The 56938-nt window shown below is 71.2% G+C and carries 53 protein-coding genes and 1 pseudogene; 21 read left to right on the top strand and 33 right to left on the bottom strand.

What is annotated here, in order from left to right; translation table 11 throughout:
* Window positions 1–168 precede the first annotated feature (168 nt).
* Complete coding sequence (locus ACFY2A_RS14575) at window positions 169–1101, bottom strand: serine protein kinase RIO (RefSeq protein ID WP_387171723.1); 933 nt, start codon at window positions 1099–1101, stop codon at window positions 169–171.
* A gap of 161 nt (window positions 1102–1262) precedes the next feature.
* The gene (locus ACFY2A_RS14570) at window positions 1263–1907 is read right to left on the bottom strand and encodes an HAD family hydrolase (protein ID WP_387171721.1); all 645 of its coding nucleotides are present in this window, start codon (window positions 1905–1907) and stop codon (window positions 1263–1265) included.
* A 148-nt stretch (window positions 1908–2055) separates the two neighbouring features.
* Here ACFY2A_RS14570 and ACFY2A_RS14565 point away from each other — a divergent pair, with 148 nt between their 5' ends.
* The 6 genes from ACFY2A_RS14565 to mug all read left to right on the top strand — a co-directional run bounded on the left by ACFY2A_RS14565 (window position 2056) and on the right by mug (window position 6434).
* Window positions 2056–2628 (top strand): TetR/AcrR family transcriptional regulator, encoded by a 573-nt coding sequence (locus tag ACFY2A_RS14565; protein ID WP_281563778.1) that lies wholly within the window; start codon window positions 2056–2058, stop codon window positions 2626–2628.
* A 103-nt stretch (window positions 2629–2731) separates the two neighbouring features.
* Window positions 2732–3643 (top strand): TIGR04222 domain-containing membrane protein, encoded by a 912-nt coding sequence (locus tag ACFY2A_RS14560; protein WP_387171718.1) that lies wholly within the window; start codon window positions 2732–2734, stop codon window positions 3641–3643.
* The gene (locus ACFY2A_RS14555) at window positions 3640–4458 is read left to right on the top strand and encodes a DUF692 domain-containing protein (RefSeq protein ID WP_387171716.1); all 819 of its coding nucleotides are present in this window, start codon (window positions 3640–3642) and stop codon (window positions 4456–4458) included. Before ACFY2A_RS14560 ends, ACFY2A_RS14555 begins: the two co-directional genes overlap by 4 nt.
* Entirely contained in the window at window positions 4455–4967 is a 513-nt protein-coding gene (locus ACFY2A_RS14550; RefSeq protein ID WP_387171714.1) for a hypothetical protein, read from the top strand. The genes ACFY2A_RS14555 and ACFY2A_RS14550 overlap by 4 nt, the downstream gene beginning before the upstream one ends.
* Window positions 4968–5031: 64 nt before the next feature.
* Window positions 5032–5793 (top strand): SDR family oxidoreductase, encoded by a 762-nt coding sequence (locus tag ACFY2A_RS14545; protein WP_363924912.1) that lies wholly within the window; start codon window positions 5032–5034, stop codon window positions 5791–5793.
* A complete protein-coding gene (gene mug / locus ACFY2A_RS14540; protein WP_387171711.1) occupies window positions 5790–6434 on the top strand; it encodes a G/U mismatch-specific DNA glycosylase in 645 nt (214 codons plus the stop codon). The genes ACFY2A_RS14545 and mug overlap by 4 nt, the downstream gene beginning before the upstream one ends.
* 37 nt (window positions 6435–6471) lie before the next feature.
* On the opposite strand, the gene ACFY2A_RS14535 is transcribed toward mug, so the two are convergent.
* From ACFY2A_RS14535 to ACFY2A_RS14520, 4 genes are all read right to left on the bottom strand, one after another.
* Window positions 6472–8448 (bottom strand): ABC transporter ATP-binding protein, encoded by a 1977-nt coding sequence (locus tag ACFY2A_RS14535; protein WP_387171775.1) that lies wholly within the window; start codon window positions 8446–8448, stop codon window positions 6472–6474.
* A 110-nt stretch (window positions 8449–8558) separates the two neighbouring features.
* On the bottom strand, window positions 8559–9326 hold the full coding sequence (locus ACFY2A_RS14530; RefSeq protein WP_387171709.1) for an enoyl-CoA hydratase/isomerase family protein: 768 nt from the start codon (window positions 9324–9326) through the stop codon (window positions 8559–8561).
* A gap of 58 nt (window positions 9327–9384) precedes the next feature.
* Complete coding sequence (locus ACFY2A_RS14525; protein WP_007072022.1) at window positions 9385–9612, bottom strand: helix-turn-helix domain-containing protein; 228 nt, start codon at window positions 9610–9612, stop codon at window positions 9385–9387.
* A 146-nt stretch (window positions 9613–9758) separates the two neighbouring features.
* A complete protein-coding gene (locus ACFY2A_RS14520; RefSeq protein WP_387171707.1) occupies window positions 9759–11363 on the bottom strand; it encodes an ABC-F family ATP-binding cassette domain-containing protein in 1605 nt (534 codons plus the stop codon).
* A gap of 231 nt (window positions 11364–11594) precedes the next feature.
* On the opposite strand from ACFY2A_RS14520, the gene ACFY2A_RS14515 reads away from it, so the two are divergent.
* A complete protein-coding gene (locus tag ACFY2A_RS14515) occupies window positions 11595–12503 on the top strand; it encodes a neutral zinc metallopeptidase (RefSeq protein WP_387171705.1) in 909 nt (302 codons plus the stop codon).
* A gap of 80 nt (window positions 12504–12583) precedes the next feature.
* Here ACFY2A_RS14515 and ACFY2A_RS14510 read toward each other — a convergent pair whose 3' ends face one another.
* The 10 genes from ACFY2A_RS14510 to ACFY2A_RS14465 form a co-directional block, all read right to left on the bottom strand.
* Entirely contained in the window at window positions 12584–13246 is a 663-nt protein-coding gene (locus tag ACFY2A_RS14510) for an acVLRF1 family peptidyl-tRNA hydrolase (protein ID WP_387171703.1), read from the bottom strand.
* A gap of 30 nt (window positions 13247–13276) precedes the next feature.
* The gene (locus ACFY2A_RS14505) at window positions 13277–13993 is read right to left on the bottom strand and encodes a LysE/ArgO family amino acid transporter (RefSeq protein WP_387171701.1); all 717 of its coding nucleotides are present in this window, start codon (window positions 13991–13993) and stop codon (window positions 13277–13279) included.
* A gap of 316 nt (window positions 13994–14309) precedes the next feature.
* Window positions 14310–14747, bottom strand: coding sequence for a metal-sulfur cluster assembly factor (locus tag ACFY2A_RS14500; RefSeq protein ID WP_387171699.1), 438 nt, complete (start codon window positions 14745–14747; stop codon window positions 14310–14312).
* The gene (gene sufU / locus ACFY2A_RS14495) at window positions 14744–15220 is read right to left on the bottom strand and encodes a Fe-S cluster assembly sulfur transfer protein SufU (protein ID WP_387171697.1); all 477 of its coding nucleotides are present in this window, start codon (window positions 15218–15220) and stop codon (window positions 14744–14746) included. The genes ACFY2A_RS14500 and sufU overlap by 4 nt, the downstream gene beginning before the upstream one ends.
* Window positions 15221–15265: 45 nt before the next feature.
* The gene (locus ACFY2A_RS14490; protein WP_387171695.1) at window positions 15266–16570 is read right to left on the bottom strand and encodes a cysteine desulfurase; all 1305 of its coding nucleotides are present in this window, start codon (window positions 16568–16570) and stop codon (window positions 15266–15268) included.
* A 27-nt stretch (window positions 16571–16597) separates the two neighbouring features.
* Window positions 16598–17371 (bottom strand): Fe-S cluster assembly ATPase SufC, encoded by a 774-nt coding sequence (gene sufC / locus ACFY2A_RS14485; protein ID WP_093401436.1) that lies wholly within the window; start codon window positions 17369–17371, stop codon window positions 16598–16600.
* Entirely contained in the window at window positions 17371–17697 is a 327-nt protein-coding gene (locus ACFY2A_RS14480) for a non-heme iron oxygenase ferredoxin subunit (protein WP_204023265.1), read from the bottom strand. The genes sufC and ACFY2A_RS14480 overlap by 1 nt, the downstream gene beginning before the upstream one ends.
* Window positions 17697–18839, bottom strand: a complete 1143-nt coding sequence (gene sufD, locus ACFY2A_RS14475; protein WP_363924921.1) for a Fe-S cluster assembly protein SufD — start codon at window positions 18837–18839, stop codon at window positions 17697–17699. The genes ACFY2A_RS14480 and sufD overlap by 1 nt, the downstream gene beginning before the upstream one ends.
* 55 nt (window positions 18840–18894) lie before the next feature.
* The gene (gene sufB, locus ACFY2A_RS14470) at window positions 18895–20325 is read right to left on the bottom strand and encodes a Fe-S cluster assembly protein SufB (RefSeq protein WP_387171692.1); all 1431 of its coding nucleotides are present in this window, start codon (window positions 20323–20325) and stop codon (window positions 18895–18897) included.
* Window positions 20322–21059, bottom strand: a complete 738-nt coding sequence (locus ACFY2A_RS14465; protein ID WP_387171773.1) for a helix-turn-helix transcriptional regulator — start codon at window positions 21057–21059, stop codon at window positions 20322–20324. Before ACFY2A_RS14465 ends, sufB begins: the two co-directional genes overlap by 4 nt.
* A 178-nt stretch (window positions 21060–21237) precedes the next feature.
* Here ACFY2A_RS14465 and ACFY2A_RS14460 point away from each other — a divergent pair, with 178 nt between their 5' ends.
* Window positions 21238–22182 carry a heme A synthase gene (locus ACFY2A_RS14460; RefSeq protein ID WP_387171690.1) on the top strand — a complete coding sequence of 315 codons (945 nt, stop codon included), beginning with the start codon at window positions 21238–21240 and terminating at the stop codon, window positions 22180–22182.
* Window positions 22183–22233: 51 nt separating this feature from the next.
* Here the strand turns inward: ACFY2A_RS14460 and ACFY2A_RS14455 are convergent, their stop codons facing one another.
* The 3 genes from ACFY2A_RS14455 to ACFY2A_RS14445 all read right to left on the bottom strand — a co-directional run bounded on the left by ACFY2A_RS14455 (window position 22234) and on the right by ACFY2A_RS14445 (window position 24656).
* The gene (locus ACFY2A_RS14455; protein WP_387171688.1) at window positions 22234–23163 is read right to left on the bottom strand and encodes a RimK family alpha-L-glutamate ligase; all 930 of its coding nucleotides are present in this window, start codon (window positions 23161–23163) and stop codon (window positions 22234–22236) included.
* Window positions 23164–23168: 5 nt separating this feature from the next.
* Complete coding sequence (locus ACFY2A_RS14450; RefSeq protein ID WP_363924925.1) at window positions 23169–23504, bottom strand: hypothetical protein; 336 nt, start codon at window positions 23502–23504, stop codon at window positions 23169–23171.
* 195 nt (window positions 23505–23699) lie between these two features.
* Window positions 23700–24656 (bottom strand): heme o synthase, encoded by a 957-nt coding sequence (locus ACFY2A_RS14445; RefSeq protein WP_387171686.1) that lies wholly within the window; start codon window positions 24654–24656, stop codon window positions 23700–23702.
* Between the two features lie 301 nt (window positions 24657–24957).
* On the opposite strand from ACFY2A_RS14445, the gene tkt reads away from it, so the two are divergent.
* From tkt to pgl, 5 genes are all read left to right on the top strand, one after another.
* Window positions 24958–27096, top strand: coding sequence for a transketolase (gene tkt / locus ACFY2A_RS14440; protein ID WP_387171684.1), 2139 nt, complete (start codon window positions 24958–24960; stop codon window positions 27094–27096).
* A gap of 17 nt (window positions 27097–27113) precedes the next feature.
* A complete protein-coding gene (gene tal / locus ACFY2A_RS14435; RefSeq protein WP_387171682.1) occupies window positions 27114–28295 on the top strand; it encodes a transaldolase in 1182 nt (393 codons plus the stop codon).
* A gap of 317 nt (window positions 28296–28612) precedes the next feature.
* A complete protein-coding gene (gene zwf / locus ACFY2A_RS14430) occupies window positions 28613–30127 on the top strand; it encodes a glucose-6-phosphate dehydrogenase (RefSeq protein ID WP_387171680.1) in 1515 nt (504 codons plus the stop codon).
* A gap of 102 nt (window positions 30128–30229) precedes the next feature.
* The gene (locus ACFY2A_RS14425) at window positions 30230–31246 is read left to right on the top strand and encodes a glucose-6-phosphate dehydrogenase assembly protein OpcA (RefSeq protein WP_387171678.1); all 1017 of its coding nucleotides are present in this window, start codon (window positions 30230–30232) and stop codon (window positions 31244–31246) included.
* A 58-nt stretch (window positions 31247–31304) separates the two neighbouring features.
* The gene (gene pgl, locus ACFY2A_RS14420; protein WP_363924931.1) at window positions 31305–32069 is read left to right on the top strand and encodes a 6-phosphogluconolactonase; all 765 of its coding nucleotides are present in this window, start codon (window positions 31305–31307) and stop codon (window positions 32067–32069) included.
* A gap of 110 nt (window positions 32070–32179) precedes the next feature.
* On the opposite strand, the gene ACFY2A_RS14415 is transcribed toward pgl, so the two are convergent.
* The 8 genes from ACFY2A_RS14415 to rapZ form a co-directional block, all read right to left on the bottom strand.
* On the bottom strand, window positions 32180–32527 hold the full coding sequence (locus ACFY2A_RS14415) for an RNA polymerase-binding protein RbpA (RefSeq protein ID WP_363924932.1): 348 nt from the start codon (window positions 32525–32527) through the stop codon (window positions 32180–32182).
* 136 nt (window positions 32528–32663) lie between these two features.
* Window positions 32664–32924 carry a preprotein translocase subunit SecG gene (secG, locus tag ACFY2A_RS14410; protein ID WP_357584801.1) on the bottom strand — a complete coding sequence of 87 codons (261 nt, stop codon included), beginning with the start codon at window positions 32922–32924 and terminating at the stop codon, window positions 32664–32666.
* A 95-nt stretch (window positions 32925–33019) separates the two neighbouring features.
* Window positions 33020–33811: a triose-phosphate isomerase gene (tpiA, locus tag ACFY2A_RS14405; RefSeq protein ID WP_363924933.1), complete on the bottom strand. Its 792-nt coding sequence runs from the start codon at window positions 33809–33811 to the stop codon at window positions 33020–33022.
* Entirely contained in the window at window positions 33811–35010 is a 1200-nt protein-coding gene (locus ACFY2A_RS14400) for a phosphoglycerate kinase (RefSeq protein ID WP_387171675.1), read from the bottom strand. Before ACFY2A_RS14400 ends, tpiA begins: the two co-directional genes overlap by 1 nt.
* Entirely contained in the window at window positions 35007–36011 is a 1005-nt protein-coding gene (gene gap / locus ACFY2A_RS14395) for a type I glyceraldehyde-3-phosphate dehydrogenase (RefSeq protein WP_281563824.1), read from the bottom strand. The genes ACFY2A_RS14400 and gap overlap by 4 nt, the downstream gene beginning before the upstream one ends.
* 249 nt (window positions 36012–36260) lie before the next feature.
* On the bottom strand, window positions 36261–37241 hold the full coding sequence (gene whiA, locus ACFY2A_RS14390; RefSeq protein WP_093401454.1) for a DNA-binding protein WhiA: 981 nt from the start codon (window positions 37239–37241) through the stop codon (window positions 36261–36263).
* A gap of 54 nt (window positions 37242–37295) precedes the next feature.
* Entirely contained in the window at window positions 37296–38267 is a 972-nt protein-coding gene (gene yvcK, locus ACFY2A_RS14385) for a uridine diphosphate-N-acetylglucosamine-binding protein YvcK (RefSeq protein ID WP_387171673.1), read from the bottom strand.
* Window positions 38264–39181: an RNase adapter RapZ gene (gene rapZ, locus ACFY2A_RS14380; RefSeq protein ID WP_387171671.1), complete on the bottom strand. Its 918-nt coding sequence runs from the start codon at window positions 39179–39181 to the stop codon at window positions 38264–38266. The genes yvcK and rapZ overlap by 4 nt, the downstream gene beginning before the upstream one ends.
* 260 nt (window positions 39182–39441) lie before the next feature.
* On the opposite strand from rapZ, the gene ACFY2A_RS14375 reads away from it, so the two are divergent.
* On the top strand, window positions 39442–40095 hold the full coding sequence (locus tag ACFY2A_RS14375) for a hypothetical protein (RefSeq protein WP_387171669.1): 654 nt from the start codon (window positions 39442–39444) through the stop codon (window positions 40093–40095).
* A 42-nt stretch (window positions 40096–40137) separates the two neighbouring features.
* On the opposite strand, the gene ACFY2A_RS14370 is transcribed toward ACFY2A_RS14375, so the two are convergent.
* Window positions 40138–41034 (bottom strand): SWIM zinc finger family protein, encoded by an 897-nt coding sequence (locus ACFY2A_RS14370; RefSeq protein WP_387171667.1) that lies wholly within the window; start codon window positions 41032–41034, stop codon window positions 40138–40140.
* Window positions 41035–41163: 129 nt separating this feature from the next.
* Entirely contained in the window at window positions 41164–41544 is a 381-nt protein-coding gene (locus ACFY2A_RS14365; RefSeq protein ID WP_387171665.1) for a winged helix-turn-helix transcriptional regulator, read from the bottom strand.
* 78 nt (window positions 41545–41622) lie between these two features.
* Here ACFY2A_RS14365 and ACFY2A_RS14360 point away from each other — a divergent pair, with 78 nt between their 5' ends.
* From ACFY2A_RS14360 to recQ, 6 genes are all read left to right on the top strand, one after another.
* Window positions 41623–42045 (top strand): RidA family protein, encoded by a 423-nt coding sequence (locus tag ACFY2A_RS14360; RefSeq protein ID WP_387171663.1) that lies wholly within the window; start codon window positions 41623–41625, stop codon window positions 42043–42045.
* A 218-nt stretch (window positions 42046–42263) separates the two neighbouring features.
* The gene (locus tag ACFY2A_RS14355) at window positions 42264–42590 is read left to right on the top strand and encodes a CU044_2847 family protein (RefSeq protein WP_387171661.1); all 327 of its coding nucleotides are present in this window, start codon (window positions 42264–42266) and stop codon (window positions 42588–42590) included.
* 17 nt (window positions 42591–42607) lie between these two features.
* On the top strand, window positions 42608–43591 hold the full coding sequence (locus ACFY2A_RS14350) for a trypsin-like peptidase domain-containing protein (RefSeq protein WP_387171659.1): 984 nt from the start codon (window positions 42608–42610) through the stop codon (window positions 43589–43591).
* Window positions 43591–43818: a DUF433 domain-containing protein gene (locus ACFY2A_RS14345; protein WP_387171657.1), complete on the top strand. Its 228-nt coding sequence runs from the start codon at window positions 43591–43593 to the stop codon at window positions 43816–43818. The genes ACFY2A_RS14350 and ACFY2A_RS14345 overlap by 1 nt, the downstream gene beginning before the upstream one ends.
* Window positions 43815–44180: a DUF5615 family PIN-like protein gene (locus ACFY2A_RS14340; RefSeq protein WP_387171655.1), complete on the top strand. Its 366-nt coding sequence runs from the start codon at window positions 43815–43817 to the stop codon at window positions 44178–44180. Before ACFY2A_RS14345 ends, ACFY2A_RS14340 begins: the two co-directional genes overlap by 4 nt.
* Window positions 44181–44277: 97 nt before the next feature.
* Entirely contained in the window at window positions 44278–46158 is a 1881-nt protein-coding gene (gene recQ / locus ACFY2A_RS14335; protein ID WP_387171653.1) for a DNA helicase RecQ, read from the top strand.
* 86 nt (window positions 46159–46244) lie between these two features.
* Here the strand turns inward: recQ and uvrC are convergent, their stop codons facing one another.
* Window positions 46245–48350, bottom strand: a complete 2106-nt coding sequence (uvrC, locus tag ACFY2A_RS14330; protein WP_387171651.1) for an excinuclease ABC subunit UvrC — start codon at window positions 48348–48350, stop codon at window positions 46245–46247.
* Between the two features lie 191 nt (window positions 48351–48541).
* Between uvrC and ACFY2A_RS14325 the strand changes: the two genes are divergently transcribed.
* Window positions 48542–51799 (top strand): penicillin acylase family protein, encoded by a 3258-nt coding sequence (locus ACFY2A_RS14325; RefSeq protein WP_387171649.1) that lies wholly within the window; start codon window positions 48542–48544, stop codon window positions 51797–51799.
* A gap of 104 nt (window positions 51800–51903) precedes the next feature.
* Here the strand turns inward: ACFY2A_RS14325 and ACFY2A_RS14320 are convergent, their stop codons facing one another.
* The 3 genes and pseudogenes from ACFY2A_RS14320 to rsgA all read right to left on the bottom strand — a co-directional run bounded on the left by ACFY2A_RS14320 (window position 51904) and on the right by rsgA (window position 56888).
* Entirely contained in the window at window positions 51904–52380 is a 477-nt protein-coding gene (locus tag ACFY2A_RS14320; RefSeq protein ID WP_387171771.1) for a Rieske (2Fe-2S) protein, read from the bottom strand.
* A 220-nt stretch (window positions 52381–52600) separates the two neighbouring features.
* On the bottom strand, window positions 52601–55543 hold the full coding sequence (gene uvrA / locus ACFY2A_RS14315; RefSeq protein ID WP_387171647.1) for an excinuclease ABC subunit UvrA: 2943 nt from the start codon (window positions 55541–55543) through the stop codon (window positions 52601–52603).
* A 302-nt stretch (window positions 55544–55845) separates the two neighbouring features.
* A pseudogene (gene rsgA, locus ACFY2A_RS14310) lies at window positions 55846–56888 on the bottom strand (ribosome small subunit-dependent GTPase A).
* Window positions 56889–56938 lie beyond the last annotated feature (50 nt).

The raw sequence follows: 56938 nt of genomic DNA, 5'->3' as shown, positions 1-56938 counted from the left end.
GGTCCGGCCGAGGAAGGCCGACACCGCGTCGAGCACCACGAGCAGGCCGTCCACCAGCCCTGCGGTCGCCGGGTCGGCGGTGGTGTGCGCCAGGCGGTCCGGGATGTGCAGGATCCCGTAGCCGCAGAGGGCTCCGGGTGGCGCTCAGCACCACCCGGAGCCCACCGGTCAGGCCAGACCGGCCTCGCGGCACAGCAGTTCGGTCAGCACCATCGGGTCCACCAGGTCCGCCGGCAGGCCCCGGGCGGCGAACCAGGTGGCGACGATCCGAACATCGCGGGCCAGGAACTCCCGCCCCTGCGGGTTCACCACCACGTCGACCACCTGTGGCAGGTCGATCAGCGCCAGTCGCCCCGCGTGCACCAGCAGGTTGTACGGCGACAGGTCGCCGTGCGCGTACCCGGCCCGGGCGAGGACGACAAGTGCGTCGACCAGTTGCCCCCACAGCCCCCGTAGCTCGGCCGGGGATGGGCGCAACTCGGCCAGCCGGGGTGCGGCGCGTCCCTCGTCGGCGTCGCCGAGGAACTCCAGCATCAGCTCGGTGCCCCGCAACTGCACCGGGTACGGCACGGTGATGGTGCCGTAGCGCTGGCCGACCTCCCAGAGCCGGCTCAGGGCGGCGAACTCCGCCGCCGCCCACTGTCCGGCGATCATCTGCCGTCCGAACGCGGTCCGGCCGGTCATCGCCCGCATCTCACGTGAGCGGCGTACCCGCCGCCCTTCGAGATACCCCGCGTCCCGGTGGAACAGCCGGTGCCGGGGATCCCGGTAGCGTTTCGCCGCCAGCAGGCAGGAGCGGTCGGTGCCGGGAAGGCCCCGGCGCACCAGGTGCACGTCGGCCTCCTTGCCGGTCTTGAGCACACCGAGTTCGGTGTCCTTCGCGGCCAGCTCGGTGATCAGCCAGTCCGGGTGAGGCTGCGGACCGTGCAACGCGTCGTCCCAGGAGGACCACGTTTCGTCGGTCTCCGGGTCGGGCCCGTCGGGATCGGTGGGAGCGGGGCCGGTCGGTCGGCCGCGCTTCAGAAACTGTGGTTCGTCGTCGTCGAAGCGGCGTCGGCCGCGGATACGGCGCTCGGGCGCCGGAAAGTCTTGGTCGCGCATGGCGCTGGTAATCCCTTGGTCGAGTTGTGGGGAGGCAGGAAGTGACCTGCGAAGACGGCCATGACCGACCCCCTCTCCTCGACCGGGCGCACGCCCGGAGTGCACGATGCGCGGACCATGCTCGTCGGCGGCACCGATCGGGTCAACCGAATTAGCGCGACTCAGGCACCCATGATCTCGGCGATGGCGGCGATCACGGTGTCCACCGTCGTCGTGGGTGCGAACCGGGCGTCGGTCCAGGGACGCCCCCGGTGCAGCCAGATGCTGGGCAGGCCGACAGCGGTGGCTCCGCCGATGTCCGCCTCCGGGCTGTCCCCGACCACCCAGGCGCCGCGCAGCGGCATTCTGGCCCGCTGCGCGGCGAGCGCGAAGATGCGGGGGTTGGGCTTGCTGACCCCGGCCTCCTCGGAAATCACCCAGTCGGCGATGTACCGGTCCAACCCGGTACGTCGGATCTTGGCGTCCTGCTGCCGAACCGCGCCGTTGCTCACCACGACGGGCATCCAGCCGGCGTCGTCGGCGATCCGCAGGGCGCACGCCACCAGCGGGTCCAGCCGGGTGAACTCGACCACCCCGTCGTGCAGTTCCTCCACCAGGTCGATGGAGGGGATCCGCAACCGGTAACGGTCCCGGATCGCGTCCGCCACGTCCCAGCGATCCGTCAATCCGTCCGCGTCGATGGACAACAGCCACTCGATGTCGTGCGGTGGCGCTCCGACGCCGTCGAGGAAGCGCTCTGCCCAGGTGCGGAACGGCCCGGCCCGGTCGAGCAGGGTGTTGTCCAGGTCCAGCAGGAGCAGCGGCACTCGGGCACCTTACGGGAATCGGGCACCTCGCCGACAGGGCGGAAGGTTACGCGGTGGTGTCGGTCCGGGACAGCGGTCGCACGCGGCTACCGGAACCAAGCCGTACGTACGGTTTGCGGCAGCCCGGGGGAGCTGACACGATCGACACGTGCCCAGAGTAAGCCAGGATCAGCTCGACGCCCGCCGACAGGAAATCCTCGCCGCCGCGCGAGCCTGCTTCGCCCGGCACGGCTACGAGGGCGCGACCGTGCGGCGCCTGGAGGAGGCCACCGGCCTCTCCCGTGGAGCCATCTTCCACCACTTCCGGGACAAGGACTCGCTCTTCCTCGCCGTCGCCGAGGACGACGCGGCCACGATGGTGGAGACGGTCGCCCGCAACGGACTGGTCCAGGTGATGCGTGACCTGCTCGCCCGGGCGGTCTCCCCGGACACCACCGGCTGGCTGGGCAGCCAACTGGAGGTGTCACGACGACTGCGTACCGACCCGGCCTTCGCCACCCGCTGGGCACAGCGGTCGGCCGCCATCGCCGAGGCGACCCGGGACCGGCTGGCCCGTCAACGGGAGGCCGGCGTACTCCGCGAGGACATCCCCATCGACGTGCTGGCCCGGTTCCTCGAACTCGCCTACGACGGACTGGTGCTGCACCTGGCCATGGGCCGACCGGCCGGTGACCTGGGCGCAGTGCTCGACCTGGTCGAGGAAGCGGTGCGCCGACGCTGACCTCGTCAGGTAACGAGAAGATAACTCGACCGTCCGGGCAGCCGGATGCTGGCATCGCCGCTCCACAATGAAGCCGCGTTCCCTCGCGTGACAGGAGCAGGCCATGACGGGTTTCGCGGTCGATTACGACACCTGGGGTGTTCCCGGTCCCACCTTCATCACGCTCTACCTGGTGGCTACGGTGATCGCCGTCGCCGTCGTGCTGATCCGCCGCCGGGCGCTGCTGGGCGGCCGGGTCGCTCCTCCCGCCGACCAGCTGAACCCCCAACAGGTCGCCTACCTCAACGGCGGCGACGACTTCGCCGTCTGGACCTCGCTCGGCGCGCTGCGCAGCCAGGGCGCGATCGGCGTCGACCCGGACCGCCGGCTGACCGCCGACGGTCCGCTGCCGCCCGCCGCCACCCAACTCGACCGGGCCATCCACTACGCCGCGACGCAGCGCACCCTGGCCCGGGAGGTGCGGCGCACCGAGTGGGTCGAGCGCGCCGTCACCGAACTGCGCGACGGCCTCGACCAGCGCGGTCTCGCGATCGGTCCGGACCGGCGGGCCGCCCTACGGCACGGTCCGCTGCTGCTGGTCGCCCTACTGATGCTCGGTGTCGCCCGGATCGTCGCCGGGCTCGCCAACGACCGCCCGGTCTGGTACCTGGTGCTCACCGTCCTCGCGCTCGCCGTACTGACCACCGTGCTGCTCGTCCGGGTGCCCCGCCGTACCCGGGCAGCCGAGGCCGCCCTGCGGACACTGCGCCAGCGCAACCGGCACCTCGCACCCACCGCGAACCCGGCGTACGCCACCTACGGGGCGACGGGAGCCGCCATGGCGGTGGCTCTCTACGGCACCGCGTCACTCTGGGCACTTGATCCGACCTTCGCCCAGCAGGCCGAGATTCAACGCCAAGCTGTGGCCGGCGGCGCGACGTCCACCGGCGGGTGTGGCGGCGGCGGCACCGCGGGCGCCAGTTGCAGCGGCGGCAGCTGCGGTGGTGGTGGCTGCGGCGGTGGGTGCGGCGGATGAACCCCCCGCACGGGGTGGGCATCGGCTGGCGCCCGGAGATCGCCGGATTCGTCGCCGAGTTGCCCGGCCTGCGCTTCGTCGAGGTGATCGCCGAATCGGTACCGACCGCCGGACCACCCCCGGACGACCTGGTCGAGCTGCGGGAACGCGGCGTCACCGTGGTACCGCACGGCGTGCGGCTCTCCCTCGGCGGCGCGGAACCGGTCGACCCGGCCCGGGTCGCTCACCTGGCAGCGGTCGCAAAGCTGTTGGCCGCTCCGCTGGTCAGTGAGCACATCGCCTTCGTCCGGGCCGGCGGCCTGGAGGCGGGCCACCTGCTGCCACTGCCCCGCAGCTACGAAGCGGTCGACGCGATCTGCGCCAACATCATCCGTGCCCAGGCGGACCTGCCGGTGCCGATCGCCCTGGAACCGATCGCCGCCCTGTTCGACTGGCCGGACGACGAACTCGACGAGGCAGCGTTCCTCAACGAGATCCTCGACCGCACCGGAGCGCTGCTGCTGCTCGACGTCGCCAACGTGTACGCCAACGCCCGCAACCGCGGCACCGACCCACTCGCCCTGCTGGACCGGCTGCCGCTGGAACGGGTGGCGTACCTGCACGTCGCGGGCGGCGCGGAGCGTGGCGGCTTCTACCACGACACGCACACCGACCCGATCGGGCCGGACGTGTTGGGGCTGCTCGCCGAGCTGTGCGCCCGGCACCGCCCACCGGCGGCGCTGCTGGAACGCGACGGGCACTACCCGGCGGCGGCCGAGCTACGCACCGAGTTGGACGCCGTCGCCGCCGCCTGCGGCTTCCCGGTGGTGACGTGACAACGGCCGGGGCGGGACCGGACGGCCCGACCGGGACGCCAGCCGCGACGCCGGTCGAGAAGGCGACCGCGACGCTCGCCTCGCGACAGGCGGAACTGGTCGCGACCCTGGTGGCCGGCGGTCCGCCGCCGCCCGGCTTCGCACCCGGCCCGTTGGCCGCTGCCCGTGCCGCGTTGCTGCGCAAGCGGGCCGGCGAGGTCGCCCGGCACTGGCCGCTGCTCGCCGCCGGGCTCGGCCCCACCTGGTCGACGATGTTCATCGAATGGGCGGCCGACCGACCCACCGGCGGCGGGCTACGCGACGGCTGGGACCTGGCCCGTGCGCTGCACGCCCGCGCCGCCCTGCCGGCACTGGGCGCCGAGGAGTTGGCCGTCCGGGAGGCGGAGTTCCGCTACGACGGGTACCAGGCACCGCGCCGCCGCCGGTCCCCCGCCCTCGGACGGGTCGGCGGCGCGATCGCCGTCCAGGTCGCCGGCCGGGTACGGCTGCTACGTCCGGCCCGTCCCTGAAGCCGACTCCCGGCACGGGACCGGGGCTGTTTCCCGCCGGGCGGGCTGGGGCAGGATCATCGGCATGGATCTCGGACTGACCGATCGGGTGTACGTGCTCACCGGGGCCTCCCGTGGGCTTGGTTACGCCACCGCGCAGTGCCTGGTGGCCGACGGTGCCCGGGTGGTGCTCTCCGCCCGGCACGCCGACGCGGTGGAGGCCGCCGTGGCCGGCCTCGGCGGGCCCGACCGGGCCGTCGGCGTCACCGCCGACCTGGCGGACCCGGCGACACCCGAGCGGCTACTGACCACCGCGCAGCGTCACTTCGGCCGCGTCGACGGTGCCCTGGTCTCCGTCGGCGGACCGCCCGCCGGCAGCGCCGCGTCGGTCGACGACGAGCAGTGGCGGCAGTCCTTCGAGACCGTCTTCCTCGGTAGCGTCCGCACGGTACGGACGGTCGCCGCCGCCCTGCCCGACGGCGGTGCCATCGCGCTGGTGCTCTCCACCTCGGCCCGCGGCCCGGTACCCGGGCTGGGCATCTCCAACGGCCTGCGGCCGGGTCTGGCCGGCGTTGCCAAGGACGTCGCCGACGAGTACGGCCCACGGGGCGTACGGGTGGTCGGGCTGCTGCCGGGGCGGATCCTGACCGACCGCAACCGGGAACTCTTCGCCGCCTCCGGCGACCCGGAGCGGGCCCGGGCCGAGGCGGAGGCCGCCATCCCGCTGCGCCGCATCGGTGACCCCGCGGAATTCGGTCGGGTCGCCGCCTTCGTGCTCTCCCCCGCGGCCAGCTACCTCACCGGCGTCACCGTTCCGGTCGACGGCGGCGCGCTGCGCGGCCTGTGACCACCGGTCAGCCACCCCGCCGCGACCGGCGGGCCACCCAGGGCAGGTCGACCGACCCGTCCCGGCCGGGGCGCGAGCAGCCGCAGCCACGACCGTACCCGCGCCCGAGCCGCGAGGAGCTGTCCGCCGCGGCCGATAAGACCATCCCGGACATCATCGCCGTCGGGCTGGACGTGCTCTTCGTCGGGATCAACCCGGGGCTCTGGTCCGCCGCGACCGGGTGGCACTTCGCCCGCCCCGGCAACCGGTTCTGGCCCGCGCTGCACCGGGGTGGGTTCACCCCCCGCCTGCTGCACCCCAGCGAGCAGGACAAACTGCCGGCCCTCGGGCTCGGGATCACAAACATGGTGGCCCGAGCCAGCGCCCGCGCCGACGAACTGACCGCCGCCGAACTGGTCGACGGCGCGCAGCAGCTCACCGACAAGGTGGCCCGGCACCGGCCGCGCTGGGTCGCGGTGGTCGGGGTGACCGCGTACCGGATCGGCTTCGCTCGACCGAAGGCGGTGTTCGGGCCGCAACCGGAACAACTGGCCGATGCCCGGCTGTGGGTGCTGCCCAACCCCAGCGGCCTGAACGCCCACTACACCCCGCAGACCCTCGGCGCCGCCTTCGCCGAACTCCACTCGGCGACCCTCGGGTGAACCGGGCGGCCCGGCTGTCGGTCTGGACCAGCAGCCCTCAGTTGGCGGCGGCGGGCGGCATGGCCTCGTCGGCGACGTACTCCCGGGTGGGGATGACCACCGGCTCCGGGCCGGTGGCGTCGGCGTACGGGGTGGGCGAGTCCGCCACCGCGAACTGGGTGCGGTACAGCTCAGCGTAGAGACCGCCGACCGCGACCAACTCGTCGTGGCGGCCCCGCTCCACGATGCGGCCGTCGTCGAGGACCAGGATCTGGTCGGCGTCCCGGACGGTGGAGAGCCGGTGGGCGATCACCAGGGCGGTGCGCCCGGTCAATGCCACCGACAGCGCCCGTTGCACCGCCGCCTCGCTCTCCGAATCCAGGTGCGCGGTCGCCTCGTCGAGGATCACGATCGACGGTGCCTTGAGCAGCAGCCGGGCGATGGCGATGCGCTGCTTCTCGCCACCGGAGAAGCGGTATCCACGCTCACCGACGGTGGTTTCGAGCCCGTCCGGCAGCGACCTGACCAGGTCGACGACCTGCGCCCCGGCGAGGGCCGCCCACAGCTCGTCGTCGGTGGCATCCGGCTTGGCGTAGCGCAGGTTCTCCGCGATGGTCTCGTGGAACAGGTGCGAATCCTGGGTCACCACCCCGATCTCGTCGCGCAGCGAGTCGAGCCGGGCGTCCCGGACGTCGACGCCGCCGACCAGCACCTGCCCGTCGGTCACGTCGTAGATGCGGGAGATCAGCATGGACAGCGTGGACTTGCCGGCGCCGGAGGGCCCGACCAGCGCCACCATCTGCCCCGGCTCGACGCTGAACGAGACGCCCTTGAGCACCGGTTCGTTTACCGTACGATCCAGCGCGGCGACCTCCTCCAGCGACGCGAGGGAGATCTCGGCAGCGCTCGGGTAGCGGAACCGGACGTCGCGGAACTCGACCGTCCCCGCGCCCTGGGGGATCCGCACCGCGTCGGGTCGTTCCTTGATGCCCGGTTGCAGGTCGAGCACCTCGAAGACCCGGTCGAACGAGACGAGCGCGCTCATCACGTCCACCCGGACGTTGCTCAGCGCGGTGAGCGGGCCGTAGAGGCGGGTCAGCAGCAGCGCGAGGGTCACCACGGTGCCGGCGCTGACCTCGCCGCTGACCGCGAGCCAGCCGCCCAGGCCGTAGGTCAGGGCCTGGGCCAGCGAGGCCACCAGCAGCATGGCCACGAAGAAGGTCCGCGAATACATCGCGGAGGTGATGCCGATGTCGCGGACCCGTTCGGCGCGGGCGGCGAAGCGGGCCGCCTCGGCGTCGGGTCGGCCGAAGAGCTTCACCAGCAACGCGCCGGCGACCCCGAACCGCTCGGTCATCGTCGCGTTCATCTTGGCGTCGAGGTCGTACGACTCGCGGGTGATCTCGGCCAGCCGCCGGCCCACCCGACGCGCCGGGATGATGAACACCGGCAGCAGCACCAGTGACAGCGCCGTGATCTGCCAGGAGAGGGTGAGCATCACGGCGGCGGTGAGGACCAGCTGGATCACGTTGCTGACCACGCCCGACAGCGTCGAGGTGAAGGCCCGCTGGGCGCCCATCACGTCGTTGTTGAGCCGGCTGACCAGGGCACCGGTCTGGGTCCGGGTGAAGAACTGCAACGGCATCCGCTGCACGTGGTCGTAGACGCGGGTACGCAGGTCGAGGATGATGCCTTCGCCGATGCGGGCCGAATACCACCGTTGGGCCAGCGACAGGAGAGCGTCGGCGACCGCGAGCGCGGCGATGAACATGGCCAGCCGGATCACCAGCGCCCCGGCCTCGGAACCACCCCGGGTGATCGCGTCGATCACGTCGCCGGCCAGCAGCGGGGTCGCCACCCCGATCACCGCGGCGACGATCACGGTCAGCAGGAAGACGACGATGTCGCGTCGGTAAGGCTGGGCGAAGGCCACGATCCGGCGGGCGACACCGCGCTTCAGCCGGTGCTCGGAGATGTCGTCCTGGCTACGCATCGAGCGGAGCATGCTCCAACCGCCCATGCCGCCAGCGGCCATGTGGTTGGACACGCTCACCTCCGGGTCAGGACGTCGTACACCGTCGGGTCAATTCTCCCGATGACTACGACAACCACGCGAGTAACCCGGATCTTCCCGAACGGTCCTTACTATTCGCCCCGTCCGGCGAGGTCCCGCAGCCGTCGCGTCTGCGCCTCCCGCTCGGCGCGCTGCTGCTCGGCGTGGGTACGCCCAGCGGCTCCGGCGAGCAGCGCCTTGATCTCGACAACGGCGTCCCGGTTGTGGGCGAGCAGCCCAGCGGCCAGGTCACGTACCGCGTCGTCCAGCTCGGTGGTGGGAACCACCAGGGTGGCCAGCCCGATCCGGTCGGCCTCGGCGGCGTCCATCCGCCGCCCGGTGGTGCAGATCTCCAGCGCGCGGGCGTAGCCGACCAGCTCGACCAGGCGCTTGGTGCCGGCCAGGTCGGGGACCAGGCCCAACGTCACCTCGGCCATGGAGAACGTCGCGTCCTCGGCCAGCACCCGCAGGTCGCAGGCGAGGGCGAGTTGGAAACCGGCGCCGATGGCATGCCCCCGGACGGCGGCGATCGAGATGACGTCCGGACGGTGCAGCCAGGTGAACCCGCCCTGGTACTCAGCGATCTTGTCGGCGCACTCCTGCTCCGGCAGGGTGGTCAGCTCGGCGAAGGAACCGGGGCCGGAGGCACCGGCCACCGCCAGGTCGAGACCGGCGGAGAAGGCCCGCCCTTCGCCGCGTACCACGACCACCCGCACGTCACCGGGAAGCTCCCGGGAGAAATCGCTCATCGCGCGCCACATCGCCGGGGTCTGGGCGTTGAGCACGTCGGGCCGGCACAGGGTGACCGTGGCGACCGGCCCGTCGCATTCCAGCCGGACCCCGGTCGCCTCGGCGGTCACCAGGCGGCCCGGGTCGCGGTGGTGATGGCAGTGCTGCTGGACGACGCTGACGGGCGGGTCACGCCTTCTTGCGGCGCCGGGCGCCGCCGCGCTGCCGCAGCTGCACCCCGGACTCGGTGAGTACGCGGTGGATGAACCCGTACGATCGCCCGGTCGAGGCCGCGAGCGCCCGGATGCTCTCGCCCCCGGTGTACCGCTTGACGAGGTCCTTCGCGAGCGTCTGACGCTCGGCTCCGACGATCCGGCGACCCTTCTCAGTGCTGGTGGCTGTGCCAGTGGCTGCCATGCTGTGTCCTCACGTCCCAGACTGTGCGGTTCGGATACGGTCCCACCTATTAGACCGTCTCGAACGATCATGCGCCAGATATCAACTATTCGCCAACCGACACGCTATGCAATGTCAGCTTCCCGATAGGTGACGCCGCCGGCGGCTCATGCCAGCTCGACCAGTTCCAGCAGGTCGTCGCTCCAGGCGTCCTCATCGCCGTCGGGCAGCAGGATCGCCCGGTCCGGCTTGAGCGCGAGAACCGCGCCCGGGTCGTGCGTGACCAGCACGATCGCGCCCGGGTAGCGGGCGATGGCGTCGAGCACCTGCTCCCGGCTGACCGGGTCCAGGTTGTTGGTCGGCTCGTCGAGCAGCAGCACGTTGGCGCCCGAGCAGACCAGGGTGGACAGGGCCAGCCGGGTCTTCTCCCCGCCGGAGAGCACCCCGGCGGGCTTGTCGACGTCCTCGCCAGAGAAAAGGAAGGCGCCCAGGATCTTCCGCAGTTCGGTGTCGGTCTGCTCGACCGCCGCGGCCCGCATGTTCTCCAGCACGGTCCGCTCCACATCCAGCGTCTCGTGCTCCTGAGCGTAGTAACCCAGTCGCAGGCCGTGACCGGGGCACACCTCGCCGGTGTCCGGCTCCAGCAGGCCACCGAGCATCCGCAACAGGGTGGTCTTGCCGGCGCCGTTGAGCCCGAGGATGGCCACCCGGGAACCCCGGTCCACCGCCACGTTCACGTCAGTGAAGATCTCCAACGAGCCGTACGACTTGGACAGGCCGGTCGCGGTCAGCGGCGTCTTGCCGCACGGCGCGGGCGCGGGGAAACGCACCTTGGCCACCTTGTCGGCGACGCGTACCTCCTCCAGACCGGACATCAGCCGTTCGGCGCGGCGGGCCATGTTCTGCGCGGCGACCGTCTTGGTGGCCTTGGCCCGCATCTTGTCGGCCTGGGCCATCAGCGCGCCGGCCTTCTTCTCGGCGTTTGCCCGCTCCCGGCGGCGGCGACGCTCGTCGGTCTCCCGCGCCTCCAGGTACGCCTTCCAACCCAGGTTGTAGACGTCGACCACGCTGCGGGTGGCGTCCAGAAACCACACCTTGTTCACCACCGACTCCAGCAGATCCCCATCGTGGGAGATCACGATCAACCCGCCCTTGTGGTTGGCGAGGAAACCCCGCAACCAGGTGATCGAGTCGGCGTCCAGGTGGTTTGTGGGCTCGTCCAGCAGCAGGATCCCGCCGCCGTTCTCGCCCGCGTCCCGGAACAGGATCCGGGCCAGCTCGATGCGGCGACGCTGACCGCCGGAGAGGGTGCCGATGGTCTGTGCCAGGGCCCGGTCGGGCAACCCCAGGTTGGCGCAGATGCGGGCCGCCTCGGCCTCCGCCGCGTACCCGCCGAGCGCGGCGAACTGGTCCTCCAGCGCGCCGTAGCGGCGCACCAGGCGTTCGTCGCCATCCTCGGCGAGCCGCGCCTCCAGGTCCTTCATCCCGGCCATCAGCGCATCCAGGCCCCGGGCGGAGAGCACCCGATCGCGGCCGGTCACGTCCAGGTCACCGGTACGCGGGTCCTGCGGGAGGTAGCCGACGGCGCTGCGCCGGTCGACCTGCCCGGCGTACGGCTGGCCCTCCCCGGCGAGCACCTTCAAAGTGGTGGTCTTACCCGCACCGTTGCGCCCGACCAGGCCGATCCGGTCACCGGGCTGCACCCGCAGCGTGGTGTCGGACAGCAGAATCCGGGCTCCGGCGCGCAGTTCCAGGCCGGTAGCAGAGATCATTTTTAGGTACTCGCTTTCGGGATCCGAAGGGCTGACTCAGGGCACACGAAAGCGCCGGCGGATCGTGGTGACCCGTCGGCGCGGGGCGTTCAGCCTTCGCAGCGCAGCACGGCACCAAGTGTACTCGGCGTCGGCCGGCACCCCACGCGGATTACCGACCAAGATCGTCGGGTACCGGATCGCCGACCGGACCGGTTCCGGCCCACGAGCCACCGACTGATCGGGGTCACCATGGAGCTGAACGAGAACGCATGGATCGACACCAGCCAGGTGGAGGACCGGCGAGGCAGCGGCGGAGGCGGCGGGATGGGCATCCCCATCCCGATCGGCGGCGGGCGCGGCGGCATCGTCGGCATCGTCATCGCCGTGCTGGTGGCCCTCGTCGGTGGCGGCTTCGGCCTGAACGCCATGACCGGCGGTGAGGAGCAGGGCGACAACGCCGCGCTGGAGCAGCGCTGCGCCGCCGAGAACGCCCTTGAGCAACTCGACTGCCGCAACACCCTCTACGTCAACTCGATCCAGGCGTACTGGCGCACCGCCCTGCCGCAGGCACTCGGCGAGCAGTACCGCCCGACCCGCACCGTCTTCTTCAGCCAGGCCGTCAACACCGCCTGCGGCCAGGCCGACTCCGGCGTCGGCCCGTTCTACTGCCCGGCCGACTCGCTTGTCTACATCGACCTCTCCTTCTACGAGGTGCTCGCCACGCAGCTCGGCGCCGAGGGCGAGTTCGCCCAGCCGTACGTGCTGGCCCACGAGTACGGCCACCACGTGCAGAACCTGCTCGGCACCAACGAACAGGTGCGCCGCCAGCAGCAACGCGACCCGGGAAACGCCAACGACCTGTCGGTACGCCTGGAGTTGCAGGCCGACTGTTACGCGGGAGCCTGGGCGAAGAACGCCACCGGCACGGCCGACGACAGCGGCCAGAAGATCTTCACCAGCATCACCGAGCGGGACATCGCCGAGGCGATCGACACCGCGGAGGCGATCGGTGACGACGCCATCTCCAAGCGCGCCGACCGGCCGGTGAACCCGGAGGAGTTCACGCACGGCTCGTCGGACCAGCGTAAGCAGTGGTTCAACCGGGGCTACGAAAGCGGCGATCCGGCCTCCTGCGACACGTTCAGCGGCGCGGTCTGACGAACCGACGCCCAGCGGGCCCGGTCACTCGTGACCGGGCCCGTGTCCGCGCGACGAACCAGCCATCACCGTGCGGTGTCCTAGCGGCCGGCCTCCGTCTGCGGTTCGCGGACCAGAATGCGAACCGACCGGGCGGCGGCGACAGCGGCGACAAGTACCGCGTACCGGGGTTCCGGGACATCGAGCAGGCGATCGGCGCGCAGCGCGGACAGCGGGGCGAGCCGACGGTCGGCCAGCACGGTGTCCACCGCCCGCCGGTCGCCACCGGCGACCAGCGCGTCGAGCCGGTCGGCCGCCGGCAGCAGCAGGCGTACGGCAAGATCCGCCGCCTCGGCCAGCGCCGCCTTCGTCTGGTTGTCCCGGCGGCGGGCGAAACGCTGCTGCGACCAACCACCGGCGGCGGTACGTCCCTGCACGTAGCGGGTATCCACCTTGTGCACGCTCAGCCGGGTCCCCTCGGCGACCCCCATCGCCACCGCACCTTTGCGGGCCAGCAACAGTCCGATCCGGCGCGGCGCGACGACCTCCCGCACGAAGGCGTCCAAATCCGGAACGACCGGCGCACCCGGAGGGGTGTGCAGTTCGGCGGTGGCACCGTCCGGAGCGGACAGCAGCAGGCCGTACGCCTGCGCGCAGGCGGTGGGCGGGCCGTGCCGGTCGGCGAAGCCGGTGCACCAGCGAGCGGCGCGGTCCGGATCGACCTCCACCCACCGGCCGCCCCCGGCGGCGGGTCGGCTGCTCATCACCCGACCGTACGGCACGGCCGGCTCGGGTCAGCCACCGAGGAGCATGCCGACGGCGAGCACGGTGATGATCGCGCTGGACAGCAGGGCGGTGACCAGCCGGCCACGGTCGCTGGTGAGCACCCGCCCGATCAGCGAGCCGCCGCCGGCGATGAGCAGCTGCCAACTGGCCGAGGCGAGGAACACTCCGAGAGTGAAGACCGCCGCGACGGCGGTTCCGGAGCCACCCAGTTCCGCCCGGCCGAGCACCAGGGCCGTGAAGTAGACGATGGTGGCCGGATTGAGCAGGGTCAGCGCGAGGATTCCGACGAACGTCCGCGCCGGTGTGTCCAGTCCACGCCGCGCCAATTGTGGCCCGGACCCCGTGGTGGCCTCGGCCGCCCCTGACCGGCCCGGGCCGCCCGCCGACGAGTGCGCCACAGGGGTCGGTACGTGGTCCGGGGAACGGCGTGGGCCGCGCACCCGCAGGGCGCGCCACGCGCCGTGGGCGGCGAGAGCGAGCAGCACCGTCGCGCCGACCAGTCGCAGCGGCCCGGCGACCGGCGCGAGCCAGCCCGCGACCACCGCGCCACCGAGCGCCGCGACACCGGCGTACAGCCCGTCGGCGGTGGCCACCCCGAGCGCGGCGGCCGAACCGACCCGGAACGAGGTCCGCGCGGTGAGCCCGAGGATGAGCACGGCGATCGCGCCGACCGGGACGGCCACGCCGTAACCGGCGACCAGACCGGCGAGGAACGCGCCGGTCACGACAGAAGCCGTGCCGAGACGCGGCCCGGTGCCAGCCGCTGTCGGCGCGCGGTGGTGGCCACGGCGACAGGACTCAGCTTCATCGGGTACGCCTCACTCACCGCGCCATCCTCGGTGACCCGCCGCACCGGCACCACGGATTTTCCGGCCCGGCCGGCACACCTCTCGATCCCGCCGGACAGGCTCGGTACCGCGGCGTCGGCCGGATGCCGGTCGTCCGGCGCCGCTTGTCGGACGGCGGAGGCGAAACGTCGGGCGCGGCATCCGGTGGATGCCGCGCCCGAGGTAGCACTCCGGAGCCTGCCCGGAGGAGCTGTCAGACGTTGAACCCGAGCGAGCGGAGCTGGTCGCGGCCCTCGTCGGTGATCTTGTCCGGTCCCCACGGGGGAAGCCAGACCCAGTTGATCCGCATGTCGTTGACCAGACCACCGCCGGGGCCGGTGGTCAGCGCCTGGCGGGCCTGGTCCTCGATCACGTCGGTGAGCGGGCAGGCCGCCGAGGTCAAGGTCATGTCCAGGGTGGCGACGTTCTGGTCGTCGACGTGTACGCCGTACACCAGGCCCAGGTCGACCACGTTGATGCCCAGCTCCGGGTCGACGACGTCCTTCATCGCTTCCTCGATGTCGGCGACGGCGGCCTTGCCGCCGGCCGGCGCAGCGCTGCCAGCCGGCGCGGCGCTGCCGTCAGCCACCGGTCCGGCCGCCGTGCCTTCGCCGGCCGCCGCGGTCGCCTCGGTCGCGGTGTTCTCACTCATGCCTTCACCTCCGTCGGGCTCGCGCCCACACCGGCGCGTGCCGCGGCGTCCTTGAACGCCATCCACGGCAACAGCGCGCACTTGACCCGGGCGGGGTAGCGGGCGACGCCCTCGAACGCCACCCCGTCCCCGAGCACGTCCTCGTCCGGCGTGACCTGGCCACGACCGGACATCAGCGCCAGAAACGCCTCGTGCACCTCGAACGCCTCCGCCGCGCCCTGCCCGGTCAACAGATCGTGCAGCACGCTGGCGGACGCCTGGCTGATCGAGCAGCCCATGCCGTCGTACGACACGTCGTGCAGCGTCGCACCGTCGGTGGCCACCCGGACGGTGACCTCGTCCCCGCAGGTCGGGTTGACGTGGTGCGCCTCGCCGACCCGGTCGGCCGGATCGGCGGCGTCGCGCAGCCCACGACCGTGCGGGTGCTTGTAGTGATCCAGGATGATCTCCTGGTAAAGAGTCTCAAGCTGCATCAGGCTGAACTCCCGTCGATTCGCCGGGCTCCTGCGTCGCCGGGCTCACCGGAAGACCTTCCGCACCTGCTCCAGCCCCGTCACCAGCGCGTCGATCTCCTCGGTCGTGGTGTAGAGGTAGAACGAGGCCCGCGTGGTGGCCGGCACCCCGAACCGGGTGCAGACCGGGCGGGCGCAGTGATGGCCCACCCGCACCTGCACACCGAGGGAGTCGAGCACCTGACCCACGTCGTGCGGGTGCACGTCGCCGAGCGCGAACGAGATGGTGCCGCCCCGGCCCACCGGCACCTCCGGGCCGAAGATCCGCAGGCCGGGCAGGGTGCCCAGAGCGTCCAACGCGTACGCGGTCAGCTGCTTCTCGTGCCACTGGATCGCCCGCATGCCGATGCCGGTGAGGTAGTCCACGGCCGCACCGAGCGCGACCGCCTCGGCGATCGGCGGGGTGCCGGCCTCGAAACGGGCCGGCGGCGCGGCGTACGTGGAGCCGCCCATCGTCACCGTCTCGATCATCGAACCGCCGCCGAACACCGGCGGCATCGCCGCCAGCAGTTCCTTACGGCCCCAGAGCACCCCGATGCCGGTCGGGCCGCACATCTTGTGCCCGGTGAAGACGATGAAGTCCGCGTCCAGGTCGACCACGTCGATCGGCATGTGCGGCACCGACTGCGAGCAGTCCCACAGCAGCAGCGCCCCCACCTCGCGGACCCGGGCGGTGATCCGTGAGGTGGCGTTGACGGTGCCGAGGATGTTGGACATGTGCACCAGCGAGACGATCTTCGTCCGCTCGTTGACCAGGTCCGTCAGGCCCGACTCGTCCAGCCGGCCGTTGTCGGTGACCGGGAACCAGCGCAACGTCGCACCGGTGCGCTCGGCCAGCAACTGCCACGGGACGATGTTCGAGTGGTGCTCCATCTCGGAGATGACGATCTCGTCACCCGGCCCCAGCCGGAGCCGGGGGTCGGCGTCGGCCCGCAGCGAGGCGTTGGAGAACGCGTACGCCACGATGTTGATCGCCTCGGTGGAGTTCTTGGTGAAGACCACCTCGTCGACGCTCGGCGCGTTGACGAATGCGGCGACCTTCGCCCGGGCCCCCTCGTACGCCTCGGTCGCCTCGGTGCCCAGCGTGTGCACCGAGCGGGACACGTTGGCGTTGTGCCGGGCGTAGTGCTCGGCCAGCACGTCGAGCACCTGACGCGGCTTGTGCGAGGTGTTGGCGCTGTCCAGGTAGACCAGCGGATGCCCGTTGATCTCCCGATCGAGGATCGGGAAGTCGGCGCGTACCGCCGCCACGTCGAAGCGGGGCACGTCGTCGTACTGCGGCATCCCCGGCGGGATCGCGATGGTGGTCATCGTCGTGTCCGGCCCTTCCTTCGCAGATCAGACCCGCGCCGGACCGGCCCCGGCCGCGTACCGCTCGTAGCCGGACTCCTCGAGCTTGTCGGCCAGCTCCGGGCCACCCTGCTCGACGATCCGACCGGCGACGAAGACGTGCACGAAGTCGGGCTTGATGTAGCGCAGGATCCGGGTGTAGTGGGTGATCAGCAGCAGGCCGGTGTCGCCGGTGTCGCGCACCCGGTTCACGCCCTCGCTCACCACGCGCAGCGCGTCCACGTCGAGGCCCGAGTCGGTCTCGTCGAGGATGGCCATCTTGGGCTTGAGCAGCTCCAACTGCACGATCTCGTGGCGCTTCTTCTCACCGCCGGAGAAGCCCTCGTTGACGTTGCGCTGGGCGAAGGCCGGGTCCATGTGCAGCCGCTCCATGGCACCGCGCAGCTCGCCGCCCCAGGTGCGCAGCTTCGGCGCCTCGCCGTCGATGGCGGTCTTGGCGGTGCGCAGGAAGTTCGCCACCGACACGCCGGGCACCTCGACCGGGTACTGCATGGCCAGGAAGAGGCCGGCGCGGGCCCGCTCGTCGACGGACATCTCCAGGACGTCCTCGCCGTCCAGGGTCACCGAGCCGCCGGTGATCTCGTACTTCGGGTGGCCGGCGACCGAGTACGCCAGGGTCGACTTGCCGGAGCCGTTCGGGCCCATGATCGCGTGGGTCTCCCCCGACTTCACAGTCAGGTCGACACCGTGCAGGATCGGCTTGAGCTCACCCTCGGGCAGCTTCACCGACACCTGTAGGTCGCGGATCTCCAGGGTGCTCATTATCGGGTCACTCCATTGCTCGGCGTCAGACTGACGTAGATGTCACCGTCGCGGACTTCGACGGGGTAGACGGGTACGGGTTCGGTGGCGGGCAGCCCGGTGGGCTCGCCGGTACGCAGGTCGAAACGGGAGCCGTGCAGCCAGCACTCCAGCGTGCAGCCTTCGACCTCGCCCTCGGAGAGCGCCACGGCCGCGTGCGAACACTCGTCGAACACGGCGTAGAACTGGTCATCCTCGCCGTGCACGAGGGCGATCTGGGTGCCGTCGACGTCCGCGCTGATCACGGTGCCCTTCGGCACGTCCTCGACGGCGCAGATGCGGATCATCAAGCCCCCGCCTTCGTCAGCCGCGCCTCGATAGCGTCCCCCAGCCGCTCGCGCAGGGACTCCACCGGGATCTTGTTCAGCAGTTCGGCGAAGAAGCCACGCACCACCAGCCGGCGCGCCTCGGCCTCCGGGATGCCCCGGGCCATCAGGTAGAACAACTGCTCGTCGTCGAAGCGGCCGGTGGCGCTGGCGTGGCCGGCACCGGCGATCTCGCCGGTCTCGATCTCCAGGTTCGGCACGGAGTCGGCCCGGGCTCCGTCGCTGAGCAGCAGGTTCCGGTTGATCTCGTACGTGTCGGTGCCGGTCGCCTCGGCCCGGATCAGCACGTCGCCGACCCAGACGGTGCGGGCGCTCTCGCCCTGCAACGCGCCCCGGTAGCCCACGTAGCTGCGGCAGTCCGGCACGGTGTGATCGACCAGTTGACGGTGCTCCTGGTGCTGGCCGGAGTCGGCGAAGTAGACGCCGTACAGCTCGGCCTCGCCGCCGCGGTCGGTGTACTCGACGGTGGTGTACTGACGGACCAGATCGCCACCGAGGGTGACCTGGACGTGCAGCACCCGCGCGTCGCGCCCCAACCGCACCTTCAGGTGCTGCGCCTGCACCGCGTCGTCGGCCCAGTCGGCCACGGTGACCAGGGTGAGCTTCGCCCCGTCGCCCACCGTCACCTCGACGTTGTCCGCGAGGGTGGCCGAGCCGACGTGCTCCAGCACCAGGATCGCCTCGGCGAACCGGCCCACCTCGACGACCGTGTGCCCGAAGGCCAGGCCCTCGACGCCCGCACCGACCGCCCGGAGGATGGTCGGGCCACTGATCACGGCGTCCTGCGCCACCCGCACCAGCAGCGCCTGCCCGGCCCCGCTGTACGCCAGCGCGCTGACCCGGTCGAACGGGGTGAGCACGCTGCCGACCCGTGGGTCGTCGCGACCGACCTGCTCCACGGACACGCCCTCGGGCAGGTCGGCGTACTCGTGCCGCACCGCGCCAGTGGCGGTCGGAACGTCACCGACCAGCCCACGCAGCCGCTTGAGCGGGGTGAAACGCCACTCCTCCTCCAGGCCGGTCAGGGCCGGGAAGTCGGCGACATCGTACGAACGCAGCGCCTGCGACTTGGTGCTGGGCGGCGCGGAAGCCTGGGTAGTCATCTCGTCCTTGCTTGTGTCTACGACGACGGTGTCCGGTGCTCTGGTGCGGCCAGGGTCAGCCGACCGCGCCCTCCATCTGCAGCTCGATCAGGCGGTTGAGCTCCAGCGCGTACTCCATGGGCAGTTCCTTGGCGATCGGCTCGATGAAGCCGCGCACGATCATCGCCATCGCCTCGTCCTCGCTCAGGCCCCGGCTCATCAGGTAGAAGAGCTGGTCCTCGCTGACCTTGGAGACGGTCGCCTCGTGCCCCATCGACACGTCGTCCTCACGGATGTCGACGTAGGGGTAGGTGTCGGAGCGGGAGATGGTGTCGACCAGCAGGGCGTCGCACTTGACCGTGCTGGCGCTGCTGTGCGAACCCTCCAGCACCTGCACCAGGCCCCGGTACGAGGTCCGGCCGCCGCCCCGGGCGATCGACTTCGACACGATGGTGCTGCTGGTGTGCGGTGCCGCGTGCACCATCTTGGCGCCGGCGTCCTGGTGCTGCCCCTCGCCGGCCATCGCCACCGAGAGCACCTCGCCCTTGGCGTGCTCGCCGGTCATGTAGACCGCCGGGTACTTCATGGTGACCTTGGAGCCGATGTTGCCATCGATCCACTCCATGGTCGCGCCCTCGTGGCACACGGCGCGCTTGGTGACCAGGTTGTAGACGTTGTTCGACCAGTTCTGGATGGTCGTGTAACGGCACCGGGCGTTCTTCTTGACGACGATCTCCACCACGGCGCTGTGCAGCGAGTCCGAGGAGTAGATGGGCGCGGTGCAGCCCTCGACGTAGTGCACGTACGCACCCTCGTCGACGATGATCAGCGTCCGCTCGAACTGGCCCATGTTCTCGGTGTTGATCCGGAAGTACGCCTGCAACGGGATCTCCACGTGCACACCCTTCGGCACGTAGATGAACGAGCCGCCGGACCACACGGAGGTGTTCAGCGCGGCGAACTTGTTGTCGCCGACCGGGATCACCGTGCCGAAGTACTCCTTGAAGACGTCCTCGTGCTCCTTGAGGGCGGTGTCGGTGTCGAGGAAGAGGACACCCTGCTCCTCCAGGTCCTCACGGATCTTGTGGTAGACCACCTCGGACTCGTACTGGGCGGCGACACCGGCGACGAGGCGCTGCTTCTCCGCCTCCGGGATGCCCAGCTTGTCGTAGGTGTTCTTGATGTCCTCGGGCAGGTCCTCCCAGCTGGCGGCCTGCTTCTCGGTGGAGCGCACGAAGTACTTGATGTTGTTGAAGTCGATCCCGGTGAGGTCGGCGCCCCAGGCCGGCATCGGCTTGCGCTCGAACAGCCGCAGGCCCTTCAGGCGCAGGTCGAGCATCCAGGCCGGCTCGTTCTTCTTGGCCGAGATGTCCCGCACCACCGCCTCGTTGAGGCCGCGCTGAGCCGAAGCTCCGGCGACGTCCGGGTCGGCCCAGCCGTACTCGTAGTTGCCCAGGGCGGCGAGCTGCTCCTCCTGGGTCAGGGGCTGGACGATCTGCTCGGTCATCTATCTGTCCTCACAGTGGTGACGGTCTTACCGGACTGGGCGTGCGGCGAACCCGGGATGTGCGTGGTGCACACCCCGTCGCCGTGCGCGATGGTGGCCAGGCGCTGTACGTGGGTGCCGACCAGGCGGGAGATCACCGTGGTCTCGGCCTCGCACAGTTGGGGAAACTCGGCGGCCACGTGCGCCACCGGGCAGTGGTGCTGGCAGAGCTGGCCGCCGGAGGCGATCGTGGAGGCACTGGCAGCGTATCCCTCCGCGGTCAACGCCGCGGCGAGTGCCTCGGCACGGGCCATCGGATCGTCGCTGGCGTCGGCGAGGGCGGCCTGACACCGCGTCTCCAGCGCGGCCACCTGCTCGGCGGCGAATCGCTCCACCGCCTGCGAACCACCGGTGCGGGCGATCCAACGCAGCGCCGCGGTGGCCATGTTGTCGTAGTGGTGTGTGCCACACCGACTGCGGGCGGCGTCCGTGAGCAGGAACACCTTGGCCGGCCGGCCCCGCCCGCGGTGACCGCGTACGGTCTGCTCACGGGCCACGACGTCACCGTCGGCGAGCATCGCGTCCAGGTGCCGGCGGATCGCCGCCGGGCTGAGCCCGAGTGCGTCGCCCAACTGCGCGGCGGTGGCGGCGCGCCGTTCCAGGAGCAGCAGGGTGACCCGGTCCCGGGTCGACGGCTCACCGGCGAGCGTGCCGACCGGAGCCGGCTGAGCAGGCGTGACGCTGGCGCTGGGCAGCGACCGGCCGGCGACCGAACCGGCCGTCGGCTGGTGCCCGGTGAGCCCCGCCGCCTTTTTCACAACGCCCACGTTACGTAATTCAATCAGGGCCCGCAAACGTGACCCCGGTGATCCGAACCACCGCACGGGCGGAGTCACCCGATCGGCGACAACTACGTTGCGTAGGATTCGCCTCGTGAAGCGACCCGACCGCTCCCTGGTCTCCATCACCCTGCTGCGTCGGCTGGCGTTCGCCAACATCGTCGCGAACGCCGCGATCGTCGTCACCGGCGGGGCGGTGCGGTTGACCGCCTCCGGGTTGGGCTGCCCTACCTGGCCCCGGTGCACCGACGAGTCGTACACCGCCACCGCCGAGATGGGCATGCACGGGGCGATCGAGTTCGGCAACCGCCTGCTCACCTTCGTGCTGGTGCTGATCGCGGGCGCCACCCTGCTGGCCGTGCTCGCGTACCGGCCCCGGCGGCGCGGTGTGGTGCCGCTGGCGCTGGCCGTCGTGCTCGGCATCGTGGCGCAGGCGGTGATCGGCGGGATCACCGTCCGCACCCAGTTGCATCCCTCGATCGTGGGCATTCACTTCGTGGTGTCGATGCTGCTGCTGCTCGTCGCGTACGCCCTGTGGCGCCGGGTGAGCGAGCCGGACGGCCGCAAGGTTCCCGTGGTGCCGCCGGCACTGCGGTCGCTGACCTGGATCACCGTGGCGGCCAGCGCGGCGGTCATCGTCGTCGGGGTGGCGGTGACCGGCAGCGGCCCGCACGCCGGCGACGCCGACGCCGTCCGCAACGGCCTGGACCCACAGACGGTCTCCCAGATCCACGCCGACCTGGTGTTCCTGCTCGTCGGCCTGACCGTGGGCCTGTGGCTGGCGTTGCGCGCGGTCGGCGCACCGGCGCGCGCCGCGCTGACCCTGCTCCTGGTCGAGCTGGGTCAGGGGCTGATCGGCTTCGTGCAGTACTTCACCAACCTGCCGGCGCTGCTGGTCGGCCTGCACATGCTCGGCTCCTGCCTGGTCTGGCTCGCCACCCTCGCCGTGCTCTGGTCGACCCACGAACGCCACCCCACCCAACTCCCCCAACCCCCCACCCCCGCCCCCACCCGCACCCCCGCCCGATCTTCTCGTTGATCATGACGTTAGCGGCACTTCAGAAGATCGAGATCGCCGTCAACCTCATGATCAACGAGAAGGGGTGGGGTGGGACAGGTGGGTGAGGATGGCGTCGGCGAGGCGGGTGGGGGCGTGGGCGGCGTGGGCGAGGAAGAGTGAGGGTTCGGTCAGTTCGAGCTCCACAAGGACCGGGTTGCCGTCGGGGCCGGGGATCAGGTCGACCCGGGCGTAGAGCAGGCGCTCGGGCCCGCCGGGCACCGCCGCGAGGGCCTGCGCGGCGACGGCGAGCTGCGCCGGCTGGGCGGTGCGGGCGGTGGTCTCCTCGGCCCCGTTCAGCACGTCGTCACCCTGCTCCGGCCCGGTCAGCATCGGCCCCTTGCGAATGGCGTGACTGAAGGTCAGCCCGGCCGGGCCGGCGAGGAAGAGCAGCGCGGTCTCACCGACGGTGTCGACCGCGGTCAGGTACGGCTGGACCATGGTCACCCGACCGGCCAGGACGAGCCGACGTACGTGGGCCACCGCGAGGTCCCGGTGCGCCGGGTCGGCCAGGTCGTAGCGGCCGGTACCCCGGCTGCCGGCGCTCACGGCCGGTTTGATGACGTACTCACCACGATCGGCGGGCGGCTGCCACGGCTCGACGGGCAGCACCCAGCTGGTGGGGACGGTGGGCACGCCGGCCGCGGACAGCTCGTCGAGGTAGCGCTTGTCGGTGTTCCAGCGCACCACGTCAGCCGGATTGAGCAGCCGCGGTACGCGAGCGGCCCAGGCGACGAACTCGTCCCGGCGGAACATGTAGTCCCAGGGCGAGCGGAGTACGGCCAGGTCGTAGCGGGCCCAGTCGATCGCCGGGTCGTCCCAGACGACGGATTCGGCGACGATCCCCCGCGCGGCCAACGGGGCCACCACGAGACGATCGTCTTCGTGCAGGTCAGCCAGTTCGGCGCAGGTAATGAGAGCGACCCGGGGTTTCCCCCGGGTCGACTGGTGGTGATCGGTCAATTATCTCAACGGGCCATCGTGCGCCGGGCCATCGAGCGCCACAGGTCGTTGCTCGGGCGCATCTGGTCCATCAGTTCCCGTTCCCAGGCGTTCTCCACGGCGACCCCGGCCTGCGCACAGGCCTCACGAGCGGTCACCGTGTCCTCGGCGAACTGGTCGCCCCACGCGCCGTCGGAGCCCACCAGGACGATGCGGGCACCGCGCTTGCCGACGTACTCGATGACCGCCTTCGCCCCGCCATGCTCGGCGGCAAACGACCTGATGCCCGCGACCAGCCCGTTGGAGGCCTGCCCGGAGGCGGTCTGATCAGCCGTCAGCGTCGTATCGGAACCATCTGCCATAACGTGAAGACTAAGCAGAGATGCACTCGGACGGGCGAGAACCATCAACCTTTTGTGATGCCCATTACCCACAGGTTTAAGGAAGAGCAAAGACGTTTCGCCCGTATTTATCAGCACTAAACCGGGTCAATCAAAGCGCAAAACGCCACCAAGCGGGCGGGTCCGAGGGATGGGAGATCCCGGCGCGGTCAGCCGTCAGAGCAGGGCGTCGAGAGCCGCGGCGGCGAAGACGATGGTCAGGTACGACGTCGACCAGTGGAACAACCGCATCGGCTTGACCGGCTCCCCCCGACGGGCCCGCCCGGTGAGCCGGTGCGCCTCAGCCAGGAAGATCACGCCGACCACCAGCGTCGGTACGCCGTAGACCGCGCTCAGCCCCAACGCCCACACGGCCAGCGAGGTCAACACGGTCAGCCAGGCGAACAGCACGATCTCGGCGTTGACCCGCCGGACCGAGGCGACCACCGGGAGCATCGGGATGCCGGCCCGCGCGTAGTCGTCCTTGTACTTCATGGCCAGCGGATAGAAGTGCGGCATCTGCCAGAAGAAGACCACCCCGAACAGCGCCCACGCCACCGGCGACAGCGAGCCGGTCACCGCCGCCCAGCCGATCAACACCGGCGCGGCACCGCAGGCGCCGCCCCAGAAGGTGTTCGCCGTCGTCGTGCGCTTGAGCCACAGGGTGTAGACGACGTCGTAGTAGACGATCGCGGCCAGCGTGAGCCCGGCGGCGAGCAGGTTGGTGAAGACCGCCATCAAGGCGACCGAGACCACCGCCAACACCAGGCCGAAGATCAGCGCGTTCCGGGGCGTCACGGTGTGCGCCGGCAGCGGCCGTCGCTTCGTCCGCCGCATCAACTGGTCGATGTCCCGGTCGATGTAGCAGTTGAGCACGCTGGCCGCGCCCGCCGCGAGCGAGCCGCCGACCAGCACCACCGCGACCAGCCACAGCGACGGCAACCCGCCGTGCGCGAGCATCATCGCCGGCACCGTGGTGACCAGCAGCAACTCCACGATCCGCGGCTTGGTCAGCGTCACGTACGCCGCCACCACCGCCCGCAGGTCGCGGGGGCGGGCTGGGGTCTCCCCGGCCGTACGCACCGGCGTCTGCCCGGCAGGGTTACTGACGGGGCGCTCGGTGATCATGCTCACGGATTGCCACCTTCCGGCGTCGGGAGGGGAGGTCACGGCGGCCGGACCGACTCGGGTCCACACACCGACCCACACACTACGCGTCGTCGTTTTGGCTGCCCGGGCGACCCGGTAACGGTGCCAGTCGTCACACCGGAGGCCGGCACGGAGGCTGGCGGGCGGGCCGGCGGCGAGGCTGAACCGCGAAGCGCACCCGAAACGTACAGACCAGCATGCTGAGATCCTCGGGCGCACGTTTAGCCGCGCTCGATAGGGTCACCAGTGAGGGTTCCGCCCATCTCGCCGAGGAGCACAAACCACCGTGGCTGCCAACCGACCCGCGCACCCCGCACTTGACTGGTCCGATCTCGACCGCCGTGCCGTGGACACCGTCCGCGTACTGGCCATGGACGCCGTGGAGAAATCCGGCAACGGCCACCCGGGCACCGCGATGAGTCTCGCCCCCGCGGCGTACCTGCTGTTCAACCGGGTGATGCGGCACAACCCCGCCGATCCGAACTGGCCCGGCCGGGACCGCTTCGTGCTCTCCGCCGGGCACTCCAGCCTGACGCTGTACATCCAGCTCTTCCTCGCCGGCTACCCGCTCAGCCTGGACGACCTCAGGTCGCTGCGGCAGTGGGGTTCGCTGACCCCGGGGCACCCCGAGCACGGGCACACCCCCGGTGTGGAGACCACCACCGGCCCGCTCGGGCAGGGCCTGGGCAACGCCGTCGGCATGGCGATGGCGGCGCGGCGCGAACGCGGCCTGTTCGACCCGGAGGCCGAGGCCGGCGAGTCCGCCTTCGACCACCACATCTGGTGCATCGCCTCCGACGGCGACATCGAGGAGGGCATCAGCCACGAGGCCAGTGCCCTCGCGGGGCACCAGCAACTGGGTAACCTCTGCGTGATCTACGACGACAACGAGATCTCGATCGAGGACGACACCCGCATCGCATTGAGCGAGGACGTCGCGGCCCGCTACGCGGCGTACGGCTGGCACGTACAGACGGTCGACTGGCGGCGCGGCGACGCCGAAAAGGGCGACTACCACGAGAACGTCGAGGAGCTGTACCAGGCGCTGCTGGCCGCCAAGGCCGAGACCGCCCGCCCGTCGTTCATCGCGCTGCGCACCATCATCGGCTGGCCGGCACCGAACAAGCAGAACACCGGCAAGATCCACGGCTCGGCGCTGGGCGCCGACGAGGTGGCCGCCACCAAGGAGGTCCTCGGCTTCGACCCGGCCGGCACGTTCGAGGTCACCGAGGAGGTGCTCGGCCACACGCGGTCGGCGCTGCGGCGTGGCGAGGCCGCGCAGCAGGAGTGGACGACCAGCTTCGACTCGTGGTCGAAGGCCAACCCGGAACGCCGCGCCCTCTACGACCGGCTGGCCGGCCGGACGCTGCCCGAGGGCTGGGCCGACGCCCTGCCGGAGTTCCCCGCCGACGCCAAGGGTGTCGCCACCCGGGCCGCCTCCGGCAAGGTGCTGGCCGCGCTCGCGCCGGTGCTGCCCGAGCTGTGGGGCGGCTCCGCCGACCTGGCCGAGAGCAACAACACCACGATGAAGGGCGAGCCCTCCTTCGTCCCCAGCCAGTACGCCACCAAGGAGTTCCCCGGCCACGAGTACGGCCGGACGCTGCACTTCGGCATCCGCGAGCACGCCATGGGCGCGATCCTCAACGGCATCGCCCTGCACGGCGGCACCCGCCCGTACGGCGGCACCTTCCTGGTGTTCAGCGACTACATGCGGCCCTCCGTCCGGTTGGCCGCGTTGATGAAGCTGCCGGTGGTCTACGTCTGGACGCACGACTCCATCGGTCTCGGTGAGGACGGCCCGACCCACCAGCCGGTGGAACACCTGACCGCGCTGCGGGCCATTCCCGGCCTGGACGTGGTCCGCCCGGCCGACGCCAACGAGACCGCCTGGGCCTGGCGGCAGGCCCTGGAGCACACCGACCGGCCGACCGCGTTGGCGTTGAGCCGGCAGGCGCTGCCGACGCTGGACCGCACGCAGCTGGCCGGCGCGGAGGGAGTCACCAAGGGCGGCTACGTGCTGGCCGAGGCGTCCAACGGCAAGCCCGAGGTGATCATCATCGGGACCGGCTCCGAGGTGCAGCTCTGCCTCACCGCCCGGGAGCGGCTGGAGGCCGACGGCACCCCCACCCGGGTCGTGTCCATGCCCTGCCAGGAGTGGTTCTTCGAGCAGGACGAGGCGTACCGGGAGTCGGTGCTGCCACGCGGGGTAAAGGCCAAGGTGAGCGTGGAGGCGGGCATCGCGATGTCCTGGCGCGGCATCGTCGGCGACTGCGGCGAGACTGTCAGCCTGGAGCACTACGGCGCGAGTGCCCCGCACTCCGTGCTCTTCGAGCAGTTCGGCTTCACCCCGGACCGGATCGTCGCCGCCGCGCACGCGGCGCTGACCCGGGCCGGCGACATCACCGGTTCCAGGACCGGCAACTGAGGGAGGCGTTGGCGTACATGACGACCGACAGGCTGGGCGAGCTGACCGCCGCGGGAGTGGCGGTCTGGCTCGACGATCTATCCCGGGTACGTCTGAACTCCGGCGGGCTGGACCAGCTGCGCCGGGACAAGCACGTGGTCGGGGTCACCACCAACCCGACCATCTTCGCCAAGGCGTTGAGCGACGCCGACGAGTACGACTGGCAGCTTCGGGATCTGGCCTCCCGGGGCGTCGACGTGGAAGAGGCCGTCCGCATGCTCACCACGTACGACGTGCGGTGGGCCTGCGACGTGATGCGCCCGTCGTACGACGCCAGCGCGGGTGTCGACGGCCGGGTCTCCATCGAGGTGGATCCGCGACTGGCCCACGACTCGAAGCGCACCGTGGCCGAGGCCCGGGCGCTGTGGTGGCTGGTCGACCGGCCGAACCTGTTCATCAAGATCCCGGCGACCGAGGCCGGTCTGCCGGCGATCACTGCGGCGCTGGCCGAGGGGATCAGCGTCAACGTCACGCTCATCTTCGGCCTGGACCGCTACTCCGAGGTGATGGAGGCGTTCGTGGCCGGGCTGGAGCAGGCGAAGGCGAACGGTCACGACCTGAGCACGATCGGCTCGGTGGCCTCGTTCTTCGTCTCCCGGGTCGACAGCGAGGTCGACGCCCGGCTGGAGAAGATCGGCTCCACCGAGGCCAAGGCGCTGCGCGGCAAGGCGGCGGTGGCCAACGCCCGGTTGGCGTTCGAGCGCTACAGCCAGGTCTTCGCCACCGACCGGTGGCGGGCGCTGGCTGACGCCGGTGCCCACCCGCAGCGTCCGCTGTGGGCCTCCACCTCGACCAAGAACCCCGACTACCGGGACGTCATCTACGTCGAGGAGCTGATCGCCCCCGGCACGGTCAACACCATGCCGGAGCCGGTCATCCACGCCTACGCCGAGCACGGCGAGACGCACCCGGACACCGTCACCGGCGCGTACGACGACGCCCGGAAGGTCTTCGCCGCCCTGGAGTCGGTGGGCGTGGACCTGGTCGACGTGATCGCCACCCTGGAGCGGGAGGGCGTGGAGAAGTTCGAGGCGAGCTGGCAGGAACTGCTCGACGGCGTCCGCAAGTCGCTGGCCGCCGCCGGTCAGGGCAGCAGCAGTCCCGGCGACGCCGCCCGTGGCAACGCCGACGCCGCCGCGCGCGCCGGAGGAAATGCGTGACGGTGCCGTCCGGCAGCACCCACGCCGCCACCTGCACCGGGTGGCGGCGTGGGTCGGTGGTGCTACGCGAACGGTTCGCAGGTGGGTAGCTTTCTTCAGACAACCGGTACGGTCGACGTTGATCTACCGGTGCCCGGAAACCCGTACTCCTGTGGGGAGTCGCCGGCGGTGGCCGGCACCCCTGGCCGGTCGGCGACGTCCGCTGCCGCACCGGCATCCGGCCGGACGGTCGGCGGACCCGGCCCGACCCGCTCGGCGCGGTGGGTCGCTACGGGCATGACGATGGACGACGTGGACGAGCGGAGCGAGGAGGCAGCGTGAACCCGCTGCGCGACCCGCAGGATCGGCGTTTACCCCGAATTCCGGAGCCGTGCGCTCTGGTGATCTTCGGGGTGACCGGTGACCTGGCCCAGAAGAAACTGCTACCTGCGGTCTACGACCTGGCCAACCGGGGGCTGCTGCCGCCCGGTTTCGTGGTTGTCGGGTTCGCCCGGCGGGACTGGGGCGACGGCGATTTCGCTTCGCTGGCCCGCGAGGCGGCCAGGGCCCACTCCCGGACACCGTGGCGGGAGGAGGTGTGGTCGCGGCTCGAACACAACATCAAGTTCGTCGGTGGGTCGTTCGACGACGACACCGCCTTCGACAATCTGGCGCGCTGCCTGGACGGTCTGCGCGACAGCCACGGCATCCACGGCAACGCGGCCTTCTACTTCTCCATCCCACCGACGGCGTTTCCGGTGGTGCTCAAGCAGTTGGCCCGCACCGGCATGGCCGACAACGAGAAGTGCGGCGGCTGGCGCCGAGTGGTGGTGGAAAAGCCGTTCGGCAACGACCTGCCCTCGGCCAAGGCGCTCAACGACCTGGTCGACGACGTCTTCACCCGGCAGGACGTCTTCCGCATCGATCACTACCTGGGCAAGGAGACGGTCCAGAACATCCTCGCCCTGCGCTTCGCCAACAGCCTCTTCGAACCGCTGTGGAACTCGCAGTACGTCGACTCGGTGCAGATCACCATGGCCGAGGACGTCGGCATCGGCAGCCGGGCGGGTTTCTACGACTCGGTCGGCACCGCCCGCGACGTGTTGCAGAACCACCTGCTGCAACTGCTCGCCCTGGTGGCGATGGAGGAGCCGACCAGCTTCGACGCCGACGAGATCCGGGCCGAGAAGCTCAAGGTGCTCAAGGCCATCACGCTGCCGAAGGATGTCACCGAGGGCACGGTACGCGGTCAGTACCTGCCCGGCTGGGTCGGCGGACAGCGGGCCCGAGGTTACCTGGAGGAGGACGGCGTCCCGTCGACGTCGACCACCGAGACGTACGTGGCGGTGCGGCTGGGCATCCAGAACCGCCGGTGGGCGGAGGTGCCGTTCTACATCCGGGCCGGCAAGCGGCTGCCACGGCGGGTCACCGAGGTCGCGGTGATGTTCAAGCAGGCGCCGCACCTGCCGTTCACGCCGGCCGACATGGAGATGCTCGGCAACAACCAACTGGTGATCCGGGTCCAGCCGGACGAGGGCGTGGTGCTCAAGTTCGGTTCGAAGGTGCCCGGCACCACGATGGAGGTCCGCGACATCGCGATGGACTTCCAGTACGGCGAGGCGTTCACCGAGTCCAGCCCGGAGGCGTACGAACGGCTGGTGCTGGACGTGCTGATCGGCGACCGGACGCTGTTCCCGGACGCCGCCGAGGTCGAGCAGAGCTGGGCCGTGGTGGACCCGCTGGAGCACGCCTGGGAGGGCACCAAGCCCGAGCCCTACCGGTCCGGCGAGTGGGGCCCCCGGGCCGCCGACGAGATGCTGGCCCGCGAGGGCCGGGCCTGGCGGCGGGCGTGAGCGAGCGAACCATCGGGCTCAGTAGCGCCGCGCCTCGCGCCGCCGGTGAGCGGAGCGAGGCGGCGGCGTGAGCGAGCGGAGCGAGCGAAGCAGGAGGCTGCGGTGATCGGACTGTGGGACACCACCGGCAACGAGGTGGTCAAGGCGCTCGCCGCGGAACGACGCAGCGCGGGCGGGGTGGCCAGCGGCATGGCGCTGACCCTGATCGTGGTGGTCGACGAGAAGCGGGTCCGCGAGGCGGAGGCGGCGGCCACCATCGCCGCCGCCGCGCACCCGTGCCGGCTGCTGGTGGTCGTCCGCTCCGACGTGGACCGGGATCGCAACCGGCTCGACGCCGAGATCGTCGTCGGCGGACGGCTGGGCCCCTGCGAGGCCGTGGTGATGCGGATGTACGGGAGACTGGCGCTGCACGCCGAGTCCGTGGTCATGCCGCTGCTGGTGCCGGACGTGCCGGTGGTCACCTGGTGGCACGGTGAACCGCCCGAGGAGATCGCCACCGACTTCCTCGGTGTGGTGGCCGACCGGCGCATCACCGACTCCGCACAGGCCGCCGACCCGATCGCGGCGCTGCGGCAGCGGGCTCGCGACTACGTCTCCGGCGACACCGACCTCGCCTGGACCAGGATCACGCCGTGGCGCACCCTGGTGGCCGGTGCGTTCGACACGACGGACGCACAGTTGACCGAGGCGGCGGTGGTCGCACCGCCGACCGACCCGACCGCCGCGCTGATGCGGGGCTGGCTGCGCAGCCGGCTCGGCATCAAGCCGCGCTGGGACCGGACCCGGGAGTTTCCCCGGATGCGGGAGGTCCAGTTGCGCTGTGCCAACGGCGACGAGTTGATGCTGACCCGCGAGGACAGCGTGGCCACTTTCCGGCGTACCGGCCAGGAGGATCGGGTCCTGCCGCTGGTGCGCCGGCCGCTCGGCGACGAGCTGGCCGAGGAGCTGCGCAGGCTCGGCTCCGACCAGGTGTACGCGGAGGCGTTGGGCGCTTTCGCCGGGCTGACCAACCTGGACCGGCGGCCCAGCCAGCGGGTGCACGTCTGGAAGGACCCGGCCACCGCCCAGCGGGCCGAGGCCGGCGTCACCGCGCACGCCACGACGAACAGCGGTTCCTGATCCTCCCACCCCTCCGGTACGCACGACATCGACCGCCCGGCGGTCGCGGAAGGACACCATGAGTGAGGCGAGTGTCGCCGTCCACGCCGACGCCGACCTGCTGGCGCAGGCGGTCGCGGCCCGACTGGTGGTGCGGCTGCTCGACGCCCAGGCCGAACGTGGCCAGGCGTCGGTGGTGCTCACCGGCGGTCGGATCGCTGCGGCGGTCTACCGGGCGGTGGGCGCACTGCCCGCCCGGGACGCGGTCGACTGGTCCCGGGTCGACTTCTGGTGGGGCGACGAACGGTTCCTGCCCTCCGGCGACCCGGAGCGCAACGAGACCCAGGCCCGCGCGGCGCTGCTCGACGCGTTGCCGGTGGACCCGGCCCGGATCCACGCCATGCCGGCCTCGGACGGCGGTGCCGACCCGGAGGAGGCCGCCGCCCGGTACGCGGCCGAACTCGCCCGGGCGGCCCGGCCCGGCACGGCCGTGCTGCCCCACTTCGACGTGCTGATGCTCGGTGTCGGCGAGGACGGGCACGTGGCCTCGGTCTTCCCGGAACACCCGGTCCACTACGAGAGCCGACCGGTAAGCGCGGTGCGGGGCAGCCCGAAGCCGCCACCGGTACGCATCACCCTCACCCTCCCGGCGATCAACACCGCCGAGGAGGTCTGGCTGGTGGCCGGTGGCGGCGACAAGGCCCACGCGGTCGGCATGGCGCTGGCCGGTGCCGGCCCGGTGCAGGTGCCGGCGGCCGGCGTGCAGGGCACCGGGCGTACCCTCTGGCTGCTGGACCGGGCCGCGGCGGCCGATCTGCCGGCCCGCTTCCGCAGCCTGCGCTGACCGAGACGTCGACGCGGTTCAGGGGGCGGTGGCCGCCGGAGACGAGCCGCGAGCCACGGCGCGGTCGGCGCTCGCCTGCCCCGCCGGCCTCGCCCGGGCACGTCGAGGGCCTAGCCTCGGCTGCCGCGACGCTGGCGTAGCGCGGCGAGAGCCTCGGCGAGGATCGCCTCCCCCTCGGCGTCGGTACGACGTTCCTTCACGTACGCCAGGTGGGTCTTGTAGGGCTCGGCCCGGGCCCGGCCCGGCGGATCCTGGGCGTCCTGACCGGCGGGCAGCCCGCAGCGGGGGCAGTCCCAGACGGTCGGGGCCACCACGTCGGCGACGATCCGGATGTCGGTGCGGTGCCCGTTGCGGCACCAGTAGCTGACCGACCGGCACGGGACCGGCTGGTGGCGTTCGGGGGGACGTGGGGGCGCGGACCCGACGCGGGCGCCCCGGATAACGTGGCCGTTCGGCACGGCGCTGACTCCTGTCGTCGGAGGGGACCGCCGTCGGGGGGTGGACGGCGGGCGACGCGGTGCAGCGAGTGAAACGGACTGCGCGCGGCCCGTCGGGTGACGGACCGCGCGCAGATTGTACGCCTCGGGGGCCGGCTCAGACGCCCGTACCCACCTCAAGCCGGAGCCAGAGACCGAGCCCGATGATGCAGGCGAACCAGACGATGGCCACCAGAACGGTGTAGCGGTCCAGGTTCTTCTCGGCCACCGACGAGCCGGCCAGGCTGGAGCTGACGCCACCGCCGAACATGCTGGACATTCCACCGCCCTTGCCGCGGTGCAGCAGGATGAGCAGAACGAGCAGGAAGCTCGTGATGACCAGCAACACGATCAACGTGTAGGCGAACCAGAGCGGCATGGCGGGGGTCAGTCCTCTCGTTACGATCCTCGCCCGGGCAGATCGGGCACGGCGGCACCGACCGGCGGACGGGCGGAGTCAAGGATAGCGAGCGATCAGCCGGAGATGTGCTCCGGGAACCGGCAGATCTTCGCGAACTCCTCAGCGTCCAGGCTGGCGCCGCCCACCAGGGCGCCGTCCACGTCCGGCTGCGCCATGATCGAGGCGACGTTCGACGACTTGACCGAGCCGCCGTAGAGGATGCGTACGCCGTCGGCGGTGGCCTGGTCCACGGTCTCGGCCAGCCGGGCCCGCAGCGCGCCACACACCTCCTGGGCGTCCTCCGGGGTGGCCGTCTTGCCGGTGCCGATCGCCCAGACCGGCTCGTACGCGACCACCACCCGGAGCACCTGCTCCGCACTGAGCCCCTTGAGGGCGGCGTCGAGCTGGTCGGTGCAGTGCGCCACGTGGCTGCCCTGCTCCCGGACGTCCAGCCCCTCCCCCACGCAGAGGATCGGGGTGAGCCCGTGGGTCAGCGCGGCCTGCACCTTGGCACCCACCAGCGTGTCGTCCTCGCGGTGGTACTGCCGGCGCTCCGAGTGCCCGACCGCCACGTACGTGCAGCCGAGCTTGGCCAGCATCGCGCCGGAGATCTCCCCGGTGTACGCGCCGGAGGCGTGCGGCGACAGGTCCTGTGCGCCGTAGCCGATCAGCAGCTTGTCGCCCTCCACCACGGTCTGCACCGTGCGCAGGTCGGTGAACGGCGGCAGCACCACCGTCTCCACCTCGGTCAGCTGCTTCTCGGTGAGGCTGGCGGCCAGCTTCTGCACCAGCAGGTTCGCCTCGAGGTGGTTGAGGTTCATCTTCCAGTTGCCGGCCATCAGTGGCCGGCGGGGGGCGCTCGCCATCAGTTCTCCAGAGCCGCGATGCCGGGGAGGGTCTTGCCCTCCAGGTACTCCAGGGACGCGCCACCGCCGGTGGAGATGTGCCCGAAGGACTTCTCGTCCAGACCCAGGGCCCGCACCGCGGCGGCGGAGTCACCGCCACCGACCACGCTGAACGCGTCCGCGCCGGCGATCGCCTCGGCCACCCCACGGGTGCCGTGCGCGAAGGCGGGCATCTCGAACACGCCCATCGGGCCGTTCCAGAAGATCGTCCGGGCGCCCTTGAGCGCGGCGGCGAAGCCCGCCACCGTCTTCGGGCCGACGTCCAGCCCCACCCGCTTGCTGGGGATGCCCTCCGCCGGCACGGTGTCGTGCGCGGCGTCCGGGGCGAACGCGTCGGCGGCCACCACGTCGACCGGGAGCATGATCTTGCCCTCGGAGCGCTCCAGCAGGTTGCGGCAGGTCTCCACCATCTCCGCCTCCAGCAGGGAGGACCCGACCTCGTGGCCCCGTGCCTTGAGGAAGGTGAAGCACATGCCGCCACCGATGAGCAGCCGGTCGACCTTCGGCAGCAGCGCCTCGATCACCGCGAGCTTGTCGGAGACCTTCGACCCACCGAGCACCACCACGTATGGCCGCTCGGGGTCGCCGGTGAGCTGCGACAGCACCTCCACCTCGCGCAGCACCAGCCGGCCGGCGAAGTGCGGCAGCCGGGCGGGCACGTCGTGGACGCTTGCGTGCTTGCGGTGCACCGCGCCGAACGCGTCGTCGACGTACACGTCACCGAGGGCGGCGAGCTGGTCGGCGAACGCACCCCGCTCGGCGTCGTCCTTGCTGGTCTCCCCCTTGTTGAAGCGGAGATTCTCCAGCAGCGCCACCTCACCGTCGGCGAGCGCCGCCACCGTCGCCTGGGCGGACTCGCCGACCGTGTCGGTAGCGGTGTGCACCGCCGTGCCGAGCAGCTCACCGAGCCGCCCGGCGACCGGGGCGAGGCTGAACTGCGGGTCCGGCGCACCCTTCGGCCGGCCCAGGTGGGAACAGACGACCACCTTGGCACCGGCCTCGGTCAACGCGCCGAGGGTCGGCAGCACCGCCCGGATCCGGCCGTCGTCGCTGATGTCGCCGGTCTGCTTGTCGAGCGGGACGTTCAGGTCGGCGCGCACCAGCACGCGCCGACCCGAGACCCCCTCGGCGAGCAGGTCGTCGAGGTTACGGATGCTCACAGCGAGCTACCCACCAGCTTCACCAGGTCGACGAGGCGGTTGGAGTAGCCCCACTCGTTGTCGTACCAGCCGACGACCTTGACCTGGTTGCCGATGACCTTGGTCAGCGGCGCGTCGAAGATGCACGACGCCGGGTCGGTCACGATGTCGGCGGAGACGATCGGGTCCTCGTTGTAGGTCAGGATGCCCCGCAGCGGGCCCTCGGCAGCGGCCTTCAGCGCGGCGTTGACCTCGTCCACCGAGGTCTCGCGACCGACGGTGACGGTGAGGTCGGTGGCGGAGCCGGTCGGGATCGGCACCCGCAGCGCGTACCCGTCGAGCTTGCCCTTGAGGTCCGGCAGCACCAGGCCGATGGCCTTCGCCGCGCCGGTCGAGGTCGGCACGATGTTCAGCGCGGCGGCCCGGGCCCGGCGCAGGTCCTTGTGCGGCGCGTCCTGGAGGTTCTGGTCCTGGGTGTACGCATGGATGGTGGTCATCAGACCCTGCTGGATGCCGAACGTGTCGTGCAGGACCTTCGCCATCGGCGCCAGGCAGTTGGTGGTGCAGGAGGCGTTCGAGATGATGTTGTGGCTGGCCGGGTCGTACTGGCCGTCGTTGACGCCCATCACGACCGTGACGTCCTCGTTCTTCGCCGGAGCGGAGATGATGACCTTCTTGGCCCCGCCGTCGATGTGCGCCTTGGCCTTGGTGGCGTCGGTGAAGAAGCCGGTCGACTCGATGACCACGTCCGCGCCGACGTCGCCCCACGGCAGCGCCGCCGGGTCCTTCTCGGCGTACGCCTTGATGGACTTGCCGCCGACGGTGATCTCGTCGGCGGTGGCCTTGACCTCCTGCGGGAGGCGGCCCAGGATGCTGTCGTACTTGAGCAGGTGGGCGAGCGTCGCGTTGTCGGTCAGGTCGTTGACGGCCACGACCTCGACGTCAGCGCCGGACGCCAGCACTGCCCGGAAGAAGTTACGGCCGATCCGGCCGAAGCCGTTGATGCCAACCCGGATGGTCACAGGTCCCATCTCCTCGCGTTCTGGTCCGCCGGCGTGGAGACCCTCGGCCGGCGAAGTGGTTGTGCGCCGACCGTTGGAGCCGGCCGTTGACGGTTCATCCCGGCCACCCCGCCGCGGTCCGAGGGACCTGACCGCCGTCGAGGCGGTGGATACGGCGGGGAGCACCGGTGCCGGCCCCCTTGCCGTACGCAGCGACCATATCCGAGCGCGCCGAGCCACGCTGCGCCGGGTGGTCGCCCCACCGTCCTATCAGACCACGAGCATGTCGGGCGTGACGGCCGCTTCGGTATCCGGGATGCCGAGGTCGCGGGCCCGTTTGTCGGCCAGCGCCAGCAACCGGCGGATCCGCCCGGCGATGGCGTCCTTGGTCAGCGGCGGGTCGGCCAGCGCACCCAACTCCTCCAGGGACGCCTGCCGGTGCTCCAGGCGCAGCCGACCGGCCGAGGTCAGGTGTTCCGGCGCGTCGTCGGCGAGGATCTCCAACGCCCGGGTCACCCGGGCCGCGGCAGCGACCGCCGCCCGGGCCGAACGCCGCAGGTTGGCGTCGTCGAAGTTCGCCAGCCGGTTGGCCGTCGCCCGCACCTCGCGCCGGACCCGGCGCTCCTCCCAGGCCAGCACACTGGAGTGGGCACCGATGCGGGTGAGCAGCGCGGCGATCGCGTCGCCGTCCTTGACCACCACCCGGTCGACGCCGCGTACCTCACGGTTCTTGGCGGTGATGCCCAGCCGCCGGGCCGCACCGACAAGCGCCAACGCCGACTCCGGCCCGGGGCAGGTGATCTCCAGGGCGCTGGACCGACCCGGCTCGGTCAACGAACCGTGCGCCATGAACGCACCCCGCCAGGCGGACACCGCGCAGCAGACGCTGGCGGCGACGACGTGCGGCGGCAGCCCGCGTACCGGCCGGCCGCGCACGTCGAGCAACCCGGTCTGCCGGGCCAGGGCCTCGCCGTCCTTGACGACCCGGACGATGAAGTGGCTGCCCTTGCGCAGCCCACCGGAGGCGAGCACGTGGATCTCGCTCGGGTAGCCGTAGACCTCGGCGATCTCGCGCCGCAGCCGCCGGGCCACCGCGCCGGTGTCGAGTTCGGCCTCCACCACCACCCGCCCGGAGACGATGTGCAGCCCACCGGCGAACCGCAGCAGCGCCGCCATCTCCGCCCGCCGGCAGCAGGGCTTGGGCACGTCGACCCGACTCAGCTCGTCCTTGACCGCAGCCGTCATCGCCATTGTGCGTCCCCTCACGGACCGGTTCCGGCGTGTCGCCGGAGATTACGTACGTGTCTAACGATCGGCGCCCAGTACAGGCACCAGGGCGGCGCCCAGAGCAGCCGGATCATGACGGGGAGTGCCGTCGTCGACCGCGACGGGAGCGAGGACCAGCCGGGCTCCCAGGAATTCTGCCGCACCGTGGACCGGTTCGGGGTCACCGACCGCCTTGGCGTCTGCGAGCACGAAGTCGACAGTCAGCTCCGGCAGGTACCAGCGCAGCGCCGCCAGGTGGTCGGCGACGGAGAGCCCGAGGGTTTCCTTCTCGGCGGCGAGGTTGAGAGTGACCAGCCGCCGAGCCGGGCTGGCCAGGATCGCCGCGGCCAGCTGCGGCACCAGCAGGTGCGGCAGCACGCTGGTGTACCAGCTGCCCGGCCCGAAGATCAGCCAGTCGGCGTCGCCGATCGCGGCGACCGCCTCGACACACGCCGCCGGTGCCTGCGGGGTGAGCCGCAGGGACTCGACCCGGCCCGTGGTGACCGCGACCTGATGCTGTCCGCGTACGGTGCACACCTCGTCGGGGCGTCCCGGGTCGACCCCGCGGACCCGGGCCTCGATGTCGACCGGCTGGCGGGACATCGGCAGCACCCGGCCGACCGAGCCGAGCATCGCCCCCGCGTGCTCCAGGGCGGCCACCGGGTCGCCCAGCAGCTCCATCAGCCCGCAGAGCACCAGGTTGCCCACCGCGTGCCCGGCCAGCCCGTCGGCCCGGCCACCCGCCGCCATCTCCGCGAAGCGGTGCTGGAACAGCCCCGCACTGCGTCGGGTGGCGGGGTGGTCGCCGGCCAGCGCCACAAGTGCCTGCCGCAGGTCACCGGGGGGCAGCCCGCCCCGCTCGGCCCGCAGCCGGCCGCTGGAGCCGCCGTCGTCGCCGACGGTCACCACCGCCGTGATGTCCAGATCCAGCTCCGGTGCGCAGCGGCGCAACGCCCGCAGCGAGGCGGACAGGCCGTGCCCGCCGCCGAACGCCACCACCCGGATCGTCATTCCCGCCCCAGGTCGCGGTGCTGGGCGTTGGCGGCCAGCCCGGAACGGCGCAGCCGGGCCGCCAACTCCTCGGCGATCGCCACGCTACGGTGCTTGCCGCCGGTGCACCCGACCGCCACGGTCAGGTACCGCTTGCCCTCCCGCTCGAAGCCGGCCGTGGTGGCGTTGACCAGGTCCGCGTACGCGTCGACGAAGGCGTCCGCGCCCTCCTGCCCCAGCACGTACGCGCTGACCGCCTCCTCGCGCCCGGTGTGCTCCCGCAGTTCGGGCACCCAGTACGGGTTGGGCAGGAACCGGGCGTCCATCACGAAGTCGGCGTCCGGCGGCAGGCCGTACTTGAAGCCGAAGGAGATCACCGTCAGCCGCAACCGGCGGGCGTCCTCCCCGCCGAACAGTTCCTCGACCCGGCGGCGCAACTGGTTCACGTTGAGGTGGCTGGTGTCGATGATCACGTCGGCCTGGTCGCGGGCCTCCTCAAGCAGCCCCCGCTCGACGGCGATGCCGTCGGCGAGCCGGCCGTCGCCCTGCAACGGATGCGAGCGCCGGACGCTCTCGAACCGGCGGATCAGCACCTCGTCGTCGGCGTCGACGAAGACCACCCGGGGGGCGTAGCCACGCTCCTTCAGCTCCCGGATCGCCTCGGCCAGATCCGTGGAGAAGGCCCGGGAGCGTACGTCCAGCACCATCGCGGTACGCCGGGCCGCCCCACCCGCCTTCACGGCTAGCTCGGCCATGTCCAGCAGCAGCGCCTGCGGCAGGTTGTCGACGACGTAGAAGCCCACGTTCTCCAGCGCCCGGGCCACGGTGCTGCGTCCACCACCGGACAGCCCGGTGACCACGACCAGCGTGGTGTCCGTCTCGGCGTGCTCACCCGGTACGCCCGCACGGTGACCGGTCGTGTGCGCCTCGCCCACCCGTAGAACCCCCCAGCCGCTACGCCCGATCGATGCCGACCGGGCATGGTCAAGCAGCGACTCTAACGCGCCGTTCCCCGATCGGGCGGGGCGCACCGCCGCACGGGTCTGCCGGCGCCGGCCTGGCGAGGTTGGTACGGATTCGGAGCTGTTAGGAGGGGGCCCCTGCTATACACGAGGCGTTAAAAGGGTGCCCTTCCATTCATCGCTGTGTCGGCTGACCGACGGCGCGCGGCGGGCGATACCGATATCCTCCGCCCATGGGCGGGCACGGGGCGCGACTGCGCTGGGTGGTTGCCCTGCTGTCGGTCACGATCGCCGTGCTGGCCACGGTGGACCGGTACGTCGAGCGCGAACGCGAGTGGACGCGCGGCGGCGACCAGGTGGCGGTGACCGTCGAGGCCGCCGTGCCGGAGCCGGACCAGGTCGCGGACGCGGCCGTCGCGTTCGGCTGGCCCGAACCGGTGGACAACGTCATCGGTGACCCCGACCGACAGTCGGTGGTGTTGCGGCTGCGCTGGTCCGGGCCGTCCCGGCAGGGCCACTACCAGGTCATCCTGCTCGACGGCCGGGTGGAACCCGCCCGGGTGGTGCGGCCCTACACCGGCTTTGACGCCGAGGGCGGCACCGGTTCCAACTGGGCCGGAGCGTACGACGTGCTGGCCGAGCGGTACCCCTGGCTCGCCGACACCGCCACCCGCGAGGAGCCCGAGGGCACGTTCACCACCCCGGACAACGTCGGCGCGGTGGGCACCCGCGCGATCGCCGACGGCAGCCTGATCGCCGTCTTCCGACTGGCACCCGGTGCCCTGCCGCTGACCGACCCCGCACGCCTGGTCGTGGCGTTCTGCTACGTCGACCCCGACGGCGACGTCCGCTGGGCCAAACGGGTCCCCGTCCCACCGGCCAACTGAACGCTGGGCCGCGTCGCAGCGCTCCGGCGGGCGGTCTGCTGTTCACCGGCGGCGCAGCGCCTTGACCCGATGGTGGCCGAGCACACCGAGGTAGTCCCACGGCTCGTCGAGACAGGAGTCGACCTCGGCCGCCGCAATGATCTCGATCAGTCGGGCGGCCAACTCGTCGGGGTCCGGTTGCAACTGCTCGCAGAGCTGCACGTGAGCCGCCCGCAGCGCGTCGCCGATCTCGGCCGGCTCATCCTCGTAGACTTCCCACGCGTCGTTGAGGTATCCGGCCAGCCCGTCCCAGGCGCGCGCCGCCCGCTCGACCACCAGCAACGTCTCGATGCTGGCCGCACGCTGCGCCAGCACCTGCACCTCCTCGACGATCGCCCGGCCGGCCTTCTCCACGTCGTGCAGATCCCAACGGTCGCCACTGGTCGCCTCGTGGGCCAGGTTGTCGATTGTCCGACCGACGTCGGCCAGTTCAGCGTCGCTGAGTGGTGTCAACCGCCCGGCGTACGCCAGCAGCCGGGACTCCAGCACGCGATCGTTGGCCGCCCACTCGGCGATCAGCGAGGCCAACCGTCGGGCGGGAATGGTGTGCGCGAGTTCGGCCAGCTCGGCGACCCTCGGATCGACCTCCACCGCCGACGGTGGCGTGGCCAGCGACGACCAGGCGAACCCGTCCGTCAGGGCGGCGATCGCGAGCGCCACCGCGTGGCCGCAGAACTCCTCCGACGCCGGGCAGTCACACTCGGCCGCGAAGCCGTCCGCCGTCATCCCCACCCAGACGTCGTAGGGTGGCCGCCCCGCTTCCCGGATGACGCCGGACGCTCCCCCGCCGACCGGAACGATCGCCTCCGGCTGCCCAACCGCCCGAAGCTCGTCCGCCGCCTCGCAGGCCGCAACCCCGGCCGCCGCCCGCAGGGCGTCAACATCGATGTGTACCGCCACCCGCCCATCTAACCGGACGCCCGCCAGGCCGCCACGCGCGACCGCGCATGCCTCGATCGTTGGCAGTTCAGCTGCTCGACACGCCGGGGCGGACTACAGCTGAACTGCCAACAACTCAGTCACGCAGGGCTACCCTGCGCTGGGCGACTGCGCGTCGAAGCGTTCCCGGGCTCGCTGCACCTCGGGCAGGTGGGCCTCGCTCCAGCCGAGTAACGCGTCGATGAGCTGCTGCAGCGTCTTCCCCAACGGCGCGATGCGGTACTCGACTGCGACCGGTCGCGTGCCCACGATCACCCGCTCGACCATTCCGTTGCGCTCCAGCCGTCGCAGCGTCGTCGTCAGCGACTTCTGCGTCACGACCGGGAGCGCGCGGCGCAGTTCGTTGAAGCGCAGTGACCGCCCGCACAGCTGGTCGAGGACCTGCAGGGACCATTTGTCGAGCACCTGGTCGAGCAACTCCCGCTGCTCCGCAGTGATCTGAGAGTGATGGGTGGACGTGGTTTCCCGCACGACACCTAGGCTAGTTGAAGTTCCCTTGGGGTACCAGGTAGTCATGAGATACCTATTCGATCGGCGAAGGGATCTCTGATGACCGCGCAGCTTCTCACCCCGGAAGGCATGTTCCAGCCGGTGCCGTACCACCACGTCGCGGTGGGCGCCGGCACCCGGCACGTCCACATCGCCGGACAGATCGCGCGGGACGAAGCCGGAAACCCGGTCGCCACCGGTGATCTCGCCGGGCAGATCAGGCAGGCACTGCGCAACACCGCGCGGGGGCTCGGTGGCGCGGGCGCGAGCTTCACCGACGTGGTACGCCTACGGTTCTTCGTCACCGGGTGGAGCGCCGCGAACCGGGACGCCATCATGACCGCCTTCCTCGCGGGCATCGACAGCGTCACCGACGAACTCGGCATCCCCCGCCCGTTGCCGCCGCTGTCCGTCATCGGCGTCGACTACCTCTTCGAACCGGACGTGCTGGTCGAGATCGAGGCCTACGCGATTCTCGCCTGAGCGGATCGACCGGCGTTGGCGCGGCCGAGCGGGAGGAGGGGCGACCTCCCAGGACCGGGCCACCCTCCCTTCCGGCCGTGCTCCGGTGTCGTTGTTCTGACCCCGGCTGGTGCGGAAGTTGCGTGCTACGTGTGGTCGAACGAGACCGCTCGTGCCGAGCGGCCACACTGGGCAGTGGCGTGGTCACATGCCGGCACTGGGGAGTGGAAGGGGCAGCGGTGCAGGCGGGACCGGGACGGGCGGGGCAGGTGGCGCGGGTCGAGGCTGGCGGGACTGAGTTCTTCGTCAAGCTCGCCGACGGCGGCGGTCCGCAGACCGTTGCCCTGGACCGGGCGTTGTCATTCGACGGTGTCCGGGACACGGTGGAAGCCGTCGCCAGCGAGTTGGGGCAGGTGCGGGAGCGGGTCAAGCCGTCGGAGGCGAGTGTCGAGTTCGGACTGTCGTTGACCGCCAAGGCTGGCAAGCTGACCGGCCTGCTCGTCGAGGCAGACGGTGAGGCGAGCCTGACGGCGACCCTGACCTGGAAGCGGCCCGAGTCGACCTGACACTCCGGGGCAGGCGGATGCGCACACGAGTCGACTCGCGGCAACTACGCCGCCACGTCGTCCGCGTCGAGCAGGCAGACGGTCGGGCGGTGCTGGGTACGGGGTTCTTCGTCGCGCCCGGTTGGGTGCTCACCGCAGCGCACGTCGTCTACGACGCCGCCAACGGGGTGGCCCTTGATCGGGTCGTGGTGGTGCCCGCCGATGCGGATGTCGGTGTCGATGCGGTGGCTGCGGATGTGCTGGCCCGATCGGCGCCGCCGGTCGACACAGCGTTGTGGCCGTACCCGGACCTGGCGCTGCTGCGCCTGCGCCACACGTCCGCGTGGGTGGGCACTCATCCGTGTGTGTGGTTGGCCGGGGTCCAGCCGCTGCCTGGGCAGTGTCACGCGTTCGGGTTCCCGCCACGGGAGGAGGGTGCGGCGCCGGTGGGGGCGCCGGCCTCGTTCGATTTCGAAGGCGTCACCGGTGACGACTTCTTCCAGCTGAAGGCGGGGCAGGCCGCACCGGGGCTGTCGGGGGCACCGTTGGTGTGCCCGGCGGCCGAGCGCTCTCACGTCGTACGTCGATGCGCTTGTCGACCGGTACACGACGGAGCGCGAACGGCGCACGGGCGGCCGGCCGCCCACCAACGCTGGCCGCTTTCCGCGCCGTTGGACGCTGCACCTGGCCTACCTGGCCACCGATCCCGACGAGGCTCGGGAACACGCGGTCGTCTACACCGAGGGGCTGACGATTCTCCGTCCCGAACTGCCCGCCGGCGCAGCACTGCTGTCCCGGGCCGACGCCTGGAACCACGTCGAGCCGGTGTTCTGCGGTCGGATCGGCCCGGACAACGAGATCTGCATGGACGTCACCGGCCACCCCGGCCTCCACCGCGCCGCCGGCCTCGGCGGCCTCTGCTGGGGCGGCGGCGAGTGATCACTGGTCCAGCCGGGATCCGGTCATGCCACGTTCGGTATGGCGCTGGTGGAGGGCACCCACCGCGGGAGATGATGACGTAATGCAGAACCGGATCTCGATCGATCACCGGGTGATGGGTGGGGTCCCGTGCATTGCCGGGACCCGGATTCCAGTCACGACCATAGTTGGCCTGTTAGGCCAGGGATACACCGCTGACGACATCCTTCAGGACTACCCGACGCTGAGCCACGAGGACATCCTCGCTGCGTTACGTTTCGCCGCAGCAGCAGTCGACGAACGCGAGCTACCTCTACGGATGACTGCGTGAGGTTCCTCATCGACGAATGCTTGTCGGTTCGCGTTGCGTCGCTGCTTGTGGTAGCTGGGCACGACGCGGTGCACGTTGTGGAGCGCGGCCTGGGTGGCACACCGGACGAAGACATTCTGCGGCAGGCGGTTACCGAAGAGCGCGTTCTCATCTCGGCCGACACGGACTTCGGCGAGATCCTGGCCCGCGCCCGTCAGGAAATCCCCAGCGTCATACTCTTCAGGCGGACGGACCGCGCGCCCGATCATCTAGCGGCCGTTCTGCTGGCCAACCTGGATCTGATCGAGGATGACCTCGCGAAGGGCGCCTTCGTCGTGCTGACCGACGAACGTATCCGAATCCGGGCGTTGCCGATCGGCTGACTTCATCCGCGGCAGGGCCGAACCTGCGCGACGCCCGTTGGCCTCGCCCGGGAACGGCGTGCAATCAGCTGTCCGGGGTGGCTCGTAGAATCCTCGGATGGTCTCTCCCGCCGACGTGAGCGTCACCGACCTGGCCGCCTCCGACGCACCCACCGCCGAGAAGGTGACAGCGACGCTGGAGGTGCTGCGGCGGGTCTTCGGGTACAACTCGTTCCGGGGCTTCCAGCGGGAGGTCATCGACCACGTGGTGGCCGGCGGCGACGCGCTGGTGCTGATGCCCACCGGCGGCGGCAAGTCGTTGTGCTACCAGATTCCCGCCCTGGTCCGCGACGGTGTCGCCGTGGTGATCTCGCCGCTGATCGCGCTGATGCAGGACCAGGTGGACGCGTTGACCGCCGTCGGTGTCAAGGCCGGCTTCCTCAACTCGACACTGGATCTGGACACCCGCCGGCTGGTGGAGGCGGAGTTCGTGGCCGGGGAGATCGATCTGCTCTACCTCGCGCCGGAGGCGCTGGCCAGTCGGGCCACGCTGAGCCTGCTGGACCGGGGGCGGATCAGCCTGTTCGCCATCGACGAGGCGCACTGCGTGTCGCAGTGGGGCCACGACTTCCGGCCGGACTACCTGAACCTGTCGATGCTGCACGAACGCTGGCCGGGCGTACCCCGCATCGCGTTGACCGCCACCGCGACAAGCGCCACCCGGTCCGAGATCGCCACCCGCCTCAGCCTCACCGAGGCGCGGCACTTCGTGGCCAGCTTCGACCGGCCCAACATCCAGTACCGGATCGTGCCGAAGCGGGAGCCGCGCAAGCAACTGCTCGCCCTGCTGCGCGACGAACATCCCGGCGAGGCGGGCATCATCTACTGCCTGTCCCGCGCCTCGGTGGAGAAGACCGCCGAGTTCCTGGTCGCCAACGGCATCGACGCCCTGCCGTACCACGCCGGCCTGGACGCGGGCACTCGCGCCGCCAATCAGCAGCGCTTCCTGCGCGCCGACGCAGTGGTGATGGTGGCGACGATCGCCTTCGGAATGGGCATCGACAAGCCCGACGTGCGGTTCGTCGCCCATCTCGACCTGCCCAAGTCGGTCGAGGGCTACTACCAGGAGACCGGCCGCGCCGGCCGCGACGGGTTGCCGTCGACCGCCTGGCTGGCGTACGGGCTGCAGGACGTGGTCCAGCAGCGGAAGATGATCGACACCTCCGAGGGTGACCTGGCGCACCGGCGCAACCTCGCTGCCCACCTCGACGCGATGCTGGCGCTCTGCGAGACGGTCCGCTGCCGCCGGGCGCAGTTGCTGGAGTACTTCGGCGAGCCGGCCACCGGCGGCTGCGGCAACTGCGACACCTGTCTGGAGCCGCCCGAGTCCTGGGACGGCACGGTGGCCGCGCAGAAGCTGCTCTCCACCGTCTTCCGGCTGGACCGGGAGCGCAACCAACGGTTCGGCGCCGGGCACTGCATCGACATCCTGCTGGGTCGCACCACCGACAAGATCGGCCAGCATCGGCACGACTCGCTTACCGTGTTCGGCATCGGCGATGAGCTGAGCGAGGCGGAGTGGCGCGGCGTGGTCCGGCAACTGCTCGCCGAGGGACTGCTCGCCGTCGAGGGCGACTACGGCACCCTGGCGCTCACCGACGCCAGCGCCGAGGTGCTCGGCCGGCGGCGCACCGTGATGCTGCGCCGCGAGGCGGCCCGCCCGGCGAAGGCAGCCAAGCCACGGGGCGCGGCCACCGTGGTCGCCGAGCTGCCGGCGGAGGCAGCCGGCACGTTCGAGCGCCTGCGGGCCTGGCGGGCGGCCACCGCGAAGGAGCAGGGCGTACCCGCGTACGTCATCTTCCACGACGCGACGCTGCGGCAGATCGCGGCCGACGCGCCGTCGTCGCTGGCCGAGCTGTCCCGGATCAGCGGCGTCGGCGAGAACAAGCTGGCCAAGTACGGCGAGCAGCTCCTCGGGGTGCTCACCGACGCCGCCTGAGCTCCGCCCTCCCTCATCAGGATCCGCGTAACTTCGAGGTTGCTGCTGTCTCAGGCGCCGTGGAGACCGCAACATCCCCGAAGGTGTCAACTTGCGGGAGGTTCGGTGGTGGGGGTGCGGAGGGCGGTGAGGATGGCCTCGGCGGTGCGCCGGCCGACGCCGGGGACCTCGGCGATCTCCTCCACGGTGGCGGCCGAGAGGCGTTTCAGCGAGCCGAAGTGACGTAGCAGCGCCTTGCGGCGTACCTCGCCCAGACCGGGGACGTTGTCCAACGCCGAGGTGGTCATCCGCTTGGAGCGGCGCTGCCGGTGGAAGGTGATGGCGAAGCGGTGGGCCTCGTCGCGTACCCGCTGCAGCAGATAGAGCCCCTCGGAGGCGCGCGGCAGGATGACCGGGAAGTCGTCGTCGGGCAGCCAGACCTCCTCCAGCCGCTTGGCCAACCCGCACAGCGCCACGTCGTCGATGCCCAGCTCGGCGAGGGCCTGTGCGGCGGCGGCGACCTGCGGCGCTCCACCGTCGACCACGACCAACTGCGGCGGGTACGCGAACCTGCGCGGCCGGCCGGTGGTCGGGTCGACAAGCGCCCCGATCCGCGGCTCGCCGCTGCCGTCGACGACGCCTGCATCACCGTCGTCTGCGTCGACGACGGCCGGCGTGGTGCCGAGAACATCGGTGCCGGCGACGGCCGGCTCGCGGGCGGCGGCGAGGTCAACGGCGGCGGCCGGGGCGGCGAGGTCAGCGACAGCCGGGGCGGCGAGGTCAGCGGCGGATTCGACACCTGCCTCACCGGTCTCGGCGCGCGCGTCGAGGTAGCGGGCGAAGCGGCGGCGCAGCACCTCGGACATCGCCGAGAGGTCGTCGGTGGCACCCCGGATGATGAATCGCCGGTACTCGCTCTTGCGGGGCAGCCCGTCCTCGAAGACGACCATGCTCGCCACCACGTCGGTGCCCTGGATCTGCGAGATGTCGAAACACTCGATGCGCAGCGGCGCCGTCCGCAGCCCGAGCGCCTCGGTGATCTCGTCGAGGGCCTTGCTGCGGGTGGTGAGGTCACCGGCCCGCTTGAGCTTGTGCCGGGCCAGGGCGTCCTTCGCGTTGCGTTCCACCGTCTCCATCAGGGCCCGCTTGTCGCCGCGCTGCGGCACCCGCAGCGTCACCCGGCCGCCCCGGTGGGTGGAGAGCCAGTCGGCAAGCGCCTCGGCGTCGGCGGGCAGCTCGGGCACCAGCAGCTCGCGCGGCACATCGGCCTCGCCGTGCTCGCCGCCGTAGACCTGGGTGCAGAAGTGGTGCACCAGATCACCTGTGGTCAGTTCCTCGGTCTTCTCCACCACCCAGCCGCGCTGGCCGCGTACCCGCCCGCCCCGGACGTGGAAGACCTGGACCGCGGCTTCGAGCGGGTCGTCGGCGAAGGCCACCACGTCGGCGTCGGTGCCGTCGCCGAGCACCACCGTCTGCTTCTCCATCGCCCGGCGCAGCGCGGCGACGTCGTCGCGCAGCCGGGCCGCCCGCTCGAACTCCAACTGCTCGCTGGCCTCGGCCATCTCGCGTTCCAGTTTGCGGACCATGGTGTCGGTGCGCCCGGCCATGAAGTCGCAGAAATCGTCGACGATCTCGCGATGCCGCTCAGCGGAGACGCTGCCGACGCAGGGGGCCGAACACTTGCCGATGTATCCCAGCAGGCAGGGCCGGCCGACCTGGCCGGCCCGCTTGAACACCCCGGCGGAGCAGGTGCGGGCCGGGAAGACACGCAGCAGCAGATCGAGCGTCTCGCGGATCGCCCAGGCGTGCGAGTACGGCCCGAAGTACCGCACCCCCTTGCGCTTGGCCCCGCGCATCACCTGGAGCCGGGGATATTCCTCGTCGAGGGTCACCGCCAGGTAGGGGTAGGACTTGTCGTCGCGGTACCGGACGTTGAATCTCGGGTCGTACTGCTTGATCCAGAGGTATTCGAGCTGGAGCGCCTCGACCTCGGTGCCCACGGTGACCCAGTCGACCGCCTCGGCGGTGGTGACCATCTGCTGGGTGCGCTGGTGCAGCCCCCACAGGTCGGCGAAGTAGGAATTCAGTCGACTGCGCAGGTTCTTCGCCTTGCCTACGTAAATCACCCGGCCGGTGCCGTCGTAGAAGCGGTACACCCCTGGCGCCTCGGGAATCGTGCCCGGCGCGGGACGGTAGGTCGACGGATCAGCCACACTCCGAGACTAGTCGCCGCCTCCGACAGCCCGGATCATCCCCTGATGCCCGTTCCCGCCTCGCCGGGGCGACCGCGCTCGACGCCCTGATCGACGCCTTCCAATATCGAGCACGGCGGCCTACCATCCAGTAACCGAATGTTCTTCATGTAATGATCCCGTCCGATGGCCCCCGTCCACAGAGGATCGCCATGACCGGTCACACCACCCCCCGCCGGCTGCTCGCCGGCACCACGGCCGCCGCCGTCGCCGCCCTTCTCGTCGCCGCCCCGACCACCGCCACCGCAGCCAGCAGCCCGACCGAGACCACGACGAGCACCCTCGCGACAAACGTCGCCAACGCCTTCGCCGCCAACGACTACTGCCTCGGAGAATGCTCGGAGATCCTGCCGCCCGGTCAGAACGGCAACGCCACCCTGGTCGAGATCCTGGGCAACCAGGCATTCGGCACCCTGCCCCGGCACTCCGCCGACCAGCTCGACAGGTACGCCGACCTCGTCTACGGCTACGCCGGGCTGAGCGAGGACCAGATCGACACCTTCTTCAACGACGCCTCCTTCGGCGTCGCGCCCAACCAGGTGGAACGCGACTACTCGCCCCGCTCTGACGTCCGCATCCTGCGGGACCGGGCCACCGGCGTCCCGCACATCACCGGCACCACCCGCGCCGGCACCATGTTCGGTGCCGGCTACGCCGGGGCCGAGGACCGGCTGTTCACAATCGACCTGCTGCGGCACGTCGGCCGAGGCACCCTGACCCCGTTCGCGGGTGGCGCCCCGGGCAACCGGGCGCTGGAGCAGAGCGTCTGGCGCACCTCCCCGTACACCGAGGCCGACCTGGCGGCGCAGGTCGCCGCGCTGCGGCAGAAGGGTGACCGCGGTGAGCAGCTCTACACGGACGTGCAGGAGTACATCGCCGGGATCAACGCCTACATCCGTACCTGCATGGCCAACCGCAACTGCCCCGGGGAGTACGTGCTCACCGGGCATCTCGACGCGATCACCAACGCCGGCGGGCCCGAGCCGTTCGTGATGACCGACCTGGTCGCCATCGCCGGCGTGGTCGGCGGCCTGTTCGGCGGCGGAGGCGGCACCGAGATGCAGTCCGCGCTGGTCCGCATCGCCGCCCGGGCCAAGTTCGGCCCGGTGGAGGGCGACCGGGTGTGGAACGGCTTCCGGGGGCAGAACGACCCGGAGACCGTGCTGACGCTGCACGACGGCCAGAGCTTCCCGTACGGCGACGCCTCCCCCGACGCGCCAAGCGTGGTGCTGCCCGACGCCGGCTCGTCCCGGGTCGAGCCGGTCTTCACCGACCCGACCGGCTCCGCGACCGCCGCCGCGACCTCGAAGAGCGGCTCCGAGCTGGCCGCCGCACTGTCCGGGCTGACCATCGACCCGGCACACCGGGGCATGTCCAACGCGGCGGTGATCTCCGCCGAGCACTCCACCAGCGGGCACCCGGTGGCGGTCTTCGGGCCGCAGACCGGCTACTTCTCCCCCCAACTGCTGATGGTCCAGGAGTTGCAGGGGCCAGGCATCAGCGCCCGAGGTGCCGCCTTCGCCGGGCTCAACCTGTACGTCCTGCTCGGCCGGGGCCAGGACTACGCCTGGAGCGCCACCTCCTCCGTGCACGACATCACCGACACGTACGCGGTGCCGCTCTGCGTACCCGGCGGTGGCACGCCGACGCTGGGCAGCAACCACTACCTGTTCCGCGGCCAGTGCCTGGCGATGGAGGGGTTGTCCCACGTCAACAGGTGGAGCCCGACCGTCGCCGACGGCACCGCCGCCGGGTCGTACAAGCTGGTCGCCTGGCGTACGAAGCTCGGCCTGGTGGCGTGGCGGGGCACCGTCGGCGGGGTGCCGCACGCCTTCACCCACCTGCGGTCCACCTACGGCCGGGAGGCCGACTCCGCCATCGGCTTCCAGATGTACAACGACCCGGCCCAGATGGGCTCCGCGGCGGCGTTCCGCACCTCGGCGAACAACGTCGAGTACGCGTTCAACTGGTTCTACGTCAACTCCACCGAGTCGGCGTACTTCAACTCCGGGCTCAACCCGCTGCGGGCCTCCGGCACCAATCCGAGCTTGCCGATGAAGGCCGATCGGGCGTACGAGTGGCAGGGTTTCGACCCGGACACCGGCACCGCCCGGTACGCGCCGGCGTCGGCCCACCCGCAGTCGGTGAACCAGGACTACTACGTCAGCTGGAACAACAAGCAGGCCAAGGACTTCGGTGCCGCCGACGGCAACTTCAGCTTCGGCGCCGTGCACCGCGGTGACCTGCTGGACAAGCCGGTGAAGGCGGCGCTCGCGGCGGGCCGCACCTTCGACCGGGCCTCGCTCACCGAGCTGGTGCAGCGGGCCGGCCTGACCGATCTGCGCGGCGCCGAAGTGCTCGGCGAGCTGATCCGGGTACTGGAGAGCCAACCGGTCACCGACACCGCGATGGCCACCGAGATCGCCCGGTTGAAGGCGTGGCGGCTGGCAGGCGCGCTGCGCGTGGAGACAACAAAGGGCAGCAAGGTCTACCAGCACGCCGAGGCGATCCGTACCCTCGACGCCTGGTGGCCGCTGCTGGTGCGGGGCATGTTCCGGGAGCCGCTCGGCGCGGAGTTGTACCAGTCCCTGGTCAACGCCCTCCAGGTCAACGAGTCACCCTCCGGCCACCAACAGGGCGACGTGTCGAACCTGCCGTCGTCAGCCAACAGCGCCCAGACGCACAAGGGCTCGGCGTTCCAGTACGGGTGGTGGGGTTGGGTCGACAAGGACCTGCGGGCCGTCCTGGGTGACCCGGTGGCCGGCGGGCCGGGGCGTACCTTCTGCGGCGACGGCGACCTCGCCGCCTGCCGCCAGATCCTGCTGGACACGCTGCGGACGGCGGCGACGACGCCGGCCACGCAGACCTATCCGGGTGACTCGACGTGCGCCGCCGGTGACCAGTGGTGCGCCGACGCCATCGTCCAGTCACCGCTGGGCGGCATCAAGCACGCCACCATCGCCTGGCAGAACCGTCCCACCTACCAGCAGGTGATTTCGTTCCCCGCCCGACGTGGCGACGACCTGACCAACCTGGCCGCCGGCCGCCCGGTCACCGCCTCCAGCAGTCAACTGTTCAACGGTGCCGGCCGCGCCGTCGACGGCGACCTGGGCACCCGCTGGGCCAGTTCCTGGTCGGACAACCAATGGCTGCGGGTGGACCTCGGATCCGTACGGCAGGTGGGTCGGGTGGTCCTGGCCTGGGAGGCGGCCCACGCCCGGTCGTACCGAGTGGAGGTTTCCGCCGACGGTGCCACCTGGCGGCCGGTCTGGTCGACCACAGCCGGGGACGGCGGGACCGACGTGGTCACCTTCGCCCCGCAGCAGGCCCGGTACGTGCGGATGTACGGGCTGACCCGGGGCACCTCCTACGGCTTCTCGCTGTGGGAGATGTCGGTCCACGCCCAGTGAGGCCGACGGTCGCGGCCGGGACGACACCGTCCCGGCCGCGACCGCCAGGGAACGACCGGCAGGAGGCCGCAGCCTGGCCAGTCCTCCGGGCGCGCCAGATCGACTCAGGCCAGCGCGATCTGGTCGCCGTCGACCTTGATGTTCTTGGCCGGCAGCGGCGTGGTGGCCGGGCCGGCCTTGACGGAGCCGTCCTCGATGGAGAACTTGCTGCCGTGGCAGGTGCAGTTGATGGTGCCGCCGTCGACGTTCGACACCGGGCAGCCCTGATGGGTGCAGACCGGGTCGAAACCCTTGAAGTCGCCGGCGGTGGGTTGGGTGATCACCACGCCCTGGGCGGCGAAGACCGCGCCGCCGCCGACCGGGATGTCGGTCGTCCGGGCCAGTGACTGGGCGCCCTCACGGTCCCCGCCACCGGCGTCACCGGTGTTGGTGACCTGCGGTCCCGGGCTCGGTGCCGCGCCGTCGTCGTCCGCACCGCCGCACGCGGTCAGGACGACCGCCGCGCCGACCGCCCCCGCACCCGTGAGCACGGCCCGGCGGGTACGCATTCCCGGTCCGGTCGGCACCTGGTCGTCGCTGATGCCTGCCCCCTGCTGCGGCTCGCTCATGCCTCGCCCCTCCGTCGGTGACCCCGGTGCATGATCTGTGGCTACTCTTCCCTACACGCACCACTTTGCCGGCCGGTTCACCCGATCGGCCACCCGGGCCCGCCGTCCCCGCCGCTCGGGGCCGGAAACCCTCGGTGAGCTGCGCGGTGCCGGCCGGCACCGCACCGGCCACCGGCGCCTGGCATCCGGTCGGTCAGCGCGCGGCGGCGGTGGTCTTGCGGCCGCTCCGGGCCCGGGCGCCGTTGGCCTTCGCCGCCCGGGCGGTGGCCGCCACGGCACCCTTCGCCGCGCCGTCGAGCTTGAGGACGGTACGCAGGAACTGCCCGGTGTGACTCTCGGCTACCTCGGCGACCTCCTCCGGGCTGCCGGTGGCGAGCACCGTGCCGCCCCGGTGACCGCCCTCGGGGCCCATGTCGATCAACCAGTCCGCGCTCTTGATCACGTCCAGGTTGTGCTCGATCGTGATCACCGTGTTGCCCTTGTCGACCAGGCCCTCCAGCACCAGCAGCAGCTTGCGGATGTCCTCGAAGTGCAGGCCGGTGGTCGGCTCGTCGAGCACGTAGACCGTCCGCCCGGTCGAGCGCTTCTGCAACTCCGAGGCGAGCTTGACCCGCTGCGCCTCGCCGCCGGAGAGGGTCGGGGCGGGTTGCCCCAGCCGTACGTAGCCCAGACCCACGTCGACAAGCGTCTTGAGGTGCCGGTGGATGGCCGGGATGGCGGAGAAGAACTCGGCCGCCTCCTCGATCGGCATCTCCAGCACGTCGGAGACGGTCTTGCCCTTGTAGTGCACCTCCAGGGTCTCCCGGTTGTACCGGGCGCCCTTGCAGACCTCACACGGGACGTACACGTCGGGCAGGAAGTTCATCTCGATCTTGATCGTACCGTCGCCGGAGCACGCCTCGCAGCGACCGCCCTTGACGTTGAAGGAGAACCGTCCCGGGCCGTACCCGCGCACCTTGGCCTCGGTGGTCTCGGCGAACAGCTTGCGCACGTGGTCCCAGACGCCGGTGTAGGTGGCCGGGTTGGATCGCGGGGTGCGGCCGATCGGCGACTGGTCGACGCCGACGACCTTGTCGACGTGCTCCAGCCCGGAGACCCGGGTGTGCCGGCCCGGCACCAGCCGGGCACCGTTGATCTGGTTGGCCAGCACGGCGTAGAGAATGTCGTTGACCAGGGTCGACTTGCCCGAGCCACTGACGCCGGTGACGGCGATCAACTGGCCGAGCGGGAAGCTCACGGTCAGGTTGCGCAGGTTGTGCTCGCGGGCCCCGTGCACCACCAGCTCCCGCCCCGGAGTCTGCGGTCGACGTCCCTCGGGTGTCGGGATCTTCCGCCGGCCGGACAGGTACGCCCCGGTCAGTGACTCCGCGTTCTCCAGCAGCGCCGGCACCGAGCCGCTGTGCACGATCCGACCGCCGTGTTCCCCGGCGCCGGGACCGATGTCGACGATCCAGTCGGCGGTACGGATGGTGTCCTCGTCGTGCTCGACCACGATCAGCGTGTTACCCAGGCCACGTAGTCGCACCAGCGTCTCGATCAGCCGGTGGTTGTCCCGCTGGTGCAGCCCGATCGACGGCTCGTCCAGCACGTAGAGCACCCCGACCAGGCCGGAGCCGATCTGGGTGGCCAGCCGGATCCGCTGCGCCTCGCCGCCGGAGAGGGTGCCGGCCGGGCGGTCCAGGGAGAGGTAGTCCAGCCCGACGTCGAGCAGGAAGCGCAACCGGGCGTTGATCTCCTTGAGCACCCGCTCGGCGATCAACTTCTGCCGGTCGGTCAGTTCGATGCCGGCCAGCAGGTCGGCGCACTCGCCGACCGACAGGTTGCAGACCTCGGCGATGCTGCGCCCGGCCAGGGTGACCGCGAGTACCTCGGGCTTGAGCCGGGCACCGCCGCAGGCCGCACAGGGCACGTCGCGCATGTAGCCCTCGTACTTCTCCCGCGACCACTCACTCTCGGTGTCCGAGTGCCGGCGCTCGATCCACTGCATCACGCCCTCGAAGCCGGTGTAGTACGAGCGCTCCCGGCCGTACTTGTTGCGGTAGCGCACGTGCACCTGGTCGCCGGAGCCGTGCAGGATCGTCTTCTGCGCCCGCGACGGCAGCGCCCGCCAGGGCGTGTCCACGTCGAAGTGCTCCGCCTCACCGAGCGCCTCCAGCAGGCGCAGGAAGTATTCCAGGTTGTGCCCGGCCGCCCAGGGTTGGATCGCGCCCTCGCGCAGGCTGCGCTCCGGGTCGGGGACGACCAGTTCCGGGTCGACCTCCTTCTTGGTGCCCAGGCCGGTGCACTCCGGGCAGGCGCCGTAGGGCGCGTTGAAGGAGAAGACCCGGGGCTCCAGGTCCTCGATCGCGAGGGGGTGGTCGTTGGGGCAGGCCAGGTGCTCGGAGTAGCGCCGCTCCCGGTCGGGGTCGTCCTCGGCCAGGTCGACGAAGTCGAGCAGGACCAGACCACTGGAGAGGCCCAACGCCGCCTCGACCGAGTCGGTCAGCCGCTGCTTGGCGCTGGGCTTGACGCTGAGCCGGTCGATCACCACCTCGATGGTGTGCTTCTCCTGCTTCTTCAGCTTCGGCGGGTCGGTGAGCTGGTGCACCACCCCGTCGACCCGGGCCCGGGCGTACCCCTTGGCCTGGAGTTCGCCGAAGAGGTCGACGTACTCGCCCTTGCGGCCGCGCACCACCGGGGCGAGCACCATGAAGCGGGTGCCCTCGGCCATGGCGAGAACCCGGTCGACGATCTGCTGCGGGCTCTGCCGGGAGATCCGCTCGCCGCAGACCGGGCAGTGCGGTTCGCCGACGCGGGCGAAGAGCAGCCGCAGGTAGTCGTAGACCTCGGTGATCGTGCCGACGGTGGAGCGGGGGTTGCGCGAGGTGGACTTCTGGTCGATGGACACGGCCGGGCTCAGGCCCTCGATGAAGTCGACGTCCGGCTTGTCCATCTGGCCGAGGAACTGCCGGGCGTACGACGACAGCGACTCGACGTAGCGCCGCTGCCCCTCGGCGAAGATCGTGTCGAAGGCCAGGCTCGACTTGCCCGACCCGGACAGCCCGGTGAACACGATCAGGGCGTCCCGGGGCAGGTCGAGGCTGACGTCACGCAGGTTGTGCTCGCGCGCGCCACGAATGATCAAACGGTCGGCCACGGTCCGTGTACTCCCGGGTGAGAATGGAGAGGAGGATCTGTCCGCTTTTGGGGTGACCCCAGCGGTTGTGTCAGCGCGGAGAGTGCGCCCCGGCAACTGTAGACCCGACCTCCGACAAGTTCTCCCACCCACATATCCCGCCCCTCCGTACCACTCCCACCCCCTCCCCCGCCCAGTTGCGCCGATCAGGCAGTGACCGAACGAAGCAGAAGTGGTCGAAAGCTCTCATACCGACCATCACAGCTGCCTGATCACGAACCGGAGTGGGCGGCGAGGGCGGAGGCGGGGCTGAGGGGGGGCGGTCAGTGGGGACGGGGGGTGCGGCGGGTGGCGCGGGACACACGGGTGGAGCGGGTGGAGCGGCGACGGGTCTCGTGGATGATCTCCCGTTGCAGCCGGCGCCAGCTCTCATAGCGCCGGGCGGTCAGCGCACCGGCATCCAGCGCCGCCCGCACCGCGCAGCCGGGTTCGGCCTCGTGCCCGCAGTCGCCGTACCGGCAGCCGGCGGCCAGGTCGGCGATGTCGGCGAAGGCGCGGTCGAGCCCGGTCGCGCCGTCGAGCAGGCCGACGGCCCGGACCCCGGGCGTGTCCACCACGGCACCCCCGCCCGGCAGCGGCACCAGCGCCCGCCAGGTGGTGGTGTGCCGCCCCTTGCCGTCGACCCGACGGATCGCCTGGGTGGGCATCACCACGCCGAGGCGAGCGCGTTGACCAGGCTCGACTTGCCGGCGCCGGAGAGTCCGAGCAGCCCGAGGGTGCGGCCGGGGCCAACTTCGGCGCGCAGCGGTGCCAGCCCGGTGCCGCGCTCGGCGCTTACCGGCAGCACCGGCACACCGGGCGCCAGGGCCGCCAGGTGGCGCGCCACCGCCGCCGGATCGGCCGCCAGGTCGGTCTTGGTCAGCACCACCAGCGGCCGGGCACCCGACTCGTGGACCAGGGAGAGCAGTCGCTCGATACGGGCGGCGTCCGGTGCCGGGTGCACCGGTTCCACCACGGCGGCCACGTCCAGGTTGGCGGCCAGCAGCTGGCCGCTGGCGTCCTTGCCGGCGGTACGCCGGATCAACGCGGTACGCCGGGGCAGCACTACCTCCACCGTCACCCGCCCATCGGGCCAGGCGCACAGCAGCACCCAGTCGCCGACGCCGGGCAGCCGGGTCGCGTCGCCGACGGCGGCGGCCAGCACGGCCCCGCCGGTCGAGGCGCGCACCGGCCCGTCCTCGGTGAGCACGGTGCAGACGCCGCGGTCGACGCGGGCCACCCGGCCGGGGCGCTTGTCGGTACGGATACGTCGCAGATGGGCCGCCCGGTCGGTGTCCCAGCCCAGGGCGGTCAGCGAGATGGTCATGGCTCCTCGTTCAGTGTCGGTGCGGGTGATACACGGGTGCGGTGACCGGC

Origin of the sequence: Micromonospora sp. NPDC000442 (genome assembly GCF_042898635.1) — a bacterium.
Lineage (GTDB): Bacteria > Actinomycetota > Actinomycetes > Mycobacteriales > Micromonosporaceae > Micromonospora.
Note: the sequence above shows the minus strand (reverse complement) of the source record. Positions and strands in the feature narration are given on the sequence as shown.

What these genes read in the sequence shown, in the direction of transcription:
- ACFY2A_RS14325 (WP_387171649.1), top strand. Translation starts at nt 48,542, where the DNA reads ATGACCGGTCACACCACCCCCCGCCGGCTGCTCGCCGGCACCACGGCC.
- ACFY2A_RS14520 (WP_387171707.1), bottom strand. Translation starts at nt 11,363, where the DNA reads ATGATCTCTGCTACCGGCCTGGAACTGCGCGCCGGAGCCCGGATTCTG.
- pgl (WP_363924931.1), top strand. Translation starts at nt 31,305, where the DNA reads ATGAGTGAGGCGAGTGTCGCCGTCCACGCCGACGCCGACCTGCTGGCG.
- ACFY2A_RS14375 (WP_387171669.1), top strand. Translation starts at nt 39,442, where the DNA reads ATGGGCGGGCACGGGGCGCGACTGCGCTGGGTGGTTGCCCTGCTGTCG.
- tpiA (WP_363924933.1), bottom strand. Translation starts at nt 33,811, where the DNA reads ATGGCGAGCGCCCCCCGCCGGCCACTGATGGCCGGCAACTGGAAGATG.
- secG (WP_357584801.1), bottom strand. Translation starts at nt 32,924, where the DNA reads ATGCCGCTCTGGTTCGCCTACACGTTGATCGTGTTGCTGGTCATCACG.
- ACFY2A_RS14535 (WP_387171775.1), bottom strand. Translation starts at nt 8,448, where the DNA reads ATGGCCGCTGGCGGCATGGGCGGTTGGAGCATGCTCCGCTCGATGCGT.
- ACFY2A_RS14560 (WP_387171718.1), top strand. Translation starts at nt 2,732, where the DNA reads ATGACGGGTTTCGCGGTCGATTACGACACCTGGGGTGTTCCCGGTCCC.
- recQ (WP_387171653.1), top strand. Translation starts at nt 44,278, where the DNA reads ATGGTCTCTCCCGCCGACGTGAGCGTCACCGACCTGGCCGCCTCCGAC.
- ACFY2A_RS14490 (WP_387171695.1), bottom strand. Translation starts at nt 16,570, where the DNA reads ATGACCACCATCGCGATCCCGCCGGGGATGCCGCAGTACGACGACGTG.
- ACFY2A_RS14500 (WP_387171699.1), bottom strand. Translation starts at nt 14,747, where the DNA reads ATGAGTGAGAACACCGCGACCGAGGCGACCGCGGCGGCCGGCGAAGGC.
- sufC (WP_093401436.1), bottom strand. Translation starts at nt 17,371, where the DNA reads ATGAGCACCCTGGAGATCCGCGACCTACAGGTGTCGGTGAAGCTGCCC.
- ACFY2A_RS14545 (WP_363924912.1), top strand. Translation starts at nt 5,032, where the DNA reads ATGGATCTCGGACTGACCGATCGGGTGTACGTGCTCACCGGGGCCTCC.
- ACFY2A_RS14360 (WP_387171663.1), top strand. Translation starts at nt 41,623, where the DNA reads ATGACCGCGCAGCTTCTCACCCCGGAAGGCATGTTCCAGCCGGTGCCG.
- ACFY2A_RS14575 (WP_387171723.1), bottom strand. Translation starts at nt 1,101, where the DNA reads ATGCGCGACCAAGACTTTCCGGCGCCCGAGCGCCGTATCCGCGGCCGA.
- sufD (WP_363924921.1), bottom strand. Translation starts at nt 18,839, where the DNA reads ATGACTACCCAGGCTTCCGCGCCGCCCAGCACCAAGTCGCAGGCGCTG.
- whiA (WP_093401454.1), bottom strand. Translation starts at nt 37,241, where the DNA reads ATGGCGATGACGGCTGCGGTCAAGGACGAGCTGAGTCGGGTCGACGTG.
- ACFY2A_RS14515 (WP_387171705.1), top strand. Translation starts at nt 11,595, where the DNA reads ATGGAGCTGAACGAGAACGCATGGATCGACACCAGCCAGGTGGAGGAC.
- ACFY2A_RS14350 (WP_387171659.1), top strand. Translation starts at nt 42,608, where the DNA reads ATGCGCACACGAGTCGACTCGCGGCAACTACGCCGCCACGTCGTCCGC.
- sufU (WP_387171697.1), bottom strand. Translation starts at nt 15,220, where the DNA reads ATGCAGCTTGAGACTCTTTACCAGGAGATCATCCTGGATCACTACAAG.
- ACFY2A_RS14525 (WP_007072022.1), bottom strand. Translation starts at nt 9,612, where the DNA reads ATGGCAGCCACTGGCACAGCCACCAGCACTGAGAAGGGTCGCCGGATC.
- ACFY2A_RS14555 (WP_387171716.1), top strand. Translation starts at nt 3,640, where the DNA reads ATGAACCCCCCGCACGGGGTGGGCATCGGCTGGCGCCCGGAGATCGCC.
- ACFY2A_RS14510 (WP_387171703.1), bottom strand. Translation starts at nt 13,246, where the DNA reads ATGAGCAGCCGACCCGCCGCCGGGGGCGGCCGGTGGGTGGAGGTCGAT.
- ACFY2A_RS14480 (WP_204023265.1), bottom strand. Translation starts at nt 17,697, where the DNA reads ATGATCCGCATCTGCGCCGTCGAGGACGTGCCGAAGGGCACCGTGATC.
- ACFY2A_RS14345 (WP_387171657.1), top strand. Translation starts at nt 43,591, where the DNA reads ATGCAGAACCGGATCTCGATCGATCACCGGGTGATGGGTGGGGTCCCG.
- ACFY2A_RS14450 (WP_363924925.1), bottom strand. Translation starts at nt 23,504, where the DNA reads ATGGCAGATGGTTCCGATACGACGCTGACGGCTGATCAGACCGCCTCC.
- yvcK (WP_387171673.1), bottom strand. Translation starts at nt 38,267, where the DNA reads ATGACGATCCGGGTGGTGGCGTTCGGCGGCGGGCACGGCCTGTCCGCC.
- tal (WP_387171682.1), top strand. Translation starts at nt 27,114, where the DNA reads ATGACGACCGACAGGCTGGGCGAGCTGACCGCCGCGGGAGTGGCGGTC.
- sufB (WP_387171692.1), bottom strand. Translation starts at nt 20,325, where the DNA reads ATGACCGAGCAGATCGTCCAGCCCCTGACCCAGGAGGAGCAGCTCGCC.